Origin of the sequence: Parabacteroides sp. AM17-47, assembly GCF_003434625.1 — a bacterium.
Taxonomy (GTDB): Bacteria; Bacteroidota; Bacteroidia; order Bacteroidales; family Tannerellaceae; genus Parabacteroides; species Parabacteroides distasonis.
This window is the reverse complement of record NZ_QTLI01000002.1, coordinates 173,015-230,685: the sequence shown is the minus strand read 5'-3', so window position 1 is coordinate 230,685 and position 57,671 is coordinate 173,015. Positions and strand designations below refer to the sequence as shown.

Annotated in this window: 54 protein-coding genes and 1 tRNA gene (2 of these 55 running past the window's edge); 20 read left to right on the top strand and 35 right to left on the bottom strand. The window is 46.1% G+C overall.

Features of this window, described 5'->3' with window-relative positions; genetic code table 11:
- From DW205_RS02400 to DW205_RS02380, 5 genes are all read right to left on the bottom strand, one after another.
- Positions 1-994, bottom strand: partial view of an STN and carboxypeptidase regulatory-like domain-containing protein gene (locus DW205_RS02400; RefSeq protein ID WP_005868340.1) — the 5' portion only. Its footprint begins 563 nt before the window's first position; the window shows 994 of its 1,557 coding nt (coding positions 1-994); it begins with the start codon at positions 992-994; its stop codon lies beyond the left edge, outside the window.
- Positions 973-1,824 (bottom strand): FecR family protein, encoded by an 852-nt coding sequence (locus DW205_RS02395; protein ID WP_005868343.1) that lies wholly within the window; start codon positions 1,822-1,824, stop codon positions 973-975. Before DW205_RS02395 ends, DW205_RS02400 begins: the two co-directional genes overlap by 22 nt.
- A 5-nt stretch (positions 1,825-1,829) precedes the next feature.
- Positions 1,830-2,369, bottom strand: coding sequence for an RNA polymerase sigma-70 factor (locus DW205_RS02390; RefSeq protein ID WP_005868345.1), 540 nt, complete (start codon positions 2,367-2,369; stop codon positions 1,830-1,832).
- 82 nt (positions 2,370-2,451) lie between these two features.
- Positions 2,452-3,717 carry a carboxypeptidase-like regulatory domain-containing protein gene (locus DW205_RS02385; protein WP_005868347.1) on the bottom strand — a complete coding sequence of 422 codons (1,266 nt, stop codon included), beginning with the start codon at positions 3,715-3,717 and terminating at the stop codon, positions 2,452-2,454.
- An 86-nt stretch (positions 3,718-3,803) separates the two neighbouring features.
- Positions 3,804-4,730 carry a hydrogen peroxide-inducible genes activator gene (locus tag DW205_RS02380; protein ID WP_005868349.1) on the bottom strand — a complete coding sequence of 309 codons (927 nt, stop codon included), beginning with the start codon at positions 4,728-4,730 and terminating at the stop codon, positions 3,804-3,806.
- A gap of 291 nt (positions 4,731-5,021) precedes the next feature.
- On the opposite strand from DW205_RS02380, the gene DW205_RS02375 reads away from it, so the two are divergent.
- Positions 5,022-5,771 (top strand): polyprenol monophosphomannose synthase, encoded by a 750-nt coding sequence (locus DW205_RS02375; protein ID WP_005856519.1) that lies wholly within the window; start codon positions 5,022-5,024, stop codon positions 5,769-5,771.
- Between the two features lie 39 nt (positions 5,772-5,810).
- Positions 5,811-7,157 (top strand): dihydroorotase, encoded by a 1,347-nt coding sequence (locus DW205_RS02370; protein WP_005868352.1) that lies wholly within the window; start codon positions 5,811-5,813, stop codon positions 7,155-7,157.
- A 35-nt stretch (positions 7,158-7,192) separates the two neighbouring features.
- Here DW205_RS02370 and DW205_RS02365 read toward each other — a convergent pair whose 3' ends face one another.
- The 8 genes from DW205_RS02365 to DW205_RS02325 all read right to left on the bottom strand — a co-directional run bounded on the left by DW205_RS02365 (position 7,193) and on the right by DW205_RS02325 (position 14,668).
- Entirely contained in the window at positions 7,193-7,738 is a 546-nt protein-coding gene (locus DW205_RS02365) for a radical SAM protein (RefSeq protein WP_005868354.1), read from the bottom strand.
- Complete coding sequence (locus DW205_RS02360; RefSeq protein ID WP_005856525.1) at positions 7,725-8,057, bottom strand: 6-carboxytetrahydropterin synthase; 333 nt, start codon at positions 8,055-8,057, stop codon at positions 7,725-7,727. Before DW205_RS02360 ends, DW205_RS02365 begins: the two co-directional genes overlap by 14 nt.
- A 160-nt stretch (positions 8,058-8,217) precedes the next feature.
- Complete coding sequence (locus DW205_RS02355) at positions 8,218-9,342, bottom strand: hybrid sensor histidine kinase/response regulator (RefSeq protein ID WP_005868355.1); 1,125 nt, start codon at positions 9,340-9,342, stop codon at positions 8,218-8,220.
- A gap of 112 nt (positions 9,343-9,454) precedes the next feature.
- On the bottom strand, positions 9,455-10,642 hold the full coding sequence (locus DW205_RS02350; RefSeq protein WP_005868356.1) for a glycosyltransferase family 2 protein: 1,188 nt from the start codon (positions 10,640-10,642) through the stop codon (positions 9,455-9,457).
- A 9-nt stretch (positions 10,643-10,651) separates the two neighbouring features.
- Positions 10,652-11,707, bottom strand: a complete 1,056-nt coding sequence (locus DW205_RS02345; protein WP_005868357.1) for a glycosyltransferase family 2 protein — start codon at positions 11,705-11,707, stop codon at positions 10,652-10,654.
- A gap of 7 nt (positions 11,708-11,714) precedes the next feature.
- Entirely contained in the window at positions 11,715-12,614 is a 900-nt protein-coding gene (locus DW205_RS02340; RefSeq protein WP_005868358.1) for a glycosyltransferase family 2 protein, read from the bottom strand.
- Positions 12,607-13,791, bottom strand: coding sequence for a glycosyltransferase family 2 protein (locus DW205_RS02335; protein ID WP_005868360.1), 1,185 nt, complete (start codon positions 13,789-13,791; stop codon positions 12,607-12,609). The genes DW205_RS02340 and DW205_RS02335 overlap by 8 nt, the downstream gene beginning before the upstream one ends.
- A gap of 409 nt (positions 13,792-14,200) precedes the next feature.
- Positions 14,201-14,668 (bottom strand): glucosaminidase domain-containing protein, encoded by a 468-nt coding sequence (locus DW205_RS02325; protein ID WP_005868364.1) that lies wholly within the window; start codon positions 14,666-14,668, stop codon positions 14,201-14,203.
- A gap of 91 nt (positions 14,669-14,759) precedes the next feature.
- Between DW205_RS02325 and DW205_RS02320 the strand changes: the two genes are divergently transcribed.
- Entirely contained in the window at positions 14,760-14,984 is a 225-nt protein-coding gene (locus tag DW205_RS02320) for a DUF4248 domain-containing protein (RefSeq protein ID WP_005856539.1), read from the top strand.
- A 1-nt stretch (position 14,985) separates the two neighbouring features.
- On the opposite strand, the gene DW205_RS02315 is transcribed toward DW205_RS02320, so the two are convergent.
- The gene (locus DW205_RS02315; protein ID WP_005868367.1) at positions 14,986-15,426 is read right to left on the bottom strand and encodes an HU family DNA-binding protein; all 441 of its coding nucleotides are present in this window, start codon (positions 15,424-15,426) and stop codon (positions 14,986-14,988) included.
- Between the two features lie 198 nt (positions 15,427-15,624).
- Between DW205_RS02315 and DW205_RS02310 the strand changes: the two genes are divergently transcribed.
- Positions 15,625-15,870 carry a DUF6722 family protein gene (locus DW205_RS02310; RefSeq protein WP_005868368.1) on the top strand — a complete coding sequence of 82 codons (246 nt, stop codon included), beginning with the start codon at positions 15,625-15,627 and terminating at the stop codon, positions 15,868-15,870.
- A gap of 234 nt (positions 15,871-16,104) precedes the next feature.
- On the opposite strand, the gene DW205_RS02305 is transcribed toward DW205_RS02310, so the two are convergent.
- The 14 genes from DW205_RS02305 to DW205_RS02240 all read right to left on the bottom strand — a co-directional run bounded on the left by DW205_RS02305 (position 16,105) and on the right by DW205_RS02240 (position 32,778).
- Positions 16,105-17,826 (bottom strand): DNA primase, encoded by a 1,722-nt coding sequence (locus DW205_RS02305; protein WP_005868370.1) that lies wholly within the window; start codon positions 17,824-17,826, stop codon positions 16,105-16,107.
- Positions 17,820-19,277, bottom strand: coding sequence for a DnaB-like helicase C-terminal domain-containing protein (locus DW205_RS02300; protein WP_005868371.1), 1,458 nt, complete (start codon positions 19,275-19,277; stop codon positions 17,820-17,822). The genes DW205_RS02305 and DW205_RS02300 overlap by 7 nt, the downstream gene beginning before the upstream one ends.
- Positions 19,267-19,659 (bottom strand): hypothetical protein, encoded by a 393-nt coding sequence (locus DW205_RS02295; RefSeq protein ID WP_005868373.1) that lies wholly within the window; start codon positions 19,657-19,659, stop codon positions 19,267-19,269. Before DW205_RS02295 ends, DW205_RS02300 begins: the two co-directional genes overlap by 11 nt.
- 682 nt (positions 19,660-20,341) lie before the next feature.
- Positions 20,342-21,460 carry a glycosyltransferase family 1 protein gene (locus DW205_RS02290; protein WP_005868374.1) on the bottom strand — a complete coding sequence of 373 codons (1,119 nt, stop codon included), beginning with the start codon at positions 21,458-21,460 and terminating at the stop codon, positions 20,342-20,344.
- Entirely contained in the window at positions 21,457-22,902 is a 1,446-nt protein-coding gene (locus DW205_RS02285) for a lipopolysaccharide biosynthesis protein (protein ID WP_005868375.1), read from the bottom strand. Before DW205_RS02285 ends, DW205_RS02290 begins: the two co-directional genes overlap by 4 nt.
- A 14-nt stretch (positions 22,903-22,916) precedes the next feature.
- Positions 22,917-23,843 (bottom strand): glycosyltransferase, encoded by a 927-nt coding sequence (locus DW205_RS02280; RefSeq protein WP_005868377.1) that lies wholly within the window; start codon positions 23,841-23,843, stop codon positions 22,917-22,919.
- Positions 23,828-24,454 (bottom strand): DapH/DapD/GlmU-related protein, encoded by a 627-nt coding sequence (locus tag DW205_RS02275; protein ID WP_005868379.1) that lies wholly within the window; start codon positions 24,452-24,454, stop codon positions 23,828-23,830. Before DW205_RS02275 ends, DW205_RS02280 begins: the two co-directional genes overlap by 16 nt.
- 12 nt (positions 24,455-24,466) lie before the next feature.
- Positions 24,467-25,579, bottom strand: coding sequence for a glycosyltransferase family 1 protein (locus DW205_RS02270; RefSeq protein ID WP_005868381.1), 1,113 nt, complete (start codon positions 25,577-25,579; stop codon positions 24,467-24,469).
- Positions 25,576-26,787: a glycosyltransferase family 2 protein gene (locus DW205_RS02265; protein ID WP_005868383.1), complete on the bottom strand. Its 1,212-nt coding sequence runs from the start codon at positions 26,785-26,787 to the stop codon at positions 25,576-25,578. Before DW205_RS02265 ends, DW205_RS02270 begins: the two co-directional genes overlap by 4 nt.
- Before the next feature lie 8 nt (positions 26,788-26,795).
- Positions 26,796-28,256 carry an O-antigen ligase gene (locus tag DW205_RS02260; protein WP_005868385.1) on the bottom strand — a complete coding sequence of 487 codons (1,461 nt, stop codon included), beginning with the start codon at positions 28,254-28,256 and terminating at the stop codon, positions 26,796-26,798.
- Positions 28,257-28,265: 9 nt separating this feature from the next.
- A complete protein-coding gene (locus tag DW205_RS02255) occupies positions 28,266-30,425 on the bottom strand; it encodes a hypothetical protein (RefSeq protein ID WP_005868386.1) in 2,160 nt (719 codons plus the stop codon).
- Positions 30,426-30,428: 3 nt separating this feature from the next.
- Complete coding sequence (locus DW205_RS02250; RefSeq protein WP_005868389.1) at positions 30,429-31,205, bottom strand: TolC family protein; 777 nt, start codon at positions 31,203-31,205, stop codon at positions 30,429-30,431.
- Between the two features lie 32 nt (positions 31,206-31,237).
- The gene (locus DW205_RS22430; RefSeq protein WP_005868390.1) at positions 31,238-32,413 is read right to left on the bottom strand and encodes a sugar transferase; all 1,176 of its coding nucleotides are present in this window, start codon (positions 32,411-32,413) and stop codon (positions 31,238-31,240) included.
- The gene (locus DW205_RS02240) at positions 32,413-32,778 is read right to left on the bottom strand and encodes a PleD family two-component system response regulator (protein WP_005856577.1); all 366 of its coding nucleotides are present in this window, start codon (positions 32,776-32,778) and stop codon (positions 32,413-32,415) included. The genes DW205_RS22430 and DW205_RS02240 overlap by 1 nt, the downstream gene beginning before the upstream one ends.
- A 179-nt stretch (positions 32,779-32,957) precedes the next feature.
- Here DW205_RS02240 and DW205_RS02235 point away from each other — a divergent pair, with 179 nt between their 5' ends.
- Together DW205_RS02235 and DW205_RS02230 are read left to right on the top strand one after the other, a co-directional pair.
- A complete protein-coding gene (locus DW205_RS02235; RefSeq protein WP_005868391.1) occupies positions 32,958-35,447 on the top strand; it encodes an alpha-L-arabinofuranosidase C-terminal domain-containing protein in 2,490 nt (829 codons plus the stop codon).
- 79 nt (positions 35,448-35,526) lie between these two features.
- Complete coding sequence (locus DW205_RS02230) at positions 35,527-37,062, top strand: carbon-nitrogen hydrolase family protein (RefSeq protein ID WP_005868392.1); 1,536 nt, start codon at positions 35,527-35,529, stop codon at positions 37,060-37,062.
- A 203-nt stretch (positions 37,063-37,265) separates the two neighbouring features.
- Here DW205_RS02230 and DW205_RS02225 read toward each other — a convergent pair whose 3' ends face one another.
- The 4 genes from DW205_RS02225 to ettA form a co-directional block, all read right to left on the bottom strand.
- Positions 37,266-39,617 (bottom strand): family 20 glycosylhydrolase, encoded by a 2,352-nt coding sequence (locus DW205_RS02225; RefSeq protein WP_005868393.1) that lies wholly within the window; start codon positions 39,615-39,617, stop codon positions 37,266-37,268.
- Between the two features lie 129 nt (positions 39,618-39,746).
- A complete protein-coding gene (gene glyA, locus DW205_RS02220; RefSeq protein WP_005856586.1) occupies positions 39,747-41,027 on the bottom strand; it encodes a serine hydroxymethyltransferase in 1,281 nt (426 codons plus the stop codon).
- 131 nt (positions 41,028-41,158) lie between these two features.
- Complete coding sequence (locus tag DW205_RS02215; RefSeq protein WP_005868394.1) at positions 41,159-41,812, bottom strand: DUF1080 domain-containing protein; 654 nt, start codon at positions 41,810-41,812, stop codon at positions 41,159-41,161.
- A gap of 26 nt (positions 41,813-41,838) precedes the next feature.
- Positions 41,839-43,527 carry an energy-dependent translational throttle protein EttA gene (ettA, locus tag DW205_RS02210; protein ID WP_005856590.1) on the bottom strand — a complete coding sequence of 563 codons (1,689 nt, stop codon included), beginning with the start codon at positions 43,525-43,527 and terminating at the stop codon, positions 41,839-41,841.
- A 493-nt stretch (positions 43,528-44,020) separates the two neighbouring features.
- On the opposite strand from ettA, the gene DW205_RS02205 reads away from it, so the two are divergent.
- A tRNA-Lys gene (locus DW205_RS02205) sits at positions 44,021-44,093 on the top strand.
- Positions 44,094-44,335: 242 nt separating this feature from the next.
- On the top strand, positions 44,336-45,556 hold the full coding sequence (locus DW205_RS02200) for a site-specific integrase (RefSeq protein ID WP_005868395.1): 1,221 nt from the start codon (positions 44,336-44,338) through the stop codon (positions 45,554-45,556).
- Positions 45,557-45,841: 285 nt separating this feature from the next.
- Here the strand turns inward: DW205_RS02200 and DW205_RS02195 are convergent, their stop codons facing one another.
- The 3 genes from DW205_RS02195 to DW205_RS02185 all read right to left on the bottom strand — a co-directional run bounded on the left by DW205_RS02195 (position 45,842) and on the right by DW205_RS02185 (position 46,810).
- Complete coding sequence (locus tag DW205_RS02195) at positions 45,842-46,135, bottom strand: helix-turn-helix domain-containing protein (protein ID WP_005868396.1); 294 nt, start codon at positions 46,133-46,135, stop codon at positions 45,842-45,844.
- An 80-nt stretch (positions 46,136-46,215) separates the two neighbouring features.
- Positions 46,216-46,509 (bottom strand): DUF3876 domain-containing protein, encoded by a 294-nt coding sequence (locus DW205_RS02190; protein ID WP_005868398.1) that lies wholly within the window; start codon positions 46,507-46,509, stop codon positions 46,216-46,218.
- Positions 46,496-46,810, bottom strand: a complete 315-nt coding sequence (locus DW205_RS02185; protein WP_005868400.1) for a helix-turn-helix domain-containing protein — start codon at positions 46,808-46,810, stop codon at positions 46,496-46,498. Before DW205_RS02185 ends, DW205_RS02190 begins: the two co-directional genes overlap by 14 nt.
- 577 nt (positions 46,811-47,387) lie before the next feature.
- Between DW205_RS02185 and DW205_RS02180 the strand changes: the two genes are divergently transcribed.
- The 12 genes from DW205_RS02180 to DW205_RS02125 form a co-directional block, all read left to right on the top strand.
- The gene (locus DW205_RS02180) at positions 47,388-48,014 is read left to right on the top strand and encodes a TetR/AcrR family transcriptional regulator (RefSeq protein WP_002560569.1); all 627 of its coding nucleotides are present in this window, start codon (positions 47,388-47,390) and stop codon (positions 48,012-48,014) included.
- Positions 48,011-48,268 (top strand): hypothetical protein, encoded by a 258-nt coding sequence (locus DW205_RS02175; RefSeq protein WP_005868401.1) that lies wholly within the window; start codon positions 48,011-48,013, stop codon positions 48,266-48,268. The genes DW205_RS02180 and DW205_RS02175 overlap by 4 nt, the downstream gene beginning before the upstream one ends.
- The gene (locus DW205_RS02170; RefSeq protein WP_005868403.1) at positions 48,265-48,468 is read left to right on the top strand and encodes a hypothetical protein; all 204 of its coding nucleotides are present in this window, start codon (positions 48,265-48,267) and stop codon (positions 48,466-48,468) included. The genes DW205_RS02175 and DW205_RS02170 overlap by 4 nt, the downstream gene beginning before the upstream one ends.
- A 144-nt stretch (positions 48,469-48,612) precedes the next feature.
- Complete coding sequence (zupT, locus tag DW205_RS02165) at positions 48,613-49,428, top strand: zinc transporter ZupT (RefSeq protein WP_005868405.1); 816 nt, start codon at positions 48,613-48,615, stop codon at positions 49,426-49,428.
- A 190-nt stretch (positions 49,429-49,618) separates the two neighbouring features.
- Positions 49,619-50,272, top strand: a complete 654-nt coding sequence (locus DW205_RS02160) for a class I SAM-dependent methyltransferase (RefSeq protein ID WP_005868409.1) — start codon at positions 49,619-49,621, stop codon at positions 50,270-50,272.
- Positions 50,224-50,508 carry a DUF1858 domain-containing protein gene (locus DW205_RS02155; RefSeq protein WP_008778327.1) on the top strand — a complete coding sequence of 95 codons (285 nt, stop codon included), beginning with the start codon at positions 50,224-50,226 and terminating at the stop codon, positions 50,506-50,508. Before DW205_RS02160 ends, DW205_RS02155 begins: the two co-directional genes overlap by 49 nt.
- Before the next feature lie 48 nt (positions 50,509-50,556).
- Positions 50,557-50,832 (top strand): hypothetical protein, encoded by a 276-nt coding sequence (locus DW205_RS02150; protein ID WP_005868413.1) that lies wholly within the window; start codon positions 50,557-50,559, stop codon positions 50,830-50,832.
- A 29-nt stretch (positions 50,833-50,861) separates the two neighbouring features.
- Positions 50,862-53,201: a TonB-dependent receptor gene (locus tag DW205_RS02145; RefSeq protein WP_005868415.1), complete on the top strand. Its 2,340-nt coding sequence runs from the start codon at positions 50,862-50,864 to the stop codon at positions 53,199-53,201.
- Positions 53,202-53,249: 48 nt separating this feature from the next.
- Positions 53,250-54,491 (top strand): hypothetical protein, encoded by a 1,242-nt coding sequence (locus DW205_RS02140; RefSeq protein ID WP_013611617.1) that lies wholly within the window; start codon positions 53,250-53,252, stop codon positions 54,489-54,491.
- 158 nt (positions 54,492-54,649) lie between these two features.
- Complete coding sequence (locus tag DW205_RS02135) at positions 54,650-55,213, top strand: isoprenylcysteine carboxylmethyltransferase family protein (protein WP_005868419.1); 564 nt, start codon at positions 54,650-54,652, stop codon at positions 55,211-55,213.
- Between the two features lie 7 nt (positions 55,214-55,220).
- Positions 55,221-56,987, top strand: coding sequence for an ABC transporter ATP-binding protein (locus DW205_RS02130; RefSeq protein ID WP_005868421.1), 1,767 nt, complete (start codon positions 55,221-55,223; stop codon positions 56,985-56,987).
- A 4-nt stretch (positions 56,988-56,991) separates the two neighbouring features.
- Positions 56,992-57,671 carry the 5' end (the start) of an ABC transporter ATP-binding protein gene (locus DW205_RS02125; RefSeq protein ID WP_005868423.1) on the top strand. Its footprint extends 1,120 nt past the window's final position, so 680 of the gene's 1,800 nt are visible here — the first part of the coding sequence; its start codon is at positions 56,992-56,994; the stop codon falls past the right edge of the window.

Sequence of the window (57,671 nt, the reverse complement as noted above, 5' to 3'; positions counted from 1 at the left end):
TATAGGGTGAATCCGGGCTAGGATCCAGAAACTCCGGTAACTGTTTCATCAAGTCCAAGACAAGGCAGGAGTAGATACCCGACTTCATTTTTGTGATCAATGTGTCCTTTTCCTGCTCGTTACTGATGCGGCGCATCTTTAGTAGTTTCACTTGATCGGCCAAGGCATTGCTGTGGTAAGATGCCTTATATACCTTAAAAACAGCCTCGGTCAGTCCTACGAGTCCTTTTTTACGTTCAACGCCTTCTCTGTAAAATGTGGTAAGGTAAATCGGGTGCTGGGAATAATTGCTTCTTCTCTCGTCCAGCATCTCCTGTAATAAGCGTTTCGGATTGGTTAGACGCACGATAACTTCTTGGATGGAGATTACTTTAGGCTCTAGGGATAAGACGGTATGTTTATCTATTAACTCCCGACTATCTATCTCTTGGGGAAGATAGCCGATATGAGAGAAACGTACCTTGGATAACCGGAGTGAGTCCGGTAATTTCAATCGGAACTCTCCATTCTGGTTGGTGATGGTGCCGATAGCGGCCTCGCCGATTCCTACCGATCCGAATGCGATTGGCTCATGGGTATATTGATCCTGTAAAGAACCTTCTATCGAGAAATAGGTTTGTATGGGATCGGGAGTTACGGATACACTTTTGGGAGCGGAGAGACTCTCTGGCAGATAAAGCAAGAGATGGTTCTCTATCGCACGGATCGCCAGATTTTTATTACCAGTAATAGCGTATATAGCTTCTTGTATCGTATAATCTCCACCTTTTATCGATGTTGTTTGTTCATTATCGATAATCTTACTGTCGTATATAAAAAGATAGCCGGAACGTTCCGTGACGAGTCCCAGCAATTGGTAGATATTTCCTTTTGATTTAGGCAATCGTATGACCTGTCCCAGTACGTTACCATTCTGGGCATTCATAGGGATGAGAGCTACGAGTAACAGCAACCATCCTACGATCAGCTGTCTCAAGGTTCGGAAATCATCCATATATTATTTTGTTGCGTACATTTTAGTTTTAACGCCGCGCAGATCAGTTCAGCCATCGTTGCGGGTGAGTTATTATAGAAACTAACGGTCAGCCGTCTATTCTCTAAATCAGCCGTTGTCTTCAATGGCATCATCGGATACTCCAGATTAATTACATGCAAGATATCTCCTAAGCGCTCATCCTTAAACTGGATACGGCGGGTGTAATCGGAAAATTGTTCGTTATCTTGAGTCGGAGCTACTTGTAAACGGTTGGAGAATAAGGATACGGTTTGACCGGCCTTTACCAGCGTTTGTTCTCCGTTCTTCTTGAGTGTCACTTTCACTAATCCCCGGCGAACGGCCAATTCAAAGGCGCTTTTATCCGAGCTTTTGATATTGAATGAGGTTCCCAATACCTCGATCCGGGCCTGCTCTGTCTCGATTAGGAAAGGACGTTCCTTATTCCCGCTTACATCAAAAAGGGCGTTTCCTAATAGAGACACCTCTCTTTTTTCTCTTTGGAAATGTTCCGGATAGCTTAACTGGCTGTTATCGGCCAGATAAACGATAGACCCGTCTTCCAAAGTCGTGACCAAGGTGGTGGAAGCCTCGTTATTATGCAGGGTGAGCAGAGTGGTCTCCGGTGTCCGTTCTTGTCCAAGGAAAATAGCTGTAGCTACCGATACGCAAAGTATAATGATAGCGGCGGCCCATTTCATGAGTCCGATCCGGTATGGGATTTGTGTACCGGAAATTGGCTTATCCAGCAGCCCGTCTTGCTCCAAGCGAGTGTATAATTGTGCCCATGCTTGGTCTGTCTTCGATTTATTTTTTTCTATTTGATTCATAACTGTTAGGTATAATTCTCGATTTCTTTTCTTAGTGTTTGTAGTGCCTTGGTCATTTCCGCTTCTACTGTCTTTATGGACAATGAGAGGCTGGAGGCTATCTCCGCGTATTTCATTCCTTCGAAACGGTGCATCCGAAAGATCCGGAGGCGGCGTTCGGGCAATTTACCTAATGCCCGGTTGACCAAGGATTGCAATTCTTTGTACTCAAGTTGATCTTGCGGGGTATACGATTCGGATTCCGGATTCTCTCTGGCTAAAACCGTATTCCGGTATCGGTATCGTACTTCCCGATGCTCCAGATATTGTAAGGACCGGTTCCGGGTAGCTCCATAAAGGTAGTTCTTGATGGAACGTAAGATTGGAAGAGATTCTCTTTCTTTCCAGAATACATAAAACAAGTCCTGAACGATCTCCTCCGCAACTTCCTGCTCTCCTGTTATACTGGTCGCGTACAGGCAAAGAGGGGTATAATAAAGCCTGAAAATACTTTCGAATGCTTTAATATCCCCTTCCTTGATCTTTTTGAGTACGAACAAATCCATAATAATTTGGTTTCAACAGATAATTGATAATGGACAAAGATAATGATTTGTCCATATCATTGTCGATAGTATATTTACACGGTCAATTTTTATGTTGCTTCTTTAATTTATATACCGCATTCTCCAAAGACTCGGTAGGCTCGATAATGTTGTAAGCTCCCCAGAAGTTCTCGTCGGCGAAGTCCGATACCTTGTCGGATAGAGACTGATCCGCTTTAAAAGACATCCGGTAGGGGATGGAGTTATTTTGTTCTTTACCATCGGTAACGACCATCTCGGATACGATCGTGTAGTTGGTAGAGAAAAGTTTTCGTTTCCAGTCGCATTTAAAGCGAACCTCATTGCGGATATAACTCAGATAGCTCATGCCGTCACGTTCTTTGTAAGTTACGAGGAAAGCTACCTCCACGGGTTTAAATCGCAAGCCAAAAGGCTTTTTGCGGAGGATGGCCTCGGTAGCCTTATTCCGGTCATCCATGCTGAGGGCGAATTCCGCACGGCTGAAGGAAAGCCGTTCCTTATCGATATATAATTTGCCGTAATATAAAGCGTAAGGCAAGATCGCTTGAGGTTGGAAACTGATTACGTAATGCGGTCGGTCGTTTAACATCACGCTTTCTTCCATACGGAAGGCGTAATAAGGTAAGATATTCGGGTCGAGCAATAAATCCGGATTCTTCACTACATCCACGTAAACGGATAGGTTAGGGCCTCCCAATAATTTCACGGCTAATGTGTCGCTAGCCTTCTCGCTCAATAATTTACGTCCTTTATAGATCTGTACCCGATCCCGTTCCACGTTCCTGTCCTTATAGGGAGTTTTGTAAACATCGATAACCGCTTCCGAGATATTGATGTAACGACGGCCTTTTTGTGCGGTCTCCCGGTAGAACCCGGTAAGCATGCTACCTGTGGCGATGTAATTCTTATTTACTTTCTCAATCGCCTCCTCTACGATATATCGAGGATCTCCGGCCCGGATAATGACTTCGCTAAGCGTATTCATGTTCGGTTCGAGTAATACCGTACATTCTAATATGTCCTTATCGTTCACGGGGATCAAGCCATTCAAATATCCGATATGCGATACTTCTACTTGTCTGGCATGGAGGCCGTTTTTCACTTTGATAGAGAACTCACCGTCATTATTGGTGATCGTTCCCACGTTGGTTCCCGGAATAGAGATATTTACGTATTCCAGTTTTTTTCGTGTTTGCTTGTCTTTTACTACACCGCTGACAGTGATAAACTCATCGTCTGCGCTATCCTGTGCCTTTATAGAGGTTACACCGCAAGCCAACAGTATCATCAGGATAAATCCCATAGTTTGTTTACAGAGCGCTTTCATATTTGTATTGTTTTAATGGTAAATAATCACTTTGTACTTATATGATCGCCCAGGAAAGAAATACCCTATGGGATTTATCGAAAAAATCACACAACCTTTTGTCCGGGCTGCAAAGTCAACATTTCTTTAGGTACCGCTTTCTTGATGCTCTCTATTAAAATACCCGCTACGGTATGCCGGATAAAATCTTTACGGGTGACAAAGACGATCTCCCGTGTCGGCTTGGGAATGGCGAACGGACGTACCAATTCTTTCTGCTCTTTACTTAATTGCAGGGTAGCCAATTCCGGGATGAACGTAATACCGTTACCGCTTTCCACCATACGCATAAATGTCTCTAGGCTACCTAAACGGTAAGCGGCTTGGCGAACCTTTACCTTTTCCATCTGGCAGAAACGCATCAGCTGGTCACGAAAGCAATGTCCCTCGTCCAGCAGCCACAACCGCTCGTCGTTGATATCGGCGGTACGGATCAAATCCTTTTTGAAGATAGATTCATTATGAGCCACGTATCCGAAGAATTGCTCATAATATAATATGTCTCCTTGTAAATAGGATTCTGTGGGTTGGTTCGCTATGATAGCGGCATCGATTTCCCCGTTTTGCAGGGCGGCCATAGTGGGAGCGGTTTTCATTTCCAGCATACGGATGTCAAGATCCGTATGCTTTTCCGATAATTGCTGGAAAAAGCGAGGTAGCAAATAAGGGGCGATAGTCGGTAGCACCGCTAAGCGGAACGTACCTTTCAATGACTGTTCCTCCTCGTTCACGATATCTTTGATAAGGGAAGCTTGATAGAGGACATTTCTCGCTTGCTCAATAACCTTACGTCCGGCAGGTGTGGGGCGAACGGGCTGCAGGTTTCGATCGAACAATTTAATACCTAGTTCGTCTTCCAGCTTTTGGATCATCATACTCAATGTCGGTTGTGTCACCCTACAATGCTCTGCAGCCTTTGCGAAATGACGATAAGTATCCACCGCTAGGATATATTCGAGTTGCTGTATATTCATAGTACTTAATTTTACAAGCGTTAGAAATTAATGAAGACAAACTTACGGAAAAACGCTGGAATAATCGAATAAAAGTGGAAGAATAAAGCAACTTAATTTGAGTATTAGGCATTTAGGGGGAAATCGGGGAAGTTGGGTGAAAAGCCAAAATACATTTGCTTATCATGGAACAGACGAATGGGCTAACTGGATGATAGATTTACACAGAAAAAATATGTAACTTTGGAGAGTAATTTACAAATGGTTTACAGTCGTATATATAATGAGCTAAAAATTAATTGATTAAAGTATATGTCAGACAGTATCGTCATTATTCCTACATACAACGAGAAGGAGAATATTGAGAATATCATTCGTGCCGTGTTCGGGCTGGAGAAAGTGTTTCATATCTTGGTGATCGATGATGGCTCTCCGGATGGGACGGCGGCTATCGTGAAGGGCTTGCAGAAGGAGTTCCCGGAGCGTCTTTTTATCGTGGAGCGTAAGGGGAAGCTGGGATTGGGTACCGCTTATATCCGGGGTTTTAAATGGGCTATCGAGCATAAATATGATTTTATTTTCGAGATGGACGCCGATTTCAGTCATAATCCCAATGACCTGCCGAAGCTATACGCCGCTTGTACCGGGCAGGGTGCCGACGTAGCCATCGGGTCGAGGTATTGTAACGGGGTGAATGTGGTGAACTGGCCGTTGGGCCGTGTGTTGATGTCTTATTTCGCCTCGGTGTATGTCCGTATCGTCACGGGTATGAAGATACAGGATACGACGGCGGGTTTTAAATGTTACCGCCGTGAGGTGCTGGAGACGATCGATCTGGACCGTGTCCATTTCAAGGGATACGCCTTTCAGGTGGAGATGAAGTTTACGGCTTATAAGTGCGGCTTCAAGCTCGTGGAGGTGCCGATCATCTTTATCAACCGTGCCTTGGGTGTCTCCAAGATGAACTCTTCGATATTCGGGGAGGCTTTATTCGGCGTCCTTCAATTGAAATGGTGGAGTTTCTTCAGGAAGTATCCGAGGAAACATGCGAGCCATGCCTAATGAAAACAGAGTTTGACAATTTATAATAGGATAAGAAAGATGAATAAAATATTAATCCAAAATCCGAGAATCATCAACGAGGGCCGTTCTTTTATCGGCTCGGTGTTGGTGGAGGGGGATAAGATCGCGGCGGTGTTCGAGGGAGAGGTTCCCGGGAACGTGCGTGCCGAGGCGAACCAAGTGATCGACGCTACGGGGAAATGGTTGATACCGGGCGTCATCGATGATCAGGTGCATTTCCGGGACCCCGGGCTTACCCATAAGGGGGATATCGGGACCGAGAGCCGTGCGGCCGTGGCCGGTGGCGTGACGACCTTCATGGACATGCCGAACACGAAGCCACAGACCACGACGATCGCCGATCTGGAATGGAAATTCAACCGTGCCGCCGAGGTCTCCCGTGCGAATTATTCCTTCTTCTTCGGTGGGACAAACGATAATATGGACGAGATCCGCAGGCTGGATCGTAGCCGTGTGCCGGGACTGAAACTCTTCCTCGGCTCGTCTACGGGAAATATGCTGGTGGACAAGAAAGACTCGTTGGAGCGTATCTTCGGCGAGGCCGGTATGCTGATCGCCATCCATGCGGAGAAAGAGGAGGTGATCCGGCGTAATATCCAGTATTACACGAACCTGCATGGCGAGGATCTGGATATCTCTTTCCATAGCAAGATCCGTAGCGAGGAGGCCTGCTACCAATGCTCGGCCGAGGCGGTTGAACTGGCTACCCGCTTGGATTCCCGTTTGCATATCCTGCATCTCTCCACGGAGAAGGAATTATCGTTGCTCAGTAACCATCTTCCCTTGAGCGAGAAAAAGATAACCGGCGAGGTCTGCGTGCACCATCTGTGGTTTCATGACGGCGACTACGCCCAATTCGGTAATCGTATCAAGTGGAATCCTTCTATCAAGACGATCGAGGATCGCGCGGCGCTGCGTGAGGCGGTCAATAACAATACGATCGATATCGTGGCTACCGACCATGCCCCGCATCTACCGGAGGAGAAGCAAGGCTCTTGCTTGAAGGCGGCTTCCGGAGGACCGCTTATCCAGCACTCCTTGATCACGATGTTGGAGCTGGCGATGGAAGGCCGTTTCACGTACGAGAAGGTGGTCGAGAAGATGGCGCATATGCCGGCGGAGCTGTTTCGTATCGATAGGAGGGGATACATCCGTCCCGGATACTACGCCGATATCGTATTGATCGATCCGGAGCAGACTTGGACGGTATCGAAGGAGAATATCTTGTACAAATGCGGCTGGTCTCCTTTCGAGGGCTATACGTTCCACCATGGCGTATGGAAGACTTTCGTGAATGGCGAGTTGGCCTATGGCGATGGAGAGGTGAATGACGCCGTGAGAGGTAAAGAAGTCCGTTATCTATAGCAGTAGAGACGGGGCATGCCCCCGTCTCATCCTATCTATTGGATATCGATCAATTTATGGGTTTGCAGACTTAGTCTCCACCGGGGATGCCGGAGGATGTAATCCACTACCTCTTTCGTATTTTGGCAGGAGCAGGGTTGCAGGAAATGGTACCGTGCGGGGATTTCGGCGTATGCGGACAGGTCTTGCCCGGTATAAACCACCTTTATCTCGTCGACTCTTTCCAATACCACCGGGGCGTTCTCCTTGGGCGAGCAAGTCACCCAGTCGATGCCGTCGGGCAAGGGGCGTGTGCCGTTGGTCTCGATACAGATCTGTTTCCCCGCCTCACGTAAGCGGGATATAAGCGCCTTGTCGATCCACAGGCTAGGTTCTCCTCCCGTCAGGATTACCATCCGTGCGGGAAAGGAAGATACCTTCTCCACGATCTCCTCGTCCGTCATCATTACGCCCTCCTCGTGGCGGGTGTCGCAGAAGCTACATCTCAGGTTGCAACCGGAGAAGCGGACGAATACGGCGGGAGTCCCCGTATGGAACCCTTCGCCTTGCAAGCTGTAGAATATCTCGTTAATCTTCCTCATAGATCGCCGTGTTACCCTCAGACTCTTTTACCTCTACCTTGAAACAAGACGGGATCTGCTCGTATACCCAAAAGGCTATGTTCTCCGCCGTCGGGTTGAAAGGTAAGATATCGTTCAAGTTCTGGTGGTCCAACAGGGATTTCACCGATCTCTTGATATGACTGAAATCGACTACCATGCCATCGGCGTTTAATTCCTTGGAGCGGCAATAAACCGTGATCATCCAATTGTGACCATGTAGATTCTCACATTTGCTGGGGTAGGACAATCTCAAGCTATGGGAAGCGGAGATCTCCATACGTTTAATTACGGTATACATACGATAATAATGTTTATACGATAAATAATAATGTACCTAATGTCACCTCGGCACACAAAAAAATCCCGGATATTAATCCGGGATGCAAATATACGAAATATTTAGTTTGTTTGTACGACACTTGTCTACGATCGGTAGAGACAGGCGGTACGTCGATCGGCTATGCCTCTTGGTTCAGCGCCTTCATCGAGAACAGGAAGGTCGTTCCTTTGCCCTCGCCCTCGGACTCGAACCAAAGCTTTCCTCCATGAAGCTCCACGAAGTCCTTGCAAAGCATCAATCCCAGACCGGAGCCTTTCTCGTTCTTCGTCCCGTAGGTCGTGAAATGCGAGTCTTGTTTCAAGAGCTTGTCTTGATCCTCTTTCTTGATGCCCTTGCCGGTATCTTTCACGCTAACGGTTACGAAATCCCCCTCGGAGCGTGAGGATAAGGTGATCGTGCCCCCCTCGAAACTAAACTTCATGGCGTTAGAGATCAGGTTACGGATAATCGTCTTGAGCATATCGATATCGACCAAGCCTACCAGCTCTTTATCCAGATTTTCTAGGATAATCTTCACGCCTTTTTGCGCCGCCATCGGGATATACATCTCGGCGGTACTGTCGATGATACTGTTTATGTCGGTCTGTTGCTTATATACGTGCTGCTTGTTCAAGCGGTTCTTGGCCCATTTCAGCAGGTTGTCCAGCAAGAGGAAGATCTCCTCGGAGGTCTTGTTCATCATCTGGATCATCTCGTACACCTCGTCGCCTACCCGCTCCTTGTCCACCATCATCAAGATGGCGTTATTCATCATTTTCAACGAGCCTAGCGGGGAACGCAGGTCATGGGCGATAACGGAGTATAGCGTATCCCTAGACTCGATCGTGTTCTCCAGCTCGGCCTTGATGCGCTTGATGCTGTAAAGCTCGTAGCGGTGGGCCACCCTCTTCACCAGCTCCTCACGTTGGAAAGGCTTTGTGACGTATTCGGTGGCGCCCAATTGGTAACCTTTCACGATGCTTTGCATATCGCTTAGGGCGGACATGATAATCACGGGTATATCCGTAGTCTCGGGATTGCTTTTCAGATGCTGGAGGACCTCATATCCGTCCATCTCAGGCATCATGATATCGAGTAATATCAGATTTGGGTGTTTCTCGTTAGCTATGCGTAGCGCTTTTGTCCCGCTGTCGCAAGTCAAAAGCGTATATCCCTCTTTCTTCAGTATGGCTTGTACTAGCATGACGTTTGTAGGGACATCATCTACGATAAGAACTTTATACTCTGAGGCCAATTTATCCATTGTATCTAAATTGTGTTCTAGTTTTCTTGATATTCAAATAGTATCAATAGCGCAAAAGTATTAATTAAAGTCGACATATAACGACTATTTATCCATCTATTTTTTTATTTTTTTATCCCGCGCCTCGTTTGGCTTTTTCCCAAGCGCCTGTGCCTTTATGCTTAGCGAGATAGCTATATCCTCGTATGACATTGATATTCATGAATAAAAAGTAATAAGGAATGAATAATAGCTTGTTCCGGATGTTCCGTTTTTCCATTTTATACCCCAAGTATCCCAGCAGGTAAAACGCTAATTGCAGGGCAAGGATGACCGTGTAAAGGGTATGCCCGGTACAGGCAAGGAGCAGGTTGAGGGGCAGGAGGGCGAAGAGCACGACCGGCGTCAGCGTCCAGCGCAGTACCCGGTGGCTGATGTATTGGAAGCTCAGTATCCCGTACCGGAAGATATTCAATAATCCCCGTAGCCGCCATACCGATTGCAATCCTCCGGCCGATATGCGTACTTTACGTTTCTCCTCCTCCCGCATGTTCAGGGAGGCGCTCTCGAGGGCGTACGCCTCTTTGCTGTAGGCGATCTTGTAGCCTCTCATCGCTATGCGCAGGGAGAGGATGAAATCGTCCAGCAGGGTATCCGGGGGCATCTGCTCGAAGAGGGAGGTACGGATGGCGAAGAGCTCGCCTGCCGCTCCGACGGCGGAGTATAGGCGGTAGTCCAGTCGCTTGAGGGCGGACTCGTATTTCCAGTATATGCCTTCTCCGGCGGTGGCTCCTTGCTCGGCTTGTATCTCTACCCGTTTCTCTCCGGCCACGCAGCCTACCCGTGGGTCGCTGAACTGGCGTATGATCTCCTTGATGGCGCCCTTGTTCAGCATCGTGTTGGCGTCGGTGAAGATGACGTAGGGGGTATTGACGTAGGGGAGGGCTCGGTTCAAGGCGGCGGTCTTTCCTTGTCGCCGCGGTTGGTACAGTACGGTGACCTCCGGGTACTCTTTCAGTCTTTCATTCGTGTTGTCATTGCTTCCATCGGTGATCCAGACCAGTCTCAGCTTATCCGCCGGATAATCCAGTTGTCTGCAATTCACCATCTTGCTCGCCACGATCGCCTCCTCGTTGTAGGCGGCTATCAGCAACGTGGCCTCCGGTAGTGTCTCGGGAAGGCGGGGGAGCCGGGGTTTAACGAACAGCTCCTTGATCTTTACCATAAGGTATAATACGATCCCATACCCCAGATAGGTATAGAAAACGATCCCGATCCCGATCCAGAAGAGGATCTCAATGACTTGACAGCTCTTTTCCATAAAATCTATTTAATTGAAGTGAAACCATTTTTGAAGTATATCCTTGATTTTAAATTTGATGGCTAAATTCACCAAATTGATTTTTATAGTTATAGGTAAACTGTAAAAAATGTATATAGCAAGAAAACGAAGGTAAGAGGTACTACAGATAATTCGGTTAGGTAGTTGGAAATTTCGAGTTAATAAAGAGCATGCGAGTTTTTTCCTTTCTTGTTTTTCCATTTTGTTATCTACGCATAATATTCTGTAGGCATGATATAGGCCCATGAACATGGTATCGAAGAGCAAACAGGGATAAATTGAGTGTGCTCTTAAGTGGGCTATATAGGCTCTTTTTGTTTTTTCTATTTCTGCGTAGCTGATACTTAATTTCATCGAATACCCTTGTGTCTTGATCTTTGAGGTTGTGGATTCTGGATTTATAGTATAATACAAGGTTTGATCGGATATTAATTGGCAAGACTTTGCGGATATAATAACTTGATATGTGAACCAGCAATCCTCTACCAGTTGATGAGGTATACACTGTATATTATGGGATTTTAAAAAGTTTAAATTATAAAGTTTGTTCCAGCTCATTACATATATATCATTGTTTTGTGCATATCGATATTGTGCGACTGGTAAATCATCTCCTTGGATTAAAATCGGGCTATACGTATAAGTAGGGTAGGTCTTTCCTGAGAGATCTTTCTTCATGTGTGATGCTGCGATGAAATCAACAGGATGTTCTTGCATTTTATGTACGAGAATTTCTATGCATGTAGGGATGATCTCATCGTCACTATCCATAAAAAACAGATACTCGCCTTGCGCATTATCGATGGCAGTATTTCTTGTAGCCCCAAGGCCAATATTATACGGATGCTCGATGATACGGACATCCTTTCCTCTTGGATGATCTTTAATAATTCTATGGACAATGTCCATGGAATCATCTTGCCCTTTATCGTCTACTATTAAATATTCTATATTATCATATGTTTGGTTTAATACGGATAGTAACGCTCTTTCTACGAATAGAGACACGTTATAAATAGGTATTGCTAAAGAAACTTTATACATAACTTTGTTATTTTGAGTTATTGTTTATGAAATAAATACCATCTTTTATTCCTTTAAACAAAAATGGAATAAGATGGAATTTTGCTTGAATCGTAAATATTAGAATCTTTTTGCAAAGAGCAAATGTCGTTTGATATATATATGAACATATACGAATTCTTTTTTTTGATAAAATGCGCTGGGCAAATATGAGACGATTTCGGGTGTGATAATATATACGCAAAGGACTCTCAATACCCACACTAGCGCTTTCCTTATGATAGATTATAGCTTTGGGCTCAAACCAAATAGAGGATCCAGTCTTTTGAATTTGAGTACACCAATCTAACTCTTCATAATAAAGGAAGTAGAATTCTGGCATTTTCCCGAATTTTTGTATGTCAATCGCCTTGACTGCCATGGCAGCTCCATGGGCGAATGAGGTTTCATGCGCTTCTTCGAACTGTCCTTGGTCTAACTGATCATAGCCAATGGAGGTGTTCCGGAGCGTTATGTGGCTCATTGGTGTGGAACCTGCGTATTGTAAACGTTCTTTTTCGGGCCAACAAGCTATTTTAGGAGAGACGCATCCTATTCGAGGATTGCTGTCCAGTCTATTTACTAATGCTTTTAGGAATGGTTGGGTAATGATTGTATCATTGTTAAGAAGTAATAAATAATAGCCTGTGGCATATGATATTCCCAAGTTATTACCACCGGCGAATCCAAGGTTTTTCTCACTCCGTATAACCTGTATGTCTGGGAACTTGGATTGGAGAAGCTTATGTTCCAGAGGGTCGGTAGAAGCGTTGTCTACGACAATGATCTCATGAGGATAAGTCTCATGGATAGCCAAGGATTCTATCATCTCGACGGTATCTTTCAACCCGTTATAATTGATAGTGATAATGGAGACTTTTTTAATCATGGCTTTCTTCTTTTTTTATCGTTATGTCATGTGGAGTGCTCTGAAAGCTCGTATCCTTGTTTTTTATCCGGATGAATGAGGCTATATATCCTTTTGTCAAGATGAAAAAAAGGAAGGGAAGCTTCGACAGATTCCTGTAAAGTTTCCGTGTATGCATCTTCCGGGGGATAGCCAGCGTATACGTTAAGATGCTGACCAGTATTAGCCCATACCATTTCAGGGCAAGCGGGAAAACCGTGAGGCTCCATGCCAAGGCGAGGAGGGACGGGATGATCAGTTTTAATATTCTCGGGAGCGGGAACCATTGGACCGCCTTGTCCATATAATTCCAGTTGAGGGTACGGAGGTCGAGATGCCGTATGATCAAAGAGAATGCCAGCAGTTGGGCATGGAACCAGCGGGATCTTTGCCGTGCCATGACCTCTTGGCGTGAGGTCTTCTCGTCGTACACGAGGATGTCCTCGGCGTAATCGACAAAGATATTTTCCGTGGCGAGATAGATCTCCAGCTCCTTGTCCTCGGCGAAAGTGCCGCATTGGGGCATGTGGGATTTCAGCCATCCGAAGTCGAATACCATGCCGGAGCCTATCAAGGAGGAGGAGATCCCGACATTGACCCGCCCCTTGCGGAAGATGGTGTTGTTGATCTCCTCGGAGATACCGTCCCATACCGCTATCGGCGTATTGTCGTTCTTGAGGGTACGGTGCGCTTGCAGGGCGATGTTGTCTTGCGTGATATCGTTGACCCGGGTCAGGAAATCCGTATCCGTGAGGTTGTCGGCATCGAGGATGACGACCTTATCGATTCCCCCCTTCAGGTATTCCAAGGCGTAGGTGATGGACTTATGTTTCATGCTATGCTTGAAATCCGGCGTGAGGAGCTCGATCGGGAGCTTGGCGAGCGCTTGGTTCGTTTCCTCCCGCATATGGTCCGATACCACGATCACCCGGTATTTGTCCGCCGGATAGTCTTGCAGGAGGATGCGCTCCACGGATTCCTGTATGACTTGGTCTTCCTTATAGGCGGCGAAGATGACGGCGAACTTCTGGAGCCGTATGCTCCGGTGCTTCCGGTGCCTCCTCCGAAAAAAGGACGCCAACGTAAAAAATAGGTCATAGCCTATGAAAAAGGCGATGAAAATGAATAGGGCGATATCTATGTAGATCAACAAGTGCATTCGCTTTTTTTTACAAAAGTACTTATAATTTTCAATAAGAGTTTGATTCTGCCGTTTTTTTCTCACCTAAGGGGGCCATATCTTTCCCAGCGAGCTCAGCGCCGCCGAGAGTATCAGCCCCCAGCCCAGCAGGTTCAAGGGGCCGGGCGAGGGGTGGACGAGAGCGAGAGTATCGCCCCGATAGCCGCCAACGCCGCCTCCCGCATGTCTAGCAGGAGGGAGAGTGCCGCCAGCAGGAAGAGGCTGGCCAAGGCGAGCAGGCGGAAGTGGGGGAAAGGGGGGCGTGGGCTCCGTGGGAGTGTCGGTCGTGTCATGGGGCGGTTGTTTTTGGGGCGTGTGAGATCCTAGGTTTAGCAAGAAATCCAGCAGACTGCGGACGAAGGCTAGTATTTGTCGTATCTTATTCATATCAATTGTTGTTTTTTAGGGATGAGTAAATCGGTTCGATCTCGCGGCAGAGCTGTACCAGCGTCTCCCGGTAGCGCTCCCGGTTGTCACCGTTCAGCTCGCTGATGTAGGGGCTGTAGGCGATGGCCTTGGCGTAGTCGGCGGGGAAACGGCTCATGGCGGCGGCCTGCGGGTAGGAGCAGACGAGGAGGCGGGCGAAGTCGAGGTAGGAGTTGCGTGCCGAGTCGTAGCGGCGGAACAGCAACTCGCCCCGCTTGTATCGGGCGGTGACGCGGCCCCCGTGCCAGAAGGCGTTGCTCGCCCCGTAGCCGGTGATGCCGAAATGGTTGTTGGCCTCACGGGCTAGGCGGGAGGTGCCCCAGCCGCTTTCTAGGGCGGCTTGGGCAAGGAGGATGATGGGGGTTAGGTGGAAGCGGTCGCCGGCGGACTGGGCGTCGGCAAGGTGGGTGGAGATATAGGCTTGTTTCATGATATATACGATGAATTATGGTTTGATTTTTCTTGGGAAATTAATCTTAAATTACTATCTTTGAATAAGTTAATAAATAAACAGCATCAGTATGGAAAAGCGGGAGACCGGTGTCGGCGCCTATTATTTTTGTGATATAGCGATGAGTTATTTTCCCTTATTGTCGAAGAAGAAAGCCTCGGATAAGCTGTCCCGGTGGATACGTGTCAGCGGAAAGTTGATGGAGCGGCTGGAGGAGTGCGGATGGCATCCCCGCCAACGGATCTTATCGCCCCGTCAGCGGGAGTGCATCGTTTCTCATCTAGGGGAGCCTTGAGTCAGATTTCGTCGGGGGATTCGCTGTCGCCTCCTCCCGGGGCGGGTGCGTCGGGCACGATCTTCTCGAACTTGGCGAGGCCGGTGACGCTCTTTAGCGTCACGCTCGGACGGAAGACGATCCGGGGACGTTTGATAAGGGAGGCGTTGAAGTCGGACTCCAGCTTGGTGCCCTTGCTGCCGATCACGGCTTGGAAGTGGCCGAGATCGCCCAGCTGGACGGTCTCCCCTTTCTGGAGGCGTTGCTTGAGGATGTAGAGGAGGCCGTCTACCACGACCTGCACGTCGCCCCGGGAGGCGGTGCTGCGGTCGGCGATCTGGTCGCACAGCTCCTCGAAATCGCAGGTGCCGGTGGACTTGTTCACGGCGTAATACAACTTGGAGCCGGCGGCGGCTCCCTTGGTCATGTCTTTTCGTAAGACTAATCGGTACTTGATCGGCATAATGTCTGGTGTTTTATTGATTACGTCGTAAAGGTACGACATGCCGCCGGTGGGATTCCGGTCAACGGGGACGAAGGGGGGCGAGGTCGGGTGAATGGGGGTAAAGAGGTGGATTTTGAGTGAATAACGCTTGGTTTTCTAACGAAATAAGCGTATGTTTGCCCAATCAAAATTCGATTGACATGAAAAATTTACGGTATGAAAGAGAAAGACAAGCGGCGAGACGTGAGAGGTGAGTCCCGTGAACGGGCGAAGTGCCAGCGTGAGACGTTGGGCAAATATTTTTACGATTTGTCAAAACTGACGTTCACGGCATTGGTGCTGGGTGGAATAGCTATGTTATTCCAATCGGAAAAGATAGAGATAAGTATGATTGGAATGTTCATGGTAGGGATCTTGTTCTCTGTCGGGTTAGCTTTCTGTGGTAATAAAATCTTGAAATAATAAAGAGCTATGAATCCATTGACATTTCTTTTCGGGGTAATGCTATTGATACTTGTGGTGTTTATCGTTTGGATGTACACGCCATCCGGCAAGCGTTGGTTGGATAGCATGAAATAAAAGGACTATCGTATTTCCGGTCCGGACACTACTGTGTTTGGCTTCGGATACTACTGTGTTGGCTTCCCAACGCAATAGTGTTCGGCGCCAAACACGGTAGTTTTTTTTGTCTCCCCCCTATATCCCCTCCGGCAGGATACTTTGGCTTTGCAATTCCCGGGCGATACGGTCGCTTAGGGCGAAGTGATTCTCGAGCGTGGCTTGTAGGCGCAGGCGCTCTTCGGGTGTCGCCGCCGTGCGGACGGACTCCAAGGCCCGGGCTAACTTCCGGCGTGCGAAGGACTCGCCGTAGAGGAGCACTTGGAAGCGGGTCTCGCCGGGAAGCCGTTCGTCCGGTACCGGCCCGGTATCTTGCGGTGCGGAGGCCCGGAGGGAGAGGACAAGGGCGGAGAGCCGCTCGTCCGCTATCCCGTCCGGGTGCTTGCCCTCGGCGAGGAGGTGGAGCAAGCGGGCGTGCTCCGGGTCTTCTAGGGGAAGCTCGTTGTCCGCCAGTTCGCCGGAGACCCATGCGGGCAGGGAAATCCCGTTTCCGTCGGGGTCGTAGAACATCCGGTCATGGTGCGTGAGGCAAAAACGCAGTAACGTCCTTTCTCGTGGCAGGGCGGGCGTGAGGCCTGCGGCTTCCTTCTTCGGCACCGGTACCGGTACGTTTTTCGGGCCTGTGGCGACGGAGATTTCCTGCCGTAGTACCTCTATCGGTATTCCCGTCGCTCCGGATAGCTCCCCGATCCTTCGGTACACGGCCAGCGGGGAGGAGAGGAGGCCGATCTCGCCCAACGTCTCGTTGATGGCGGCGGTGTCCGTGTGAGGGCGGGAAGCCGCTTGGCGGATGCGGTAGGAGAGGTAATCGAGGGTACCCTCCCGTGCTAGGCGTGCCAGCTCGTCGCTCCCTTTCCGGCGGTACACCTCGTCCGGGTCCATGCCGTCGGGCAGGGGAAGCAGGCTGACGGCGCATCCCTCGGACAGGAGCATATGGGCGCACCGGACCGTGTTCTGCCGTCCCGCCGGATCGGGATCGAGAGAGAGCGTCACCTGCCCGGCCAGCCTCCGTATCGCCCGGATATGCTCCTCGGTGAGCGCCGTGCCGCATAGCCCCACGGCGTACCGTATGCCGCAGGCGTGGAAGGCGAGCACGTCCTTGTATCCCTCGCAAAGCAGGATTCGCCCCTCGGAGCGAACGGCCTTCACCGCCTTGTGCAGGCCGTAGAGGATATGCCCCTTGTGGTAGGCAGGACTGTCGGGGGAGTTGACGTATTTCCGCCCCTTCTCCGACGGGGTAAGGCTCCGTCCGGCGAACCCGGCCACCTGTCCCCCGGTGGTGTGTATCGGGAAGATGAGCCGGCCTAGGAAGGGGCGGAACACTTGGGGGACGTCGGGCGGGCAAAGTCCCACGCCGAAGCCGCGGTAGGTCTCTTCCAGCCCATGGCGATCCTCTATCGTACGTGCCGTACCTACGGGGTGGCCCGGTAGCAGGCCGCTAGCGAACGAGGCGTTCGCCAGCAACAACGCTTCCCGCTCGTCCCGCCGCCGCTCACGACCAGCGGCAGCGGTCTCTTCCACCTCGATATTGTATTTGCGTGCCAGTAGGCGTACTGCCTCCTCGAAGCCGCATCCCTCCATGTGGCACACGAGCCGTATCGGGTCCGCCGCCTCGCCGCAACTGAAGCACTTCCCGATGTTCCTCGCCGGGGAGACGCGGAAGGAGGGATGCCGCTCGTCGTGGAACGGGCACAGCGCCACGAAGTCCTTCCCCGAGCGATGTAGCGTGAGGTAACCGGAGGCTACCTCGTCGATGCGGGCCGTCTCCCGCACCTTGCGCAGCGTATCGTCTGTCAGCATTCGAAGAGGCCCTTTCCCTTCGGTTTAGGCTCCGCCGCCCGGGCCTTGCGGACGCATGCCGGCTGGGTGTCGTCCCAGAAGGAGGTCACGCCCTCGTTGTGCATGAAGCGCACGTGTCCCAGCTCGCCTTGGCGGTTCTTGGCCAGCAGGATCGTGCCCCTCCCCCGGGTAGGCAGGTGCGTATCCGGGTCCTCGTGTATGTTCACCACGGAGAGGCGGCTGATGAAGGCCACCGTATCGGCGTCCTGCTCGATAGAGCCGGAGTCCCGGAGGTCGGATAGCTGGTGCCTGAAGGAGTAGGTCCCCCTCGTCTCGCAATTGCGGTTCAGCTGGCAGAGCAGCACGATCGGTATCTCCTCGTCCATCGCCGTAATCTTGGCCTTGCGGGTGATGTTCGAGATGGCCTCGTTTGGGGTCTGCCCCTTGTCGTCCCGGTTTACTAGCTGCAAGTAATCGATGATGGCGAGGGAACACTTCCCTTGCCGCCTCCTGAGGGAGATGTCGCAGCGTATCTCGTCTATTTGGATGTCCGAGCGTTGGTTGATACATATCGGCAATTCTTTCAGCTGCCGGCTCGCCTCCTCCAAGGCTCTCATCTCCTCCTCGGTGGCGGTTCCCTTGGTGATCTTCGAAGGCTCCACGTCGGCTATCTGTCCCAGCATCCTGAAGATCAGCTGTTCCCTCGACATCTCCAGGCTGTAGACGCAAACCGGTACCCCTTGCTTGGCGGCGTTCACCGCCATGAAAAGGGCGAAGGCCGTCTTTCCCATGCCCGGGCGGGCGGCGAACACGTGGAGCGAGCCTGTCCGCAACCCTCCCATAAGCCTGTCCAGTCCCCCCAGCCCGGTATGTATGCCCGCCGTACCGCCCCGGGCTACCCGCTCGCGTATCTCCCGTACCCGTGCCATGGCCTCGGCGGTGGCGGTAGGCATGTCCGGTATCTCGTGGGTGAGGGAGAGCTGCTCGCCCAGTTCATCGGCCACCGTTCCCAGTTCCGATATCAGCTTTTGCGTATCCCGGTCGTCGGCCGCCGCCTTATGCGCCAGCTCGTGGCACCTCAGGATAAGCCGCCTTGCCACGAAGGCCTCCCTTATGTACTGGCAATGCTGCCGTACGAACTCTCCGCCTACCTCCATGTAGCCGTCTTGCCGGGCCAGCTCGAAGAGGTCGGGCAGTTGCCCGGCCCTCTCCGGCGAGAGCCTCCGTATCTCTTTCTCCACCGAGAGTATATCCGTTCCTTCCCCCTTCCCGTGAAGGCTGAGGTAGGCCTCTATCGCCAAGGCGATATCCGGGTGGGTGAACATCTCGGGCCTTATCCTGAAGGCGATCTCGGGAAGGCTCTTGCGTGAGGCCAGCAGCCCGAAGAGCAGGGCTTTCTCCGCTTTCCGCTCTTCGGGTAGCGTGAGGCTGGCGGGGAGGGAGGTAGGGGTTAGCGTTTTCTTATTTGCCATAAGATGTTTTGTTTAGTATGAACGACTGATAATTGATAATTTCCACCGCCATACCGTGATCTAGTTTTTTCTTGGTTATCACGCTGCTTTGTTCTAGCTCTTCCAATCCTTTCCGTATGGCATAGACCGTGCAGCCAAGATAAGTGGCCAGCTCGGGTATTTTCACGATACATTGCCCTTTCTGGATGGTGTATGTGTCATTTTTCCATGGACATTGGTAAGGGCTATAGGCGACTTTGCTGTACAGGTACAGCATGATCCCTATTTGCGTCGGGATCCGCTTTCCCTTGCAACAATTTCTTATGAGCATATCCAAGAAAACTCTGGGATAGCGGATGTAGCCGTTCTTCCGTAGCTCATCCGTGTTGAATAGTTTATACATAATGTTTTGAATTATACCCCTTTAGGGCGTGTTAATAAATATCGTACTCTGAATCGCATTCTAGATCAAACTCTGAACTTCTTAATCCTTAGCGGATAAGCTTGGAATCGTTGCTTTTTTTCGCCACGATTTCGCACCGCTATATATAAATATACAAGGGAGTTATTAAAAGATTTAAATAGGAAACGTGTCGTTTCCGTCTTTTTTGAAGAACCATTTCATTTAGATCGTTTTTTCACAATGGCCGTAAATCATGAATGAATAAATATTCCACTCTTTTTTTATGAAGATCGTGAGGATTTATAATTGTTGTTTAAATCTCTGCAAAGATCGGAATAAAATTGCGATAAAACAAAATATATACGAAGATATTAAATGTTTACAAACATGTGTTATAGTACGCTTTATTTAGATAGTAATAGCTAAATTTATGGAGGATTATTATGTGATGTTAATTGGAAAATAGATATTTTTTTAGGGATTGAATATTTTAATAAACTATGAGTGATTGTGCAGCCTTGAGGCTGATTCTAGACACTAAAATATATTTGTAGATAATGGCCTATAACTCGTGAATTCTAGTCATGTGAATATTATTTATGTATAGTAAGTGCTCCCTACAAATATCATAGGAAAAAGAAGGCGTCTTACCTTTTTGCGAAGGAATAACCATGTTTTTTTCTTATGAGATTTTTATAGAGTTAATTATTTTGTTCATTTGAGTTTCCCATGAGAGAGATCGAATTGATTCCCTGATCTCAAGGGGAGAAAGAGATTGCTTTTCATAAAAATGTATTAATGAGTTTATATCGATGGCGGTTTCATCTGCGGGCACTTTAAGTATATACGGTTTATTCTCAAAGTCGCTATCTGTCTCAGAGTAAATAAAAGAAAGGCCCCGGGCGGCATATTCCCTGTTCTTTAATGTTTTAATATGGGTGATACCGCTACGATGCCGTGCAAGACTACCGATGGCCATGTCTGCTTTCTCAAAAAGCCGGTCAAGCTCTTCGCCGTGCTTAGCGCCGTGAAGGGTTACGTAGTTCTCTAATTTATGCTGTTTGATGATTGGAAGGATATCATCTTTTTCTCGTTGCCCGAAGAAATCTCCTACAATATGGAAAAAGACTTTGTAATTGGGATGTGAATCATAATAATCAGCCAGACCTTTAACCAGACGGTCAAATCCATGCCAGTAATGAATCTCCGCTACTCCTATTAGGTGAAGTTCCTTGTTTGTATCGTTGACCTGTTGTTTCAATTTAATTTGCGAGAAGTCAATGCCGTTCGATATTTGTATAGTGGGAATGCCGAATATGGTCTTATAGTCGGAGAAAGTCACGATCCCGCATAATTGTTTGGCCAAGGAATGACGGAAACATTGATCTATAAATAGTAATTTCCGACGAGAGAAACCTATATATTCTTGGTCATAAGGATAAGTTGGTATTTCCATTACAACCTTTATCCCCGCTTTACGCATTTGATGAACCATATGAATCGTGAATGGATTAGCGTTATGATCAGATCGCATATAAATAAAACTAATATTTTCTTTCTTCGCATATTCAACGATTGAAGAATATTCTATCCTTTTCAGTATTTTACCCTTGAACCCTGCTCCATAATCTTGTAGTACCTCGGAGTCTATCATTCTCAATTTCCTGCCGTTAGACTCATTTAGGTAACAGAGTCTCGTATCAATGCCACATGCTCTTAAGGCATTGACTTGGTAGTAGATCTTCTTGCTGATCCCATTAGCAGGATTAAGACCGTGAAATATCAGGAATAAAGCTTTCATTTCTGTATCTTGGATTTAAGTAGGTTAATAATATCATAAGTTCCACTTAATTGTATATATATGGAAGAAAAAGATATAGCTAACAGAATCTTAACGGATAAGCTTCCTAGCTCAGTCATCTTGTATGATATCTCATATATAGGCCATAGTAAGAGTATCAAAATACTTGTTAATACAATAGGTGATAAAAATTGTCGGATAAAGATTTTCACATTACGCTTTAATGTCACTTTATACATCCATATATAGCATTGGATGAAATTGATCGTAAATGTGATAGTAATGCACCATGCGATCGCTTCGAGCGTTTTAAATACAAATATCCCTATTACAATGCCAGATACGTTTAATAAAGTGGAGAATACGCCGCAAATGAATAAACTTTTAGTGTCGTTGGCCGCTTGGAAAATAGAGCCGGATGTTGATAATATTATTTGTATACCAACAGATATAGATAATATCTGGAATACCGGAACGGAGGGCATCCATTGATCCCCAAACAAAATGAGAGTGATTTCCCTTGCGGAAAACCATAATAACGCAGACAGGGGTAAACCAATAAAGGCTAGAATATGAATAACCTTCTCGTATGAATCCGCTAGCTTATGCAAGTCATCTTGAAAACCGGAAAAGATTGGATGCATGACAGGAGAGATCACATGGGTTATATTTTGCAAAGGAAGCATCATTAGCCGATATGATTTTTCGTAATACCCTAGGGCATTCATATTCATGTATTTTCCGATTAATAATTTATCAAGGTTTCTGCTGAAATAATTAATTACATTAAATAAAAATTGATAGGCTGAGAAACTGAATATCTTTTGGACCGAATCCAGACCGAATGTATATTGTAACTTTTGAGGGTTTTTCCGATATGATATGATAAATAAGAGAATGCTGGAGAAAATAGGATTAATGACTAATGCATATAGTCCGGCACCTGCGATGGCGGCACTGATGGCTATGCTTCCTCCAATAAATTGGATAGTTAAGCTACGATATGCGATAAACTTAAACTCCTTATTCTTGAATAGGAGTGCGTTAGGAACGATGTTTGCCGAAGCAAAAAATAAATTGATGGATAGTAGTTGGCATATTGTCAGTAATGTCTTTTGTTTATAAAAAAAAGAAATGGGCCAAGAGCATAGGAAAAAAAGAATAGATATCATGATTCCCAACCATAAGGTAAAAGAGAATATTCTGTTAAGATCTTTGCCTGTTAAATCCTTATTTTGAATAATAGCGGGCGCAATACCTAGGTCACTGAAAATACCAAAAAAAGAAATAATTACAGTTGCTATTGCTACTATACCAAATTCTTCGGGGGCAATTAAGCGTGCTAATATTCCGGTGACAACCAGAGAAATAATTATTCCGGAATATTTGGATATGGCCGTATATAATACTCCTGATATTAATTCTTTTTTTATGGATGCCATAGTTTCTTTTGTTTTTATAGGAATGATTTGAATAATAAAACTATTAGATTTTTTGTTGTCACGTATTGCCTATATTCTTTTAGACATCGTCTGGCTATTTTCAAGCGATCTTTAAAGGGTATTTTATAGGATAGCCATACTGCGGCGTTGAGCATTCTTGATAAATATAAGTCGATTATTTCACGGAACATTGGGTGTGAGTCCGCGAATTTGCTTAAATGGGCAGTTATCGTAAAGTAACTTTCCATGTTTCGCATTGAGAACTTACTGGTCATGATTGAGTCTTCCCGTAGCCTACGTTTGAAGAAATCCTTGTGTATGGAGGATACTCTTTGGGCCTGTAAATATAACAAGCATGTGAATAATTGATCTTCATGGATGATTCCGGGAAGAAAATCGAGTTGGATCTCTGTTAGGTATTCTCTTCTTATGAAATTAAGACATGGGGATGGAGAATATGCCTTATGATCTATTAGGAGTTTTAAGATATATGGGCCTTGATATACTAACTCCGGATTTGTACAATCTTTTCGTTGATAGTTTAAAGATATGTTTTTATGTTTTTCCTTGTTTAATATGTCCGCATCAAAAAAAACGAAATCTAAAGCCTGTCGTTCACATTTAATATAGCATGTTTCTAAGGCTTCTGGCTCCAGATAATCATCACTATCCATAAAATAAACGTATTTACCTTGGGTATATTCGTAGCCTTTGTTTCGGGTGACTGATGGCCCTTGGTTATACTGTGTATAAATTCGGATACGTTTATCTTCATCAGCTAGGCGTTTTATGATAGATAGACTGTTATCTGTTGAGCCGTCATTTATAACAATGATCTCTATTTCTCGTAAAGTCTGGCACATGATAGATCTTACCGCCTCTTCTACGAACTCCTCGGTATTATATAGGGGTATGATTACGCTAACTAGATTCTTATCCATTTTTGTTTGTTAATATCATAACGTTTGATAACTCTAGCGGGATTACCTATAGCAACGGAGTAATCTGGAATGTCCTTAGTTACTACGCTTCCAGCTCCGATCTGGCATCTCTTACCAATATGGACACCTGCTACGACTACACAGTTTGCTCCAATATGGGAGTCTTCATCTATTACTACAGTTTTCTTTACTAAAGGTTGTTCATTGGAATCCACATTTCCATCCTCATATCCATGATTAAAACCGGAGATGAAAACGTGCTGACCTAATCCGACTTTATTTCCGAATCGTACGGGACCAATCACCACCGAACCGATTCCAATACGGGCGTTGTCGCCTATGATAACATCGCCTGCCCCATTGTTGATGGTCGTGAAATCCTCAATGAGGGAATTTTTACCTACCGTGAACTGATTCCAAGGGAATACATCAATACGGGATCTTCTCCTTCGAATGATAGCTCCTTTTCCTTTCTTATGGATCCAAGGATTGACAAACCATTTTACCCAACAACGAGGTTTAGGATTTTTAGGAGAGGTTATTGAATAGAATACTATTTTCTTCAAAAACTCATTTTGCTTGATTTTCTGTTTGATTTGGCCTATATCCATGACTTATCAGGTTTAAATCGTTTTATATAGGGTCAAAAGATTTTCCGCTGTTTGTGACCAAGAGAATCTTTTGACTCTGTTTAAACCATATTCTATTTGATTTTGATAGAATATTTGATCTCGCTCTAAATATAGTATCTTGTCTGCGATTTCTTTTTCACTCAACGGGTCAACTAGTATTCCGCCTTCTCCAGCTATCTCTGGCATTGCGGATGTGTTCCCCGTAATTACAGGTGTGCCGCAAGCCATGGCTTCTAGCAAGGGAATACCGAAACTTTCCCTTAGGGAAGTATATAAAAAAGCGAAAGCGCCGTTATATAGATAAGCTAGGTCTGTATTAGGGATGTATCCCGGGTATGAGAGAAAGGGCTTGATCTCTTCTATCCGTTGCTCTCGTAGGATAGCGTCTAGTTTATCCTCGCTTAAGTCTGCGATAAGTAGAGGTCGTTTCTTTTCTGAGTGCTTCAAATAAAGGCTATATGCCTTTAACGTGCGGGCGACGTTTTTTTTAGGATCTGTATTGCCTAGGAAAAAAATATAATCGTCATTATTAATATACTTATGGGTAATAGATGATATCTCTGGCAGGGGATGAAAGTGCTCACTATATCCATTATAGATAGCTGTGATTTTATCCTTGGGTAATCGCAATGCCTCACGTATGCGGTCGCATTCAAAACGAGAGACTGTGATGATCTTCCTACATTGGGGGAGTATGCGAGGAACCACCATGCGGCGATAATACCAACCCATGTTTTGATACCAAGATTTATTTCCTCCCTGACGGGGTTCTAGGAAAATAATATCATGTAATGTCAACACTAACGGGACAGGGCAATTTAGTGGGGCGGTATTACTGGTACAATGCAAGAGGTCTGGCTTTATCTTGCTTACATTTCGTGGAAGCGCAACTTGTTCCCAAAGAGGGTAGGTAGGGCATTTTACCTCAATAATATGTACATTGTCTGTCTCTTCTAGGCAATGATCTTCACCTGGACTGACGAATATAAAATATTCATTTTCCTTGTCGATTTTTTGTAACTCTCGAATACTCTCAAGAGCGACAAAGTCCATCCCATGTTTGTTGGTCCGGAATATACGTTGTGCCTCAATTGCTATTCTCATGGTTTTAAAGAATGTTTAGTTGGATTAAATTTGTGTCCTCCTATACGGAAAATATTGAGGAACATAAGTATGAATAAGACAGGAACGCTCGCTATCGCTTTCTTGAATTTCCTGTCGACAAGATAGTCTGGTACCGCTATACTGAATGTAATACCTAACAAGACCAATAAGAGCCACCACTTGATGGATGTTATAAAATCGAGAACAGTCAAAAATGAGGCTATTAATATAATAAAACCTAGCAGTAATACGCGAGGAGGCATCATCCATTGAAATAATTTGTCGCAATAGTCCCAATTTCCATTAAATATGGCTGCCGGCATTTGGAAAAGACCCGAGAATAAGTTGCTGATTTGAGTTGTCAACCAACGACGGCGCTGGTTATAGAAATCCCTCTTACCTCGAACTTTCTCGTCATAGGTATATACTTCTTCCAAATACTCGATATAAACATTTTGCAACAAAAGCTTTCTTTCCATGTATTTATCTTCTCCTATATCGTGACATTCTTGTATGATATCCTTGAAAAGCTCGTATTCGAAAGCCATGCCGGAGCCGCTAAGGGCGGAAGAGAATCCGAGACGGGTATGGCCTTTACGAAAGATAGAGTTGTTAATTTCTTCGCTGACAGAATCGAGCACAGCGATATTGCTATCACGGTTTTTAGCGACTCTGTGTGTTTGCAATGCGGAACAGCCCGCATAAAGGGCATCGTTTATTTTCTCGAGATAACTTGGTTTTACGATATTATCCGCATCGAGGATAACGACATTATCATACTTTATATCTCCTTTCTCAATATAATGTATGGCTTCTTTGAGAGCCTCGATTTTTGTGCTTTGGGGACTATCCATTTTAACGACTTTCGCCGATAATGCTTTTAAGTTATCTATCGTATCTTGTCGCATCTGATTAGATATAACGATAATGTCGTATCGTTCTCTTGGATATTCTTGAACGAGAAAATTTTTTACGGAGTCTATGATAACTTCGTCTTCTTGATAAGCGGGGAACAAGACAGCGAAACGATACTTCTTCTTGGCAGTTGGATAATTATACTGTGGTTTCCGTTTTGAATAGATGGCAAACACGAATAAATATAGTACAAATATCAGAAAACAAAGGAATAAGATGGCATCTCCTAATTGAAAGGCATATTGTTCCTTATCAATCCAGTTTTCTCCTATTTGAAAGAATTGTTCAATCATAGCGTTATTTATTTGAAACAGTTAATTTTTTTTATTCGTATCTCTTTGTCAAAGTAAGGACCGTTTAACACAAATGTTAGCCCCATAAATGCGATTATCATTGTTGGAAATTGACCCCAAAACGAGTTTGCGTATGCGTTAATGAACATACCGAATATACCACAAAGTAATCCGGACAATAATCCTTTTAGTTCAAGATCCTTGATCTGTGTGGCAATGATCCACCCTCCCCATCCTATAGTTAAAAAAATCATACTAAGATAAAGAATCAATCCAACTATGCCTGTTTCTACCCAAATTTTTACGTACCAAGAATCAGTTGGAATAGAAGTGGTAAAACGAGTGGATATTTTTACTCCTAATCCATCTCCAGATAGTCCAAGCCCTTCCCCAAAGGGCTTATATTTGAGATATGTGGCTAATTTTTTTTGATTTTCTTTGCGTACGATATATGAGGCATCTTTGGTTGGGTTAAAAGCGGTTCTCATTCTTCTGATAGATGAGTTGCTTTCTCCTATAGTCGTAAAAGCGAAAAAGATATAGATAAACAATAACATACTTGCTCCCCCAATGACCATTTTAGTTTGTTTGCTGATCAGTGTGTAAAGTGCTAGCCCTGCTAATGGTACGATTATAGCTCCTCTTGTCCCGGAAAGGAACAAAGCATAAAGTGCTAGAATCGCTATACATGAATAATATATCTTGCATAATGCAGATCGCATGTAGAGAGAGGCTATACCGAAAAACATGATGGCGGCACCCATATTGGCACCCATATTACTGGCATCCGTAAAGAATGAGAAATAGCGGATTCCAGACCAAATAATATGTGTTGTGGCTCCTCCGGCATTAAGCCATTTTGTCTCAAAACTATCAAATCCAATAAACTTTTGCATTAATGTCTTAATTACCGCAAATAACGTGAATATGGATAAACAAAATATGATAGCTTTGAGTATGGAATAGCGTGTACATAATAGAGATGTAATAATAACTATAATCAATCCATTGAATATTAATCCTCTTGATAATATCCAACCTTCTAATGAGCTGGTTGGATTGATTATTTCTAAAATGCAATAACCCATCCAGATACATAATGCGATACTTAGGATATTAAATGCTCTACGCCATTCTATGTTTTGAAAAAGGGCAGCTTGAATAAAGATCAGTACCAAAGCTATCATATATAGGATTTCCATAATAACACTGATCCCTTCTATGGGAATGTATCGGGTGATGCCTAATATGAAGTAATTGGTCGTGAATATAACGAATAATATAAGCCATGGATATCTTAATAAAAGGATACCTCCTACACAGAATAATGGAATCAAAGTTATTAGTATGAATACTGGAATTGAGTTATACAGCAAGGATATGCCAATACCTCCCAACCCTAAGACAAGAAAGAGCTGAGATATTTTGAACGAAGTATTGTCCTCTTGTATGTATCTTGATGTTTCCATGTGTTTTCGTTATTTTACAGCGGTATTAGTCGCCGTTAATCCCATATACATCATCCGGTTTGCGAAAGATCGCATAGATGTTTGAGGGGGTAATTGCCCCGTGAAATCTTCCACGGCCTCTCTCGTGGCATTGTTTAGATATAAGTACAATGCCGTGCCTTCTGTAATGTCACGCAGATATTTAACTAACTCCGTATCGCTATTTTTCCAAACCCGGCAAGCGTTAGCTACTAACAAATTGACTTGGCTTGACCCTAGCAAATGGGATGGAACACCATACTGTTGGATAGAAGGATACTCAACGATTAATATATCCGGCCTGCTTTCAAGCTGGATATGTTTGTCTATATGTTCAGCCATGAATAAGGAGGCATCGATTGGGATATCTTGACCGACTCTTAGGTATTTTACGTTGAAGCCAAGCTCTTCCCAAGATTCCTGGAAATATCGTGAGATAAACGTTTTTCCTTCTTTTTCCTCTAGACTTAGTATATTGATACAAAGTGTATCGCCCTTTTTGATGTAAGGTGTTAACCGGTTACAAGCATAAGCCGCAGAGATACGGTTACAAGTTTTTACGAATCCACGATATTTTAATTGGGAATTACGTCCTGTGAAAGCCCCTAATATATTCATGCCAGTAAGACGTCTGGCCCGTTCGGCATCCCGGAGCGTACGATCTAGCAACTCGATAACTAGGTTTAATCCGATAATAAAGATAATGCTACCAATAAATGCGGCAACAACTAATAGAAACCGCTTTCCTTTATCACTGAATAAAGGATAGGAGGCATCCGAGATCGTATTTAAGTTTGAAGAGGTTAATTGAAGATTCTTCTGCTTCATCTTTGCCATATTTAAAGCATGAAGTACTTCAAGATAAGATTGCTCGGTTACATGAATCTCACGTTCTTGTTGATTTATTCGTGTACCAATAGGAGAATAATTCTTGTATTGATCTGCAAAATCATTCTTGCGCTCGTTTAGAACCTTCAAATCAGCTTGAGCTTTCGCTTGTATAAGTGTTTGATTTAACCATTCTTGAACTAAACCTTCAATGGCTAAACCTTCTTTACTTTCTTTATAACTATTAATATTATTAGTAATTAGACCTATTTTCTTTTCGGCATCTCGTAGTTCTTCCCTGTATTTTACTAACTCTTGGTCTTTACTTAGCATTTCATCGGAGGTGAAAGTCTCTATTTCTGTTATTTTACCACTAATACGGGATACCTCGGCTAAGGTATTAATGAATTCCTCATTGGACTTAACTAATTTAGTACGAATATCCATGTACTGCTCCAGATTTTTGATAATGCTGGATGAGCTCTCGTAATTTCGCCGTGTCTCCTCATATCGATTCTCAAAGTCTGCGAAAGAGTGGGCGATAGCTTTAGTTTGCTCAATATAGTTAATAACACTATTCTTTACATTATAATCAGTAAGCTCGTTTTCTTGCTTATTCAGTTGTACACGAAGTTTCTTAAGTTCTTCCTCATAATATTTAACAATATCATTTGCGGTTTGATATCGTAAGTTGTTATACGAATATTTTAATTCTTCACTCACCAATTTGACCGTATTCCATGTAATACCGGGATCGGTAGAAGTATAAGCTATCTCTATTAAGTCGCTGTTTCCTTGCCTTCTGATGATAATACTGGATAAGGCATTGTAACTGTAAAATGCACTAGATCCATTAAACAACTCATGTAAATAATTACGACTGTCGCTGTATTTATACTCCTTGAATAAGTTAACGGTTTTGTCAAGAGAAGTTGTATCAACTAAAAGTAAGATCTCTTCTGGCACGGAAGCTATCAACTTTTTATAGTTATTTGCTGTTATATATAGATTATCTATTTCCGGATCTCCATGCATTAAGTTTAGAGCTAGTAATTTCAATGAGACATTTTCTAAGGTTCCTCTTGATTTGGTTAGATTTACCAAGTTATCATAGGTGTTATTCACAGCTTGCCAATCAGGCCGAGTCTCATCATCTAATCCTGTATTAGACGTAATGCCAGTGTAAATTGAGGTGGTAACTGTATATTTTTTTTCTAAGAATTGACTGAAATAAGCAACCAACGCTGTTATTATTAGCGTTCCGAATACTAATTGATGCCGGATTCTATATATAAAACGCGATATATAAAGTGTTATATCCATGGGTTATCGATTTATAATCTTAACATTTGTGAGCATTTCTAATAAAGTTACGGCATTGTGTAAGGTCGCACGACCTTCTTGGTAAGAAATCACGGCACCAGAACGACGTCCACGTTCCATGGATAATGAGATAATATCAATTTTTCCATTAATAAAATCTTGTTCGGAGATTTTCATCTGGGCGTTGTAAAGTGCGGCAGCATCTGATTTAGCTTTTAATGTAGCCAATGCTTGTAAGACACTATTATAAGCTTCCAGTATTCTTAATTTCCGTTCTTCTATGGACATTTCATACTCATAATCCAATTGACGGAAACGAGCTTTCTTCATCCGTACTTTTTGGCCTCGGCTGAATAAGTCTCCGAATGGGATAGACACGGAAATACCTACACTGTAAGTATGCTGATTACTGCCTATACTGGTGAGAAATGAAGGATCTTCTATGGTTTCTCTTGTAGAAAGTTGAACTAATCGCCCATATTGATATTGGCCGTATACCCTGAAATAGTCCAACCATTCTCTTTTTGTAATCTTCATATCGGCGTTAGCCTCATCTCTTTTAGCTTCATAAATTCTGACAGAAGGATGGTCATATACGGATTCCAGAAAAACCGATAGAGGTGGTAATTGAATACGTTCATAGTCATCTAGCATGGCATTTATAGAATCCGTGCCGGAAGTTACTTCTATTGTTGTCGCTTTATCGAAGTATGTCTTCTTTTTTTGTGCGACAATTGAAAAAGCATTTAATATGAATAATAGAATAAATAGTATCTTCATGTGAATTATGTTTGTTATCAGCTATGTATAGTTTATACATCCTCTTTCTGCACGAACGCCGTAAACGTCTTGAATATAATCTTTATGTCTAGCCAGAAAGAAAAGGTATGAGCATATTTGATGTCTAATTGTTTACGTTCCTCGGCGGACATACTACCAGAATTGCCACGTTTCTCTACTTGCCAAAGACCTGTAAGGCCGGCAGGAGCCATGAAGCGTTGTATGTATTCGTCACTGGTCAGTAGCTCAGCCTCGTATATGGGAAGAGGGCGGTTACCAACTATTGACATGTCTCCATTTAATATATTGAATAGCTGGGGGAGTTCGTCAATGCTATATTTCCGGATAATATGGCCGATCTTTGTTATACGGGGATCATTCTCTAATTTGATGAAAGCGTTGGAACGTTCGTGACGCTTTATTTTTAGATAGTCGTTTTCGGGAGTAGCGTCATTATCAGAATATAAAATGATATTTTGTTTATTCTCTTTAAAAAAAGAGGTCGCATTCTGTGAATTCACAGAAGTTGATGAAGAGGCCACGGCCTCTTCATCAATAGATTCCATATACTGATTAAGTTTCTTATATTCAGCCAAGCGCTTGTCCGCGTCCATATACATAGAGCGGAACTTATAAAAATCGAAAACCTTGTAATTGCTGCCTACTCGTTTCGACTTGTAGAAAGCGGGGCCTTTGTCCTCCAGCTTGATCCAAATCACCGTGATGATAAAGATAGGGGAGAGGCAGAGGAGCGCCATGGATGAGAAAATGATGTCGAAGACCCTTTTCCATAAAGGCAGCTTGAAAATGGCGAGATCAGGCTCTTTTATTTGAGGCTTACGCGCTTTTTCCATTCTCTTGCATTTCTCGGCGATACCCAGTAGCTTCACTAAATCTTCCTTAGAGGTAGACTCGGAGATGACACAGTCCGTTCCGGCTTGCAAATAGGATATTTTCTCCTCCCGGGTCATTTCCGGGGCGATTAATACGATATATATATTTTGAAACGTCTTATGCAAATGCATGATCGCAGGAATGTTTAACGTAGGATCTGTTTTCTCGATGAATACACAATAATCCATTTCCTCGGCAGGAAGAAGCGTGTTTTTCATCTGCAGAAGCGTTATACATTCTATGACCCCGGTGCCTAATGCCTTACGTAAACGTTCGGCCAACGGCACGTTATTACCGAAAAAGACATAATTCATTATCTTAATATTCGTTTTACCCTTACCCTTAATTCCTCTGGATTGAAAGGCTTCAAGATAAAGTCTTCCGCCCCTTCCTCAAACAAACGTATTCTATTTGAGCTGCTCTCTACGCTCGATAGGATCAAGACCGGTATATGGCTGAACATATCGTTCGCTTTTAAATAAACCAAGAATTCCTCTCCGGACATTTCTGGCATATTCAAGTCAGAGATGATCAAATCCGGTAAATTGCCTTCTTGAAGCCAAGCGATCGCTTTCAAAGGATTTTCTTTATAGGATACCTTGTAAGTACTTGATAAATAAAGCATGATTATCTTTGCGATTTCTTGCTTGTCATCCACTAAAAGAACAGATTTCTCCATAGAGTCGTATAATATTGTCGTCTTTTGTTTTATCTATTATGCAAATTTAGGATATTAAATTGAAAAAATCTATGTTTTTCAATTGTTTTTTTGAAAAAACAGTTCGGACTTTGAAAATAGGGGAAACTGCGATTTTTTGATTAAGTTTGTACGCACATAAATGAGATGAGTATTCGAAGATGCGTTGGAGGAAATATATAGATTTTGATGTTATTCATTTATTGGTTGGCGCTATTGTCGGGATGGGCTTGTCCTCTTGCCAGCCGGAGATGCCGGTGATCTCTACGATAACCGTGGAGGCGGATGGCCTGACGGTTCCCGTGAACCCGGATCTGTATGGTTTGACCATTGAGGAGATTAACCATGGGATCGATGGGGGGCTGTACGCCGAGCTGATCCAGAACCGGAGCTTCGAGGATGGCGTGCCACCCTTGAACTGCCCTTACGACGCCGCCCGGAACGTCTTGATTACCCCGAATGGCTGGACGATCCCTTTCATGCGGGGAGATTCCGTACCGGGATGGAGGCGGATCGTCCCTAATACACAGATATACCCGGATATGAAGGAGCTGGTGAATGATAAGAACCGGCGGTCGTTGCTCGTGGCCGTATCGGCTTCCGGGGAGTCGGGGCGCGGAGGCGTGATAGCCGAGGGATACCGGGGGATACCGATCCGGAAAGGGGAACGATACGATCTCTCGTTTTTCGCCAAGGGGGCGAATATGGTGCCCCGTACCATCCGGGTGGCCTTGGAGGACTCGATGGCTAATACGGTCTTGAGCGATGTGTTTCAGGTAGCGCCGCTATACGAGTGGAAACGATACAGGCATACGTTTACGGCTACGGAGGACGCGCCGAACGCGGTCTTGACGATCACGGCCGATACCTCCGCCGTGTTTTGGCTGGATGTGGTATCCCTCTTCCCGGAGGATACGTGGAAGGGACGGAAGAACGGGCTGAGACCGGACTTGGCGGCGCTGGTCGATTCCTTGGCCCCTCGTTTTATCCGTTTCCCCGGAGGCAGTTTCGTGGAGGGGTATACGGCGGGTACGTACCCTATCTGGAGGGAGACGCTGGGCGATATCTCGGAGCGTAAGCATTTCTGGAACGTATGGGCCTATGGTACGACGAACGGCATGGGCTACCACGAGTACTTGCAAATGTGCGAGGATATGGGGGCGGAGCCTATCTACGTTATTAATAGCGGGATCACGAGCCAAAGCCGCCGGCCCCGCTACGAGGATATCACGGCGATGGATAAGCTCACGGGAGATGCCTTGGACGCTATCGCCTACGCGAACGCCCCGGCGGATTCCCTGCCGGGCGCCCTGCGTGCGAGGAACGGGCATCCGGAACCTTTCAACTTGAAGTATGTCGAGATCGGCAGCGAGAACTATGGCGGGGAGTATTTCAGGCGCTTTGAGCTTTTCCGCAAGGCGATCAAGGAGGCCTATCCGGAGATTACCGTTATCAGCAGTTCGCCCCTCACGAAGCGAGGCCGTAGCGAGTGGGTGGATTCCCATTATTACGCCGGGGAGAATTTCTTCCTCTCGAACGCCAGCAGGTTTAATAGCGACCGGTATTCCCGACGTTCGCCGGCGGTGTTTATCGGGGAGTTTGGGACGACGGAGCGGCCCTTGGCCGGTACGCTCCGGGCGGCGGTGGCCGAGGCCTGTTTCTTGGTCGGGGCGGAGGAGAACCCGGATATGGTACGCCGCTTGGCGTATGCCCCGGTATTGGGCAACGCCGGGTTCGAGAACCAGCGCCATCCGTTGATCTCTTTCAACACCCATCAGGCGGTGGTCTCTCCTTCCTACCATTTATTAAAGATGTTTACCCGCCATCGGGGGAATGAGGTGCTGAAGACGATCGTGGATACCTACGAGAAACCACAGGTACGTACGGGCCGGGCGGGCGTAGAGATGTTTGATAATAGCTATGAGTTCAAGGACGTGCGGATCGACGGCGTGCCCGTATCGGATATATCCGTGATGAGCGGGGGATGGAGGGTCCCGGAGGCTGGTACGTTGGTGCCGGAGGCCAACCGGTGGAACCAGGTATTGTTCGGCGACTCTACGAGCTACGCCTATGAATATACGGCTACCGTCCGGCGTACGAAAGGTAGCGGGCAGATACAGCTTCGCCTCCGCGACAACGGGCGGACGGGCGAGCAGGCGGATTATATCGCCCTGACGATCGGGGCGGGAACGAGCGAGCTGTACCATCAGGTAGGTGGCGTGAAGGATAGCTTGGTCTCTCCTGTGCGCTTCCCTTTTGAGAGTAACCGGTGGTATACGGTTCGCATGACGTGCGAGTACGAGCGTGTCCGTTGTTATGTGGACGGCGTATTGCTGCATGAGGTGGATATGCGTCCGATCCCGTCGTTGGTATCCGTCGCTACCCTCGACAAGGAGAACCGGGTGATTTACTTGAAGGTCGTGAATACGACCCGCCACGAGGAGAAGACCTCTTTGCGTATTGAGGGAGTGAATATCCGTAACGAGGCGGAGCTGATCCAATTGAGAGGGGAGCCGGAGGCTCGTAATACGTTTGAGAACCCGGGGGCCGTAACGCCTGTCACCGAGCCTATCGTATTCCCGATGAGCGGCCCGTTTATCTATAATTTCCCGCCTAATTCAGTGACGATCTTGAAATTATACATGGAGTAGGTCAGATAGGGCAGGAGGGCCGGTACACTTTATCTGTATTTATCCTAACTTCGCGGCGACTTTAACAAAAAAATGTGTTATGGAACCAATGCATAAGATAAACAAGGTAGAGCTCCGGAGCTTGCAGCTTGAGGACTATACGCAGTTGTCGCAATCTTTCAAGAGGGTGTACGCCGACAAGGATGTTTTCTGGACCCGCAAGCAGATAGAGACGTTGATACGGATATTTCCCGAGGGACAGGTCGTGACGCTGGTGGATGACCGGATCGTAGGATGCGCCCTCTCCATCATCGTGGATTATGACATGGTGAAAGGGGATCATACCTACGCCAAGGTAACGGGCAACGAGACGTTCAGCACGCATAATCCGAACGGGAATATATTATATGGTATAGAGGTGTTCATCCATCCGGACTACCGGGGCCTCCGGCTGGCCCGCCGTATGTACGAGTACCGGAAGGAGCTGTGCGAGAAGTTGAACCTGAAGGCGATCATGTTCGGCGGACGTATTCCGAACTATTATAAATACGCCGATCATATGCGTCCGAAGGAATACATCGAGAAGGTGCGCTCACGCCAGATCTACGACCCGGTGCTCACCTTCCAGCTCTCCAACGATTTCCACGTGCGGAAAGTGATGATGAACTACTTGCCGAACGACGAGGAGTCGAAGCATTGCGCTACCCTGCTGCAATGGGATAATATCTATTACCAGCCGCCTACGACGGATTACGTGGATAAGAAGACAACCGTGCGTGTCGGTCTGGTACAATGGCAGATGCGGCCTTATAAGACACTGGACGACGTGTTCGAGCAGGTGGAGTTCTTCGTCGACGCCGTATCCGATTACAAGAGCGACTTCGTCCTTTTCCCCGAGTATTTCAACGCTCCGCTGATGGCCAAGTTCAACCATCTGGGGGAGGCGCAGAGCATCCGTGGGCTGGCCCAGTACACCGAGGAGATCCGTGAGCGATTCGTGAACCTCGCCATCAGTTACAATATCAATATCATCACCGGTAGCATGCCTTTGCTGAAGGAGGACGGGGCGCTATATAACGTGGGATACCTGATCCGTCGTGACGGCTCCTACGAGATGTACGAGAAGGTACATGTCACCCCGGACGAGCAGAAGAGCTGGGGACTCTCGGGCGGGAAGATGGTGAAGACGTTTGATACGGATTGCGCCCGGATCGGCGTGCTGATCTGCTATGACGTGGAATTCCCGGAGCTTTCCCGTATCATGGCCGACCAAGGAATGCAGATCCTCTTCGTGCCTTTCCTTACGGATACGCAGAACGGTTACTCTCGGGTTCGTGTATGTGCCCAAGCCCGGGCGATCGAGAACGAGTGCTTCGTGGTGATAGCGGGCAGCGTGGGCAACCTGCCTCGTGTGCATAATATGGATATACAGTACGCCCAGTCGGGTGTGTTCACGCCTTGCGATTTCGCTTTCCCGACCGATGGCAAGCGTGCGGAGGCAACCCCGAATACGGAGATGATCCTCGTATCGGACGTGGACCTTGATTTGCTCAACGAGTTGCATACGTATGGTAGCGTGCGTAACCTTCGGGACCGTCGCCACGACTTGTATGAGTTGAGGGTAAAAAAACAGTAGTGTTTGCGGTTGAACACAATAGTATTCATGGTTGAACCCAGTAGTGTTCACTATTAAACACAATTATATTCGCCGGAAGAATGCAGTAGGGGCGGGATCTGTCCGCCCTCCCGTGCCGTGTATGCGTGGGAGGGCGGACGAATCCCGCCCCTGCGGTTTATATCGGGGGGAGGATCGCTCGCTTCCCCCCTTCGGAAATGATCTTAATGACTTAGCATCTCAGCCGTGATCGGCGTGAATTTCTCGGCATCCGATTTACGGAGTTGTACGCTGCCGTCGTTCCAGTTGGAAGGCCAACCTCCGATGATGTGTCCGAGGAATACCAGCTTGATCTCGTGCAAGCCTTTTGCCAAGGCCGCGGAGGTGTCATGACGGGAGAAGCGTTTTACCTCGCCACCGTTATTGACCATCAACTTGCCGTCGATCCATACCTCCTCTAAATCCGAAGAGATGTAATAAACGCCATCCTCCGGGATATTCACGTAGCCGGTAGCGATAGCGGCGTATTGCTTCACGCCTCGCATGGATTCGGGGGCGGGCACTTGGTTGGTCAGTTCACGGGTCGTCTTGATGACCTGTTTCTTACCGGTCTTCTGAGCGGCCTCCAGATTATTTACGCTTAGGTACATGCCATCGAATACCTCCATGTCGAGGCCCGGGGTCGTCTTGGCTACCTCCTTGGCGGGAGCCAGCGTTTGTTTCTCCACGAGGATCGTGCGAGGCTTACCCATCTTGCCGGAAGGCAACACGGAAGCGATCTTCACGGTCGTAGTCTCTGTGATGTCGAAAGGAGCCGTATATACGGTAGATTCCGGGGTAGGCTCGGTGCCATCCAGCGTGTAGACCATCTTCATCGGACGGTTCGTGGTGAATGTCATGGTAGCCTTGTCCGTGAAAGCCACGAAGTTGCAAGAACCGTTCGGTTGCTCGGGCTGCGGGATGTAGTAGTTGATACCGTGTCCGTCTAGGCGAACCTGAGCGTTGTCCAGACGGCGTTCGAAGTCCTTGTAATCCTTCCGGTCCAGCGGGCTCCAAGCGATCTCGGAGAGGGCTAGGATACGAGGATAGATACGGTACTCCATGATGTCCGTGTTATAAAGGTACTCACTCCATACGTTGCATTGCACGCCCTTGATGAAATGCCCTTTACCGGCCGCTGCCAGCGTGTCGGGGACGGGGTTGTACTTATAGACCCGCTCCGCCGTGGTGAATCCTCCGATAGATACCGGGTTGATCTTGTAGTCGCCTTGGAACTGGTCGATATACATACCCTCGCTTCCCGGGGTCATGATCACGTCGTGGTTCATGCTAGCGGCGGCGATACCGCCTTCCTCACCTCGCCAAGACATTACCGTGGCCGATGGAGCCAGACCTCCCTCGAGGATCTCGTCCCATCCGATCATCTTCTTGCCGTGCTTGTTTACGACCTTCTCCATGCGTTGTACGAAATAGCTCTGCAATTTCTCCTCGGCGGAATGTTCCTTGTCGCCTTTCAAGCCTTCCTTACGGATACGGGCCTGACAAAGCGGGCATTTCTCCCAGCTCGTCTTCGGGCACTCATCGCCTCCGATATGGAAATACTCGCCCGGGAATAGGGGAGCTACCTCGGCGATCACGTCCTCGAAGAACTGGAAGGGTTCTTCCTTCCCGGCGCATAATACGATGTCTTCCACGCCCCAGATGATACGGGGAGTACCCTGCTTACCCTCGCAAGACAGTTCCGGATAGGCGGCGATAGCGGCCATCTCGTGTCCCGGAAGCTCTATCTCGGGAACGATCGTGATGAAACGATCCGCCGCGTATTTAACGATATCCTTCACCTCCTCTTGAGTATAGAAGCCTCCGTACTCGGTACCCTCGCCATCGATGCGCTTAGAGCCGATCTCGGTCAGTTTCGGGTACTTCTTGATCTCGATACGCCATCCTTGGTCGTCGGTCAGGTGCCAATGCATGCGGTTGATCTTGAACAAGGCCAATACATCCAGCTGCTTCTTGATATTCTCTACCGGGATGAAATGGCGGCAGGGGTCTAGCATGATACCACGGTAGCCGAAACGAGGCTCGTCCTTGATAGATACGGCCGGAGCGGTCCATGCGATACCTTTCACGGCGGAAGGACTCTCGATCTCGGCGGGCAGCAATTGCAAGAACGATTGCATACCGTAGAAAAGACCTTGAGGGGTCTTGGCTTTGATACGGACGCCGCTGTCGGCTACGTCTAACGTGTATCCCTCGTCGTTTACGTCCAGAGAGCCGTCGATAACCAACGAGATACCGTCGGAGGTCTCTTTGTCGGCGGTAGCTATCTGGTAGCCTGTCGCCGTGTTCATTTTAGCCGCGAAGAACTCGGCTACGGTTTTCGCCTCCGGGGTGGAAGCGTAGATCTTCGTGTTTTTGTTTAGCTTGAAGTTTCCCTCGTTCTGCGTAAGGCTGACCGGTGTCGGGATGATGTTGATACCTTGGTTGTAAGCTTTCGCTTTACCGGGAGCATCATCACACGAGGCCATCAGGCCCAAGACAGCGCCGGCGCAGATTGTAGCAAGGAGCTTTTTCATAGAATTAAAAATTGAAAGTTGAAAATTGAATATTGTTTAGATGTTTTTGAGAGTTTAAAAAGAGAATTGAGAGTTGAAGATAAGATGCCGTTTGGCATCCTTTTCAATTCTCAATTCTCAATTTCCTATTTACCATGCGAAGATAGGATATTCCTTCATGATACCGTTCACCTTCTCACGAACGGCGCCGATAGTCTTATCGCATTCGGGAGCTGCCAATACGGTGTCGATCAGTTCCACGATCTCGCCCATAAGCGGCTCTTTAGCGCCACGGGTCGTGATAGCGGGCGTACCCACACGGATACCGGAGGTCTGGAAGGCCGAGCGGCTGTCGAACGGAACCATGTTCTTGTTCACCGTGATGTCGGCGGCTACCAAGGCTTTCTCGGCCACCTTACCGGTCAGGTCGGGGAACTTCGTGCGCAGGTCGATCAGCATGCTGTGGTTGTCCGTACCGCCGGAGATGATCTTGTACCCTTTGTCCGTGAAAGCCTTGGCCATAGCGGCGGCGTTCGCTTTCACCTGTGCTTGGTACGTCTTGTATTCCGGCTCCAAAGCCTCTCCGAAGGCTACGGCCTTGGCCGCGATCACATGCTCCAGCGGACCGCCTTGGATACCCGGGAATACGGCGGAGTCCAACAACTGAGACATCTTCTTGATCTCGCCTTTCGGTGTTTTCTTACCCCAAGGATTCTCGAAATCCTTACCCAGCAGGATGATACCGCCACGAGGACCCCGCAGGGTCTTATGCGTCGTAGACGTTACGATGTGAGCGTACTCCAGCGGGTTGTTCAGTAAACCGGCGGCGATCAGGCCTGCCGGGTGAGCCATATCGATCATCAATAAGGCGCCTACCTTGTCGGCTATCTCACGCATACGTTTGTAATCCCAGTCACGGGAATAAGCGGAACCACCGCCAACGATCAATTTCGGTTTCTCACGAAGGGCTACTTCCTCCATTTGGTCGTAGTCCACCCGTCCGGTATCTTCCTTTACATTATATTCGGTAGCGTGATAGAGAACGCCGGAGCTATTTACTGGTGAACCGTGGGACAGGTGTCCGCCATGCGACAGGTTCAACCCGAGGAACGTGTCGCCCGGATTCAATACGGCGAAAAATACGGCTGCGTTGGCCTGCGCCCCGGAGTGAGGCTGCACGTTGGCCCATTCGGCGTTGAATAGCTTTTTCAACCGTTCGATAGCGATCGTCTCACTTTGGTCTACTACCTCGCAACCCCCATAATAACGCTTGCCGGGATATCCCTCGGCGTATTTGTTGGTCAGACAGCTTCCCATGGCCTGCATGACCTGGTCGCTGACAAAGTTCTCGGAAGCGATCAACTCAATGCCTTTCAATTGGCGTTGGTGCTCCTTCTCGATAATGTCAAAAATGATGTTGTCTCTTTTCATTACCTCTTAAATTGGTTATTGCAATGATATGTTCCTCATTGAAAAGGAATCCTCGCGAATGTACTATATTATTTTAATACTATTTAAAAGATTCCGTTTAATTATTACAGATGCGCCGGAAACGGCTCCGCTTACCACTTGGTGAGGGTTACGTTTCTGAACTCAACCTCCTTACCCTCGCTCTGTAGCCCGATATGGCCTTCCTTCACCTTGTTGGTTCCGGTGTTCTGGTATACGCCGTTGATGTAAACGGTGATGACGCCGTCTTTCACGAAGATGTTCGCCTCGTTCCACTCTCCGGCGGGCTTCTCGCTAGACGGGTTCACGTTCTTTACGACAGGGAAGAAGGGACGTTCCTCTCCCGGGCGTTGCTGGTACTCGACAAGGTCGGAGCCTCCCAGCAGTACGAACAATCCGGCCCTCCCGGCTTGCAGATTACACTCGATCCCGTTCGGGAAGGGGTTCTTTAGGTCTGCGATATGCAGGAAGATACCGCTGTTCGCGTTGGAATCCCCATTCGGCCAACGCCATTCCACGTGCAATTTATAGTCGCTGTATTTCTCCTTGGTGTACATATAGCCGAAAGGCTGGCCGGTGATGAAGATCTTACCGTCGCGTACGGAATAGACCTGATCGGCGGGGACGGAGTTTTTGTCGACTACGAAATTCCAGTTAGACAGGTCTTTCCCGTTGAACAGTTTCTCGGTCTTCTGTGCGTTCGCCCCATTGGAGAAACAGAAGAGGGAGGCGGCTAATACAGCCAAAGATAGCATTCTTTTTTTCATGGCATTAAACTCTATTTATAGTATGATTAATCAACGATTAGTTTGCGATAGCGTACCCGTTTCGGCTCGGCGTCGCCCAATGTCTTACGTTTGTATTCCTCGTACTCGGAATAGGTCCCTTCGTAGAAGACCACGTTGGAATCGCCCTCGAACGACAGGATATGCGTACAGATACGGTCCAAGAACCAACGGTCGTGAGAGACGACGACGGCGCAACCGGCGAAGTTCTCCAGACCCTCCTCCAAGGCACGTAGCGTGTTCACGTCGATATCGTTGGTCGGCTCGTCGAGCAGCAATACGTTAGCGTCCGCTTTCAGCGTCAGCGCCAGATGCAGGCGGTTACGCTCTCCTCCGGAGAGTACGCCGCATAGCTTCTCTTGATCCGCTCCTGCGAAATTGAATTTAGACAGGTAAGCCCTTGCGTTCACCTCCTTGCCACCCATACGGATGAATTCCTGTCCGCCGGATACGACTTGGTAAACGGTCTTTTTCGGGTCTATATCCTTATGGGTCTGGTCGGCGTAACCTACTTGTACGGTCTCGCCCACCTCGAAGGTCCCCTTGTCGATGCTTTCCATGCCCATGATCATCTTAAATAAGGTAGTCTTACCGGCACCGTTCGGCCCGATGACTCCCACGATACCATTCGGGGGAAGCATGAAGTTCAAATCATCGAACAGCAGCTTATCGCCGAACGCCTTCGCCACGTGCTGTGCCTCGATCACCTTATTGCCCAAGCGAGGGCCGTTCGGGATGAAGATCTCCAACTTAGCCTCACGCTCCTTCTGGTCCTCGTTCAAGAGGGCCTCGTACGAGTTCAGACGTGCCTTACCCTTGGCGTGACGGGCCTTCGGCGCCATATTGATCCATTCCAGCTCACGCTCCAAGGTCTTACGGCGCTTGCTGACTTGCTTCTCTTCTTGAGCCATACGCTTCGTCTTCTGGTCTAGCCAAGAGGAGTAATTACCCTTCCAAGGGATACCCTCGCCACGATCCAGCTCAAGGATCCATCCGGCCACGTGGTCTAGGAAGTAACGGTCGTGCGTGATGCAGATAACGGTACCGGCATATTGTTGCAGATGTTGCTCCAGCCAGTCGATCGACTCGGCGTCCAAGTGGTTGGTCGGCTCATCCAACAGCAATACGTCCGGCTGCTGGAGCAGCAATCGGCAAAGGGCCACCCGGCGACGCTCGCCTCCGGACAACGTATCCACCACCTGATCTTCCGGCGGACAACGCAAAGCGTCCATGGCACGTTCCAGACGGCTGTCGAGGTTCCATGCGTCCGTAGCGTCGATCTTGTCCTGCAACTCCGCCTGACGGTTGATCAAGGCATCCATCTTATCCGGATCTTCCAGCACCTCCGGATCGCCGAATCGCTCGTTCACCTCCTCATATTCTTTCAAGGTGTCCACGATCTCCTGCACGCCTTCCTGCACGATCTCCTTCACGGTCTTGCCCGGCTCCAACTTAGGATCCTGCTCCAGATACCCTACGGAATACCCGGGGGAGAAGACCACCTCTCCCTGATAATCCTTATCGATACCGGCGATAATCTTCAGCAACGTAGATTTACCGGAACCATTCAATCCGATGATTCCGATCTTCGCCCCATAGAAAAAGGACAGATATATATTCTTTAAAACCTGTTTTTGAGGCGGAAAGATCTTGTTCACGCCTACCATCGAGAAAATAATCTTCTTATCGTCTGCCATATAATTTTTTGTGTGTTAATTGGTTCCTTAACTTAAAATAATGGTGTACAAATCTACGTAAATATCTTTTATTTTACAAATGAACAAAGATCATAGGTATCAGATATCTACCGATTGCCAAGTTTGGCGTGTGGAGATTACTCGGTTCAATTCTCTTGTGCAAGAAGCCGGTAGATATGCTATTCCTCGGAAGTTGAGCTTTAGCGTTATCATAAATGAGGGTAGGAGAGGTTGTGCGGCGTTGTGGTTAGGACTGTGCGATCATGTGGCTTTAGGTTGTGTGATCCTAACGATTTAGGATTGTGGTTCGTCTTCGTCTCGTGAAGATATGTAACCGGTTTATGCATGATGTAATACGTGATGTAAAGTGCTTATATCTTGTTTCTTGCATTTGCTCCCCATGAAAAAACTAAAATTTACCCCTCTTGAAATTTGTATAATAAAATAAAACCCCCTATCTTTGCACTCGCATTACAAAAGTAACGCACAGGATGATTCGCTAGCTCAGCTGGTAGAGCACAACACTTTTAATGTTGGGGTCCTGGGTTCGAGCCCCAGGCGGATCACTGAAAACAAAAGAAAAATCAAGCAAATCCCTGATAATCAGACATTATCAGGGATTTCTTTTTTCTGGCAGATAGCAGAAAATAGCCGTTTCAAGCATATTGTTGGTGTGCAAATCGTGGTACATAAATCAGGCTGAAAAAAGTCCCACGATTTAGCTTCTTTCTCACTGATTCATAGCATTTTGCATGGTCGTACTTTGGAAGAGAATACATAGTTTTGTAACTCTAAAAACGATGTAAAAATGGCTAGAAAAACCTTCAATGTGCTATTCTTTATCAAGAAAGCCAGATTATTAAAGAATGGAGAAGCACCCGTGTGCATGAGAATTACTGTAAACGGCTGTATGGTAGATGTTTTAGTAAAAAGAAGCTGTCCTGTAAATCTATGGAATCAGGCAAAAGAAAACTCCAAAGGAAAAGATCGTATGTCGGTGGAACTGAACCACTACTTGGAAATCACACGCTCTCGCATACACCAAATTTATAGAGAACTGGAATCCACAGGTAAGACTATTACAGTCGATCTTATGAGAAAGCTATATTATGGGGTGGATGAAGATAGTAAAACGCTATTGCAAGTATTCAGAGAGCATAACGAACAAAGCCGTAAGCTAATCGGTAAGGACTTCGTTAGTAAGACCGTTCAACGGTATGAAACCACTACCCGATATTTAGAGGAATTCATAAAGAAAGAATATCAATTATCTGATATTGCCCTAAACAACTTGGAAGCCAACTTTATTTCTAAGTTCGATGCTTTTTTGAAAATTGAAAAAGGTTGTGCGCAGAATTCAGCTATCACCCGATTGAAGAACTTGAAGAAGATTATCCGTATTGCTTTGGAAAACGACTGGATAAAGAAAGATCCGTTTGCTTACTATCGCTTCAAACTGGAAGAAACCGATCCTGAGTTCCTGACGATGGACGAGATTAAAATTATTCTTGCAAAAGAATTCACGATTAAGCGAGTAGAACAGGTACGTGACGTTTTTATCTTTTGCATTTTTACTGGATTGGCGTTCAGCGATGTGAAAGATTTATCACCCGAACACTTGGTAAAAGACAACAAAGGGGAGCTTTGGATAAGAAAGAACCGCCAAAAGACAAAAATCATGTGCAACATTCCTGTGCTGCCTGTAGCAGCTTCTATACTTGATAAATATAAGGATGTGGCAGAGTGTACCGGAAAACTTTTACCTGTATTGTGTAATCAACGCATGAACAGTTATTTGAAAGAAATTGCCGATGTGTGCGGAATTCATAAAAATCTTAGCACTCATACGGCCAGACATAGCTATGCCACTTCCGTGTGCCTTGCAAATGGCGTAAGTATGGAAAATGTAGCCAAGATGTTAGGTCATGCAGATACCAGCGTGACGAAACACTACGCACGGGTATTGGATCAGAATATTCTAAAGGATATGCAGAAAGTGAATAGCTGCTTGTCGGAATTGGCTATATAAATAAGGCAGTAGCCAATATAGAAAAAAGGATTGGGAATAATGAACTTCATTTTCTCAACCCTTTTCTTTTAAAGTAAGTTTTCCAGAACCCAATATGAAGCATTGACAAAGGTAATTTCCGTATTTAGCCTGTTCAAGTCCAAGCCTTCGGTTTAGATAAAAATCTTCCTCTCATTGCATTTCGAGCGTATTTTTATCTAAAGACTTGCACAGACTAAATACTTCACTGGAAAAGTCAATGATTCAAATTAAATTCCGAAAAACAATGTTTTTGTGAGTGGCAGATTATTCTTTCCAACTTTCAAAATAATGCTTTTGGAGCAGTTTATCAATATCACTTTGCCGATAGATGATTTTACCTTTTATCTGGATAAAGGGGATTAAGCCTGTATCTCGCCATTCTTGCAGGGTTCGCAGGCTGACATTCAGTTTTTTAGAAACCTCATGATTGGAAAGAAAACGTTCTCCGTTCAGGTGGGGCTTATAGTGCTTGACAATTGATTCAATACCGCTTAGCATTGAGTCGAGCGAAGAAATAAATTCTTTGACTTGTGGTGTATCTTTATTTATTAATTCCATGATTGAAAGATTGTTTTATTGAAATATTGATTTTAAGATGGCTAGATAGCGAATCAGTTAGAGATTAACTGGTCGATTGATTAGTTACGCAGATAGTCACCCAATGACGAAAGGTTTAGCACATCTTTCGCTGGATCATAATCTATGTAAATCCGTTTAGGAGCAGGAGCAATAAAATACTGGCTACCGTCTTTCTGTATTTCATAAGTAGAGGGTGAAGCCTGTTTGGTGGTTTCCGATACATATATAATAGAAAGAAGATACTCTTTGTCGTTCCGATAGATGATAACCGTAGGATTCAGATTAACACTTTCCCATGTGCCGACAATGGAAAACAAGTTGAAGGACGGATAATATTCTTTAGTTCTTTTCATAAGGCTTGATTTGTTTGGGTGACTGATTTTGTGTTTCACTGTCCGCAATAATTCTTTCAATATCGGAAGACTTATAATAAATCTTGCTCCCTATTTGAGAATAAGCCAGTCGCCCACTACTTCGGTAATATTGCAGCGTTCGCTTGCTCAAGCCTAACAACAGGCACACTTCCTGACTATCCAGCCAGTTTTCTACTTTTTGAGTATGACTGCTGCACAAACTCTCTATCCGTTTGGCAAACTCCGTGAAGCTCTCGCAGACATACGAAAATGTTCTTTTTTCGATGGTTACTACTTCCATACATTTAATTTTTAATGGTTAATAAAACGTGTTGATTCTATTTTCATCGGCAAATGAAAGAAGAATCAAGAGCCGTTTTCTAAACTGTCCGAGAGTGGTATAAAAAGACTGTTTATGGCAAAATGACACATGAATAATTTATTAGTCATAATACTCTTGCGGCACAACTATCAAAATGAATCCGAGTTAATTAATGGCGACAAGCTAAATAGATAAAAGGTAGAATGACAGAAAAGAGAAGTTTTATATGATACATTTTTAGCATATTCGATTAATCATTACTAAAATGGGAATCATGAAAAGATTAAAGTAGTTTTTACACATGATTTATAACCTGCGTATTAACAATAGCCATGGAAAGAGGTCAGAATAAGAATAACAAGAGGATACAGTAGAGGCAATACACGTACTTATGACTATGGTTTGGCGTGAAGTGGCTCTGCTGATAGTTACATACCCTTTTTTGTATCCCTACAAATAGGGATTGTTTTATAGAAAATACCCATTTGTATGGATTGTTTTATTTTTGAAATACAACGTACTTTGTATTCTAATAACAGGAACTACGTTCTGACCTATGCAAACAACAAAAGAATATACACATAAATTATTGTTGGAAACAGCAAGGAGAGCCTTTTTCAAGAAGGGCTTTAAGGCTGTGTCTATGCGTGAAATATCCAAATTGTCGGGTATCGGTCTGAGCAACATCTACAATTATTATCCTTGTAAGGACGATTTGTTGGCTGACGTGTTGCATCCGCTTTTGGAGGCGATGAACAGTATGCTGGAAGATCATAATCGCCCGGAGGCCTTTTCTTTGGATGTCTTTACCTCCGAAGAATATCATCGCTCATCCATGAAGGAGGTAATGAACATCGTAAGACGGTATCGTGAAGAATTTAAGTTACTTTTTTCATCTATCCAAGACTCTCGTTTCAATGATTATTGGGAACAATGGATTAAAAGAAGTACAGTAATGGGTATAGAATATATGGAAGGTATGAAAAAGCTCTACCCTGATCTGCATACCGATATTTCTCTATTCTTTATGCACTTCACCTGCTCATGGTGGGTTAATATGATGAAAGAGGTGGTGCAACATGAAGAGCTTTCCAGTGAAGAAATTGAATGTTTTATTGGTGAGTATATCCGCTTTAGCACAGGAGGCTGGAAAAGGCTCATGAATGTAAAAATAGAAAGATGAAAACAAATAGAAACATCCACACATCCTCCTGCCTACAATGCAACCCTTGTGGAAGCGGTTGTACAATTGTGGACAATCGGATTTCTTTCGTATTCGATTCGGAAAAGAAGCACTTTAGCCATCTTCTGTTCGACCCGACACCCGTTGCTTGCATGGGCAGATGCGGCAGGTCTTGTCAAGCAGGATTTCGCTTGGTGCAGGAGGCTAAATACCGCACCACTTCGGTAGAACAACTAAAAACAATCAATATATGAGTATCACCAACATCATCTGTAACGGCGAAATAACGCTTGTGCAAGGAGTAAACGGACTTTTCCTCTGCGAGGAATCGTGGGTAACACAAAGCAGAAAATCCGCTCTGCCCAGAGAGGCTTTGAACAAAGAGACTATTAGAATTAAAAAAGAATGCATCGATATTGAACGTCCAGAGACTGATTTTCCAGACTTAACTTAGTAACAGATGTATGAAACATCCCATTTTTAATAATAATAATTCATCGTATCAAGCGAGTCGCCTGCAAAGAGCGACTCGCTTTGTTTTTGAACAAAATAGATTTTCGTTCTCTTTTGAAGTACTAACTCCCAATCTGTCATAGCCATGTCACAACAAGTATTTGTTCCATTTCTTCTGACACTGTTTGCCGGTATATCCACCGGCATAGGCAGTGCCATTGCTTTTTTCGCCAAACGCACCAACACGTCGTTTCTTTCTCTATCGCTGGGCTTTTCGGCGGGAGTCATGATTTATGTATCGTTTGTCGAACTGTTTACCTCTTCTGTGCAAACACTTGTGGAGATGCACGGCAAATCAGAAGGAACGTTTTATGCCACGCTCTCTTTCTTCGGGGGTATCGTGTTGATATTGCTCATCGACAAGCTAATTCCTCGCTACGAGAATCCGCATGAAATGCACCGGGTGGAAGAAATGAGTGAAAAAGCGAAAATACAATTAGACGTGAAGCCCAAATTGCTACGTGTTGGCATGGTAACAGCCTTGGTGCTGGCTATCCACAATTTCCCGGAGGGTATGGTTACGTTTCTTGCTGCCCTAAAGGATGTGAACATTGCCATACCCATTGCCATCGCCATTGCCATACACAACATACCGGAGGGTATTTCGGTATCCGTTCCTGTTTTTTACGCTACAGGCAACCGCAAGAAAGCCTTTTGGTTCTCGTTTTTGTCTGGATTGGCAGAGCCGGTGGGAGCCGTCATAGGCTATCTCGTGCTGGCTCCGTTCCTCGACGACAATGTGTTCGGCATCATCTTCGGCATGATTGCTGGCATCATGGTATTTATCTCGCTCGATGAGCTGTTACCCGCAGCTGAAGAATACGGTAAGCACCACCATGCCATCTACGGTTTGGTGGTAGGCATGGCGGTCATGGCACTAAGCCTGCTGATGCTGGGTTAGCAAGAAGAAGTAATATAGAAACAATAAATAAAAAACAGAAAAAGATATGCATACATCTCACACTTACCACTGTCATGAGCACGATGCTCACAAAGAGCATACTCACGGGCGTATATTTTTTAGGTATCGCGCACAGCAAATAATAGACATATCATATTAGTAAGAAAAGACTTAAAAACAAAGAATAATTATGAGCATAATAAAAAACATCTTTCAAAACTTCCGCAAACCCAAGAATAGCTTTATGGGCAGGTGCATTGTGAAAATGATGAACCAAGGGCATAACCGGATTTCTCTTTGGTGCATTGACAACTTCGTAAAACTTTCCGGTGGCGAAACGGTGCTCGATATCGGTTGTGGCGGTGGGCAAAACGTAGCTAATTTCATCAAACGAACTCATGGATTAGTTTGCGGCATGGATTATTCACCCACGTGCGTGGACATTGCGAGTCGCAAGAACAAGGCGGCTATCAGTCAGGGACGAGCATCTATAGTAGAGGCGAATGTTTCAAACATTCCTTTTGACGATAACCGCTTCGATATTGTAACCGCTTTCGAAACTATCTACTTTTGGAATGATATAGTGGAAAACTTCAAGGAAGTATTGCGTGTATTGAAACCCGAAGGAAGGTTCTACATCTGCAACGAGGCATGCAGCGAGGAAGGCAATGAAAAGTGGGTGAGGAATATCGACCTGCGCATTTACTCACCCATAGAAATACAAAGAATGCTGGAACAAGCGGGATTTATAAATGTGACCTACGACATCTCGCCGGAGAGCCAATCGCAACGAATATGCGTGCAAGCGACAAAACAACCGATGATGAAACCAATAGACAGATGAGCATCAATAAATATACCCCGATACATCGGGTTCTGACTACCTATCCGCAGTTGATTCATCGACTGGTGAAACGAGACAGTCGTTATGTTTCTTTAATCAATCCTGTATCAACTTGTACGTTGGGGCATTGCACTACTATTGAGAGCATTGCCTTTACAGTAGGAGACGATATGGAGACTCTTCTCACATACCTCAAAGGAGAAATGGAACGAGAAGATATACAGTTCAAATATTGAAAATTACTACTAATAACTGCCCGAAAGGGCACAAAACAATATCGATTTATGCTTATACTTTATAACAAAGCAGCCCGCAAAAATCTTTCCAAGCCGAAGGAAGCTGCCAAATGGTATCCCGTGCTACGTTCTACGGGTATGTTGAAAGAACGTGAAGTGCCCAAACTCATTGCTGACAAAACGACACTCAACCCCAAAGAGGCGATCGCCAGAATAGAGTTTAAGGATGTTGAGGTACTTACACAAAAAGTAACCGAAGGAAACTCTTCAGGTACAACTCCTATAGTCGTTTCCACGCCGGAAGCTCCCGATCCCAGCATTTAAGGAGAAACCAACAATCATATAAATAAACAATGAAACAGAAAGTACTATTTTCTCTATTGATACTGATGCTCATGAGCATCAGTGTATCCGCCCAAACAGGTGGGGGGCGGATTGCGGGCGTGGTCATCGACAACACTGACGAAGATCCACTGCCCGGAGCAACCCTCTTTATTGAGGAACTGAAAAAGGGCGATGTAACCAACAAATATGGCGAGTTCTCTTTTTCAGACATTCCTTTCGGTACTTATACATTCACCGTGAAGTTTATGGGCTATCAAACAGCAGTCCAAAAAGTAACCGTAAGTAAAGAGAATGTAAAGAAAACTATTATCCGCCTGAAAGCCGAAGTCAAATCGCTGGACGAAGTGGTGGTGATGGGCAAAAGTGAAGCCCGCAAGATTCGGGAGCAAGCCATGCCGGTAACGGTTTACAGTATGAGCCAGTTACAAGGTACAGTAAATAGCGTAGAAGATATTCTGACTAAGACCGTAGGCGTAACCATTCGTTCGCAGGGAGCAGTAGGCAGTGCCTCGCGTATCTCTGTTCGCGGCTTGGAAGGCAAGCGTATTGGATTCTTTATAGACGAAGTACCGATGAACGATAATTCCGATTTCATCGACATCAACGATATACCCATCGACATGATTGACCGCATTGAAATATATAAAGGTGTGGTTCCAGCCAAGTTCGGTGGATCTGCCGTGGGGGGTGCTGTAAATATCGTGATTAAAGAGTATCCACCTCGTTACTTGGATGCTTCGTATTCGTTCGGTAGCTTCAATACACATAAAGCAAGTAGCGTCTTCAAGCGGAATCTGGTCAAACAAGGAATAGAGTTGGGGGCAGCGTTGTTATACACCCATTCTGATAATGACTATCGTATGGAATTGCCTCAGAACAAAGGTAAGTTCATAAAACGCGACCATGACAAATTCAACCAATCGGGGGGAGGGATATCGATGAAAGCCCGTAAATGGTGGTTCGATCAGATGGAGTTTGAACTTGAATTTATCCGAAACAGCAAGCAGATACAAGGCGTGGTAGAGAACATACGCTCTGCCGAAAGTAGTGCCGGAGCTTACAACTTCGCCATTGATTTACAGAAAGACAATTTCCTACTCAATGGACTTGACTTCAGTAGCGGCACGGGCTATGCCTATTCTCAATACAACTTTGTGGATACAGCTAGGCTTCGCTACGACTGGGATATGAATCCTTATCCGCCTGTTTCGGCTTACGGAGGAGAAATAGGAGTTTTACCCTCTGACATGAAAATGCGTAAGCATACCGTGGGAAATAAGACCAATCTCAATTACATCATCAATGACCGGCACTCCATCAACCTCAACTCATTATTCAAATGGGCATTGGGGAAGCCCTCCGATCCGTTGTTGGATAAAGCGGTGGGGCGACAGATAAACTTCGACTCACACATGACGAGCTGGGTATTAGGCTTGGGTTACGACTATAAATCCCCCAATGACAAATTCCTCAACTCGCTGACGGGTAAGTATTATTACTATTCCATGAATACGAAAATAGGAGATGTTTGGAATTCCGTACCCAAAGAAGTGGATATGCAGCAGCACGATTGGGGTGTAAGTGAAGCCTTGCGCTACCGCTTCACCAAAGAGTTGTTGGGGAAAGCCTCCGTAAGCTATGATGTACGACTACCGACAGATGCCGAACTCATTGGCGACGGCTTCCTTATTGCTCCTTCGGGCGACTTGAAACCCGAAAGAGGAACTAACGCTAACATCGGATTGATGTACGATAAAAAGATTGGTTCCGGATTGTTGCAGGTGGAGGTAAACGGATTCTTCTCTTACCTGCAAGATATGATACGCTATACGCGCAACTTCGTGCAGGGCAGATACACTAATTTCGGTGAGATGCGTACCTTCGGTGTAGAGGCAGAAGTCAAAGCAGATGTTACACGCTGGCTTTACGGATATGTAAATGCCACGTTTCAAGACCTTCGCGATACACGTAAGTACGAACCAACGAGTAACGTTCTCAATCCGTCGAAGGGATTGCGTATGCCTAATATTCCCTATTTCTTAGCAAATGCGGGGGTAGAGTTTCACAAAGAGAATCTCTTCGGAGGGAAAGGTCAGAATGTAAGACTATTTACCGATGCTTCATTCGTAGAAGAGTATTTCTTCGATTTCGAAGTAAGTCAATATCAAGAGAAACGCATTCCGCGCTCTTTCAAGCTCGACTTGGGATTAGAATACTCCATCATGAACGGTGGGCTTACCTTCTCGGCAAAAGCATCCAACCTTACGAATGCCCGCCTGTTCAGCGAGTTTAATTACCCGCTTCCCGGCAGAGCCTTTACCGCACGTATCAGGTACGTGCTGAAATAAAGCTAATCACAATTCAATATATTATTCAACAATAAAATAAAAAGTAAAATGAAAAAGAGAATCAACGGAGTATTACTCCTCCTAATGAGTATCACTATGCTGTTTTCAGCTTGTAGCAAAGACCCGGAAACGAAACCAATCACGACCGATCCGGAAGTAAAAGTTGGCGATATACTTGTTTACACCATGCTTATGAATCCCGGTGGACAGACCGGGTCAGGTTGGATGCAGTTAGCAGATGGAGTGTCTCCCAAGAAACTGACAAACAAAAATGCCGTGCAAGTCGGTTACGGAATGATGCCAGTGTGCAACGGTAATGATGTGTACACTTTTCCTGCGTTCGGAGCACAAGGTGATGAAAATGTAGTAACAAAATGGGGGCGTTCGGGAACTAAACTCACCAAAACGGCAACCATGCCTATTCCCCTTAATTCTGTTCCAAGACACATCTCTTTTGTTAATGCAACAAAAGCCTATCTGATATCACTTATCGGCAAGTTATTTATATTCAACCCTCAAACGATGGAACTAACTGGTGAGATTGATCTGTCCTCTTACGCTGCACCGGGATTGGCCGTACCGATGTTTGGATCTCCGTTTGTGCATAATGGACGTTTGTATGTAACACTGAATCAGACAGACATGACATTCCAACCGGCTACCGAACCTCAGATAGAACTCGCGGTAATCAACACTCAAACGGACAAGGTGGAGCGTGTCATCTATGAAAAGGCGAGTGGTATCGGTATCGGGGCTTATACCTATGGGCAACAAACCTTTATCGATGAAAAAGGCGATATGTATCTGATGTGCACGGGCGCATACGGCATGAATCCTAAGTACAAGACCGGTATCTTGCGCATCAAGAAAGGCGAAACCGAATTTGACCCTACCTATAATTGGGTGTTGAACGATCAAACAATCGAAGGCGAATCGGGCAAAACCGTTTGGCTGCTTCAATCACAATACGCCGGCAACGGAAAAATGTATGCCACGATGGATATTCCTTCTTATTGGGCAAACCCAACATCTCCCAACTGGTTCACGGATAAATCGCTCATCAGTGTAGAGATGGATATTTACAATAAAACGGTAAAAAAACTTCCGATACCGATGACGTCAAGCTTTGGAGGAGCAGTGGAGAAATACAAGAATCTTATCGTGTTTGCTATTAATGGCAGAAATGATGTGGGCTTTTATACGCATAATCCTGCAACCGGCGAAACAAGCTCGGATGCCGTAGTAAAGGTAGATGGAGCTCCTGCATATTTCCATTGGTTTGAAAACTAAGTAATAATCAATCACTCAGAAGAGGCAAAGGTGAGAGTTGAATTATCGGCCTTTCCTTTGCTCTCATTTTTTAGCCCAAACATTTATTAATCTTGTTTCTCCATTCAGAAATGGCTATTCAAGGGTTTCAATATCACACACAATAAATAAAATTTCGTATGCCAATAAACGATTTCATTCAATTTCACTTCGGTTGGCTCAATGCATGGATACCTTCGTTTGCATTGGTGCTGATACAACTTTTGTATATGATTCTTTACCGAGAAGGTGGCAAACGTGCCGTAGATACATCTTGGTATACCTCTAAGGACAAGCGGTACGCCACTTTAAGCTTTGTGTTTCAGGGAACATTGCTTTTGGTGTCGCTCTTTGTCCCTCTCCGCATAGGTACACCGCTATTCACGGTGGGGTGCGTCTTGTTTGCCTTTGCACTTGTCGGATTTATGGCAGCCTTTCATGCTTATGCCTCTACGCCTAAAGGAGAAACTGTCGTACGAGGCGTTTACCGCCTGTCGCGCAATCCGATGTACTTCTTCTATGAAGTGGGAGCATTGGCGGTTTGCATTGCCTCGGCATCGTTGTGGTTGCTGCCTGCCACAATTCCTTTGATCCTCGTCACGCATGGCGTTATCTTGGGTGAAGAGCGATACTGCATGACCACTTATGGGGAAGACTATGCGCGGTACAAAGCGAGAACTCCCAGATACTTCTTACTCAAATAGCAACCTTATGAACAATCTCTCTCAAATACTCAATTCCGCCACGATGGGGCAGCCCCGTCGCTTGCGTCCGCTGATAGGCTGGACGGTTGCGGAGTACTTTTTTCGTGGCGCACCGTATGGGGCAATGCTGCTCGTGGTGTGGGAGGTATTCAAACCTCTGCAAAATCCCGGCACACCGCTCAACCTCGTGAACATAGGTTGGGCGTGCCTAATGCTCCTAATTTCTCTCGTTTGCCTTTGGCTCATTAGCAAAAAGGCATACCTTGTAGCCTATAAAGACGGCTACGACATTTGTTGCGATGGTCGTTTGGAAGTGGTCAATCACCTGCGCCAACTGCCGATGAGTTTCTTCAATAGTCGTGATCCCGGCGACATCGGGGCATACATTGTCAGCGACTATAACAACGTGGAGATGCTCACTACTCACCTTATCGGTCAGTTCTTTGGCGGGCTGGCGATGCCCATCGTCGCTTTGGTTTCGCTCTCATTCTTCAACTGGCAATTAGCTTTGGCGGCAGCAGCTGTCATTCCATTGGCATACCCCATGATGTGGCTCACCAATCACTTTGTGGCAACCTTGGGCAAGAGGCATCAAAAAATAAAGACCAATGCCGCTTCGCGCATGATCGAGTATATACAAGGTATCCGCCTGATTAAGGCTTTCAACCTGAGCGGCAATAAGTTTGAACGCTTGGAACGAGCTTTCCGTGATCTAAAGCGGGAGAGCATCCGTTTGGAAGCGGCTCCCGCACCCAGCATCACGCTGGCTTCCACTCTGCTCAATGGCGGCCTGGTTCTTATTATGCTACTTGGCTTCTCGATGTTGTTAAATGCCAAAGTCTCCATGCCCGTTTACATCATGTTCCTGCTGGCAGGATCGGCTATCTATGCCCCACTCATCAACGCCTTGACCTTTATCGCCCTCATCAACTACATGAAGCTGGGAGCCGAACGCATTGATGCTCTTTGCAAAACGCCCGTACTTCCGGAGGGTATAATAGAAGATGTTGTCAACTCAGAGATAGAGTTCCGTCACGTCAGCTTCAGCTATAATGCCGATATTCCCGTACTTCGGGATGTATCGCTTACCATTCCCGAAAAGGAACTGACCGCTTTTGTGGGACCATCGGGTTCGGGCAAAACGACATTGACACGACTCATTGCCCGTTTCTGGGATGTAAGCGAGGGGGAAATCCTATTTGGCGGACGAAACATCAAAGACTACACCGTGCATACACTGATGCAACAAGTTTCCATCGTCTTTCAGGATGTGTATCTCTTCAACGATACCATTTATAACAACATCCGCGTGGGACGTGAGACAGCTACCCGCGAAGAGATAGAAGTTGCCGCACGCAAGGCGCAATGCCACAACTTCATCACCGCTATGCCTGATGGCTACGAAACGATGGTGGGTGAAGGAGGTAGCACACTATCCGGTGGAGAGAAACAGCGTATCTCTATTGCCCGTGCCATTTTGAAAGATGCGCCCATCGTGTTGCTTGACGAGGCAACCGCTTCGCTCGATCCCGAAAACGAGGTTCACATCCAAGATGCTATCAACGACTTGGTGAAAGAAAAGACTGTAGTCATCATCGCTCATCGCTTGGGCACGGTGATAGGTGCCAATAATATTGTAGTGATAGACCAAGGACGGGTGGTGCAGCAAGGCAAGCATCAAGCTCTTTTGGCAGAGGAAGGACTGTATCGCAATCTTTGGGAGGAACAACAACGGGTAAAAGGATGGAAGTTCAAACAATCGAATAAACAGTAAGGCTATGGATACAAATAAACGCAAGACCGGGCTGGCACGGTTGATAGAAATAGCCGGCACTAAACGTCGGCTGCTCATCGGGGCGATGTTGTTGGCAGTTATCACCGCCATCGTGCAGTTTGTGCCGATCATAGCGGTGTACAATATTCTCATCGAGTTGGCAGAGCATGCGCTTGATCCCTCATTAATTGACAAGGCATACATCTGGCTGTGGAGCTATATCGCCTTGGGAGCTTTCTTCGCTTTCGGAGTGCTCACGTTTGCTTCCCTCATGCTCTCGCACATTGCCGCTTTCAACATTCTGTATGAAATACGAATGCAGCTAGTACAAAAAATGGTTCGTTTGCCCTTGGGGTTCTTTTCCCGCCGGGCTTCGGGAGAACTGAAGAAAATAATGAGCGACGACGTGGAGCGCATCGAACTGTTTATTGCCCACCATATCCCTGACATCGTAACTGCCCTACTTTTTCCGCTGATTCTCGTCAGCTATATGTTTGCCGTAGACTGGCGGTTGGCTATCGTAGTATTGGCTGTGCTGGCGATGGCATTCTATGTGATGGGAAGAATGTACACCGGCAAAAAAATCCGGGAGGTTTCCAAACGGTATGTGGAGACCTTAGGCAGAATGAATGCTAGTATTGTGGAATATATTCGCGGTATTCAGGTGGTGAAGACCTTCACCGA

What these genes read in the sequence shown, in the direction of transcription:
- DW205_RS02395 (WP_005868343.1), bottom strand. Translation starts at nt 1,824, where the DNA reads ATGAATCAAATAGAAAAAAATAAATCGAAGACAGACCAAGCATGGGCA.
- DW205_RS02390 (WP_005868345.1), bottom strand. Translation starts at nt 2,369, where the DNA reads ATGGATTTGTTCGTACTCAAAAAGATCAAGGAAGGGGATATTAAAGCA.
- DW205_RS02385 (WP_005868347.1), bottom strand. Translation starts at nt 3,717, where the DNA reads ATGAAAGCGCTCTGTAAACAAACTATGGGATTTATCCTGATGATACTG.
- DW205_RS02380 (WP_005868349.1), bottom strand. Translation starts at nt 4,730, where the DNA reads ATGAATATACAGCAACTCGAATATATCCTAGCGGTGGATACTTATCGT.
- DW205_RS02375 (WP_005856519.1), top strand. Translation starts at nt 5,022, where the DNA reads ATGTCAGACAGTATCGTCATTATTCCTACATACAACGAGAAGGAGAAT.
- DW205_RS02370 (WP_005868352.1), top strand. Translation starts at nt 5,811, where the DNA reads ATGAATAAAATATTAATCCAAAATCCGAGAATCATCAACGAGGGCCGT.
- DW205_RS02365 (WP_005868354.1), bottom strand. Translation starts at nt 7,738, where the DNA reads ATGAGGAAGATTAACGAGATATTCTACAGCTTGCAAGGCGAAGGGTTC.
- DW205_RS02360 (WP_005856525.1), bottom strand. Translation starts at nt 8,057, where the DNA reads ATGTATACCGTAATTAAACGTATGGAGATCTCCGCTTCCCATAGCTTG.
- DW205_RS02355 (WP_005868355.1), bottom strand. Translation starts at nt 9,342, where the DNA reads ATGGATAAATTGGCCTCAGAGTATAAAGTTCTTATCGTAGATGATGTC.
- DW205_RS02350 (WP_005868356.1), bottom strand. Translation starts at nt 10,642, where the DNA reads ATGGAAAAGAGCTGTCAAGTCATTGAGATCCTCTTCTGGATCGGGATC.
- DW205_RS02345 (WP_005868357.1), bottom strand. Translation starts at nt 11,707, where the DNA reads ATGTATAAAGTTTCTTTAGCAATACCTATTTATAACGTGTCTCTATTC.
- DW205_RS02340 (WP_005868358.1), bottom strand. Translation starts at nt 12,614, where the DNA reads ATGATTAAAAAAGTCTCCATTATCACTATCAATTATAACGGGTTGAAA.
- DW205_RS02335 (WP_005868360.1), bottom strand. Translation starts at nt 13,791, where the DNA reads ATGCACTTGTTGATCTACATAGATATCGCCCTATTCATTTTCATCGCC.
- DW205_RS02325 (WP_005868364.1), bottom strand. Translation starts at nt 14,668, where the DNA reads ATGAAACAAGCCTATATCTCCACCCACCTTGCCGACGCCCAGTCCGCC.
- DW205_RS02320 (WP_005856539.1), top strand. Translation starts at nt 14,760, where the DNA reads ATGGAAAAGCGGGAGACCGGTGTCGGCGCCTATTATTTTTGTGATATA.
- DW205_RS02315 (WP_005868367.1), bottom strand. Translation starts at nt 15,426, where the DNA reads ATGCCGATCAAGTACCGATTAGTCTTACGAAAAGACATGACCAAGGGA.
- DW205_RS02310 (WP_005868368.1), top strand. Translation starts at nt 15,625, where the DNA reads ATGAAAGAGAAAGACAAGCGGCGAGACGTGAGAGGTGAGTCCCGTGAA.
- DW205_RS02305 (WP_005868370.1), bottom strand. Translation starts at nt 17,826, where the DNA reads ATGCTGACAGACGATACGCTGCGCAAGGTGCGGGAGACGGCCCGCATC.
- DW205_RS02300 (WP_005868371.1), bottom strand. Translation starts at nt 19,277, where the DNA reads ATGGCAAATAAGAAAACGCTAACCCCTACCTCCCTCCCCGCCAGCCTC.
- DW205_RS02295 (WP_005868373.1), bottom strand. Translation starts at nt 19,659, where the DNA reads ATGTATAAACTATTCAACACGGATGAGCTACGGAAGAACGGCTACATC.
- DW205_RS02290 (WP_005868374.1), bottom strand. Translation starts at nt 21,460, where the DNA reads ATGAAAGCTTTATTCCTGATATTTCACGGTCTTAATCCTGCTAATGGG.
- DW205_RS02285 (WP_005868375.1), bottom strand. Translation starts at nt 22,902, where the DNA reads ATGGCATCCATAAAAAAAGAATTAATATCAGGAGTATTATATACGGCC.
- DW205_RS02280 (WP_005868377.1), bottom strand. Translation starts at nt 23,843, where the DNA reads ATGGATAAGAATCTAGTTAGCGTAATCATACCCCTATATAATACCGAG.
- DW205_RS02275 (WP_005868379.1), bottom strand. Translation starts at nt 24,454, where the DNA reads ATGGATATAGGCCAAATCAAACAGAAAATCAAGCAAAATGAGTTTTTG.
- DW205_RS02270 (WP_005868381.1), bottom strand. Translation starts at nt 25,579, where the DNA reads ATGAGAATAGCAATTGAGGCACAACGTATATTCCGGACCAACAAACAT.
- DW205_RS02265 (WP_005868383.1), bottom strand. Translation starts at nt 26,787, where the DNA reads ATGATTGAACAATTCTTTCAAATAGGAGAAAACTGGATTGATAAGGAA.
- DW205_RS02260 (WP_005868385.1), bottom strand. Translation starts at nt 28,256, where the DNA reads ATGGAAACATCAAGATACATACAAGAGGACAATACTTCGTTCAAAATA.
- DW205_RS02255 (WP_005868386.1), bottom strand. Translation starts at nt 30,425, where the DNA reads ATGGATATAACACTTTATATATCGCGTTTTATATATAGAATCCGGCAT.
- DW205_RS02250 (WP_005868389.1), bottom strand. Translation starts at nt 31,205, where the DNA reads ATGAAGATACTATTTATTCTATTATTCATATTAAATGCTTTTTCAATT.
- DW205_RS22430 (WP_005868390.1), bottom strand. Translation starts at nt 32,413, where the DNA reads ATGAATTATGTCTTTTTCGGTAATAACGTGCCGTTGGCCGAACGTTTA.
- DW205_RS02240 (WP_005856577.1), bottom strand. Translation starts at nt 32,778, where the DNA reads ATGGAGAAATCTGTTCTTTTAGTGGATGACAAGCAAGAAATCGCAAAG.
- DW205_RS02235 (WP_005868391.1), top strand. Translation starts at nt 32,958, where the DNA reads ATGCGTTGGAGGAAATATATAGATTTTGATGTTATTCATTTATTGGTT.
- DW205_RS02230 (WP_005868392.1), top strand. Translation starts at nt 35,527, where the DNA reads ATGGAACCAATGCATAAGATAAACAAGGTAGAGCTCCGGAGCTTGCAG.
- DW205_RS02225 (WP_005868393.1), bottom strand. Translation starts at nt 39,617, where the DNA reads ATGAAAAAGCTCCTTGCTACAATCTGCGCCGGCGCTGTCTTGGGCCTG.
- glyA (WP_005856586.1), bottom strand. Translation starts at nt 41,027, where the DNA reads ATGAAAAGAGACAACATCATTTTTGACATTATCGAGAAGGAGCACCAA.
- DW205_RS02215 (WP_005868394.1), bottom strand. Translation starts at nt 41,812, where the DNA reads ATGAAAAAAAGAATGCTATCTTTGGCTGTATTAGCCGCCTCCCTCTTC.
- ettA (WP_005856590.1), bottom strand. Translation starts at nt 43,527, where the DNA reads ATGGCAGACGATAAGAAGATTATTTTCTCGATGGTAGGCGTGAACAAG.
- DW205_RS02200 (WP_005868395.1), top strand. Translation starts at nt 44,336, where the DNA reads ATGGCTAGAAAAACCTTCAATGTGCTATTCTTTATCAAGAAAGCCAGA.
- DW205_RS02195 (WP_005868396.1), bottom strand. Translation starts at nt 46,135, where the DNA reads ATGGAATTAATAAATAAAGATACACCACAAGTCAAAGAATTTATTTCT.
- DW205_RS02190 (WP_005868398.1), bottom strand. Translation starts at nt 46,509, where the DNA reads ATGAAAAGAACTAAAGAATATTATCCGTCCTTCAACTTGTTTTCCATT.
- DW205_RS02185 (WP_005868400.1), bottom strand. Translation starts at nt 46,810, where the DNA reads ATGGAAGTAGTAACCATCGAAAAAAGAACATTTTCGTATGTCTGCGAG.
- DW205_RS02180 (WP_002560569.1), top strand. Translation starts at nt 47,388, where the DNA reads ATGCAAACAACAAAAGAATATACACATAAATTATTGTTGGAAACAGCA.
- DW205_RS02175 (WP_005868401.1), top strand. Translation starts at nt 48,011, where the DNA reads ATGAAAACAAATAGAAACATCCACACATCCTCCTGCCTACAATGCAAC.
- DW205_RS02170 (WP_005868403.1), top strand. Translation starts at nt 48,265, where the DNA reads ATGAGTATCACCAACATCATCTGTAACGGCGAAATAACGCTTGTGCAA.
- zupT (WP_005868405.1), top strand. Translation starts at nt 48,613, where the DNA reads ATGTCACAACAAGTATTTGTTCCATTTCTTCTGACACTGTTTGCCGGT.
- DW205_RS02160 (WP_005868409.1), top strand. Translation starts at nt 49,619, where the DNA reads ATGAGCATAATAAAAAACATCTTTCAAAACTTCCGCAAACCCAAGAAT.
- DW205_RS02155 (WP_008778327.1), top strand. Translation starts at nt 50,224, where the DNA reads ATGCGTGCAAGCGACAAAACAACCGATGATGAAACCAATAGACAGATG.
- DW205_RS02150 (WP_005868413.1), top strand. Translation starts at nt 50,557, where the DNA reads ATGCTTATACTTTATAACAAAGCAGCCCGCAAAAATCTTTCCAAGCCG.
- DW205_RS02145 (WP_005868415.1), top strand. Translation starts at nt 50,862, where the DNA reads ATGAAACAGAAAGTACTATTTTCTCTATTGATACTGATGCTCATGAGC.
- DW205_RS02140 (WP_013611617.1), top strand. Translation starts at nt 53,250, where the DNA reads ATGAAAAAGAGAATCAACGGAGTATTACTCCTCCTAATGAGTATCACT.
- DW205_RS02135 (WP_005868419.1), top strand. Translation starts at nt 54,650, where the DNA reads ATGCCAATAAACGATTTCATTCAATTTCACTTCGGTTGGCTCAATGCA.
- DW205_RS02130 (WP_005868421.1), top strand. Translation starts at nt 55,221, where the DNA reads ATGAACAATCTCTCTCAAATACTCAATTCCGCCACGATGGGGCAGCCC.